This is a genomic window from Bacillus sp. RC51, from assembly GCF_044908115.1.
Classification (GTDB): domain Bacteria; phylum Bacillota; class Bacilli; order Bacillales; family Bacillaceae_G; genus Bacillus_A; species Bacillus_A mycoides.
On sequence record NZ_JBIYCW010000002.1, the window covers coordinates 173,015 to 225,903 of the forward strand.

Genomic DNA, 52,889 nt, shown 5'->3' on the forward strand with positions numbered 1-52,889 from the left:
TAAAATTGGTCGTTTGTTGTTGCTATTTATAACAGAAATTATTGACTGACATTTTTTACATATTGGAAATCGTTCATTGGCGATGAAATTAGAATATGTTTTTTCTGCTGTGTCATCACAAACAACATTACAACATTTCACTGTAATTTTGGTACTAACTCCTTTAAATTCTCCGTAGGAAACAATATTAAAACCGCAAAGCTCTGTATTATAGGAAATCATTTCGTATGTCATTGGTATTGCTTTTCTTAACAAATGATTTTCTTTAGCATATCGGACATTTGGAAAGTGAATAGTTATGGAGCTACCTTTTCTTGTAAATGTGTTCTCAATCAATGGTATTTTTTCCATGTAACTGACCTCCGTACAATTCAATTAGTATATTGCTATTATACTTTAGATTTACGGGATAAGCTCGTATCGTGGCTTGCGTTTAGAAAACAACTTAATAGGTAGCATCAAGAAAATATTAAACTCGTAAAGCTGACGTATTTATTGTTGTTAAACCGATATTTTTCATGACGATTTGAGGAGCGATTTGTCCAATTTAATAAACTCTGCTTTTAATTCCGAAACAATTAACCGTACTTTTTCAATATCGTCTAAAGTGGTTTCTGTAAATTTAATGTAGACACCTAAATGTTTTTCACAAATTTCATCAACGATATGAAATTGGTTAGTTCGAAGAAATACAGCTCCATATCCTTTTCCCAATTTAACAAGTTCAGCGTGTTCTTTTTGAAGCTCTTCGATTTGTTCTGTATCTAATTCAATTTCATTATCTACTTCAGAAATTTTTTCATTATTTTCAATTGCTGTTTCATCAGAATTTTTAACAGTTTGTTTTTTTTGAGAGGTGAAAAACACTGTCTTAAAAATTGTTATTTCATTATTAACTTCAATTTTAGAAGCATTTTCTTGTAATATAAATAAAGTGCGACCAAATCCGTTTAGCTTTGCCGTTTTGATGTTTTGTTTTTCTAAAATTTTTTTCATCTTGTACGGTGAAAGCTCAAATAAATCCCTTAAATCACCAACCTTGTAATATACTTTTCCGTTGTAAATAATTCGAGTTAACATGATAATTCCTCCGATAATTTTAATTTGATTTTTATATGGGAAGCTTCCGTACAAGTGCTTGTTTTTCTTTACACCAAGATTATATTGAGGAGTTTTCAATTGGAAAGCAGTGAATGTGACGAATTTGTGAACAAAATAAAAACCACCAGCTTTTACTGGTGGTCAATGGTTTTTGTTTTCACCACACCTTCAACGCTAACTACTTTGAAAGGTGTATCGAAAAACAGCTCATATTTTATTTGGTTTTCTTCCCAATCAACAATCATACCTTTGCATTTTTTAAGCTTTGGTTGATGTAGTTTTCTTTTTTTGCCATAATCTTCAATGCAAATGAGACCGTAAACAAATTTCATGTAATCATCAGCTTTGTCGAATAATACAGCAGCTTCCTCATGGAATGTATCAATGCGCTCGTTTTTTGCCTCTTCAACTTCAACCATGAATCGGAAGTAATCTGAAGGTTCGTTCACTTTCTTAAATAGCTTTTTATATTCGTTGTCTGCTTCACGAATGATGTTATTTGCAATAATGCGACCTTGAGACATTTCTGCTTTAGCTTTTTCAAGCGCTCGTTTGGGGGCATGAATGTTCTTTTCTTGTAGCGAATTGTATATTTCATTCATTTCATCTTTATCAAGAATAAAGTTATCTTTTTTACCTGCGCCAAAAGTTGAATCAATGTAACCTTTGAAAGTATCCTGTAAGTTCATTAAATCTTTTCCACCTTTTGATATAACACGTTTAACCGTTTCAATAACTTGAGCAGCTGTATTGTTCATTTCTGTAGTAATAATCATATTTTCCATAGCGTTTCTCATTTGTTTTGCATATTCTTTGCGTGTAATGTATGTTGTTGTCATAATAAATTTCTCTTTTTATTTATATAGTATAATTTTTAAATATTAGGAGCTCATTCAAGAGCTCATTTTGATTGTTTGATAAAGTTTAATGCGTGTGTTTCAACTTTTGACCATAATTCAGCTTGATGTGCAATTTTCTCAGCTTTTTTAACTACTTCATCTGTGTAAATGCCTTTAGAAATAAGCTTTTCCATTCGTAAATGATTCATATAAGCTACTTTCGGTAATAATGCACATCGAGTTTGTGTTACAATATATCGAGCTCCAACCGCACGTCCCATTAATTCTTGTTTAATTTCATCTTCTGGCATGAATGTATCAACCATTTCTTCGAACTTATCTACAGCAAATTCCTTTTGTGATGGCGTTAAATCAACGATAAAGTCTCGTCCTTCAAAATGATAATTGTCATCCAATAATGCATCTAACGTTGCGATTGCAGTAAAGTTTTCAATTTCGATTTCGACTTGTTTGTCAGCGTCCATCAATAACATTCCTTGTTGCATTAACATTTTTTTCATTTCCTTGATATTTTGTTGCGGTAATAAATTTTTCATAATTTCTATTCTCCTCCGATTGTTTTTGTTTGATTTGTTATTACATGACTATTATATTGATAAAAAAATTTGGGGAAGGATGGCTACATCATCTTTTTAAAAAACTTTTGTGGAGAAAAACTCTTCATTATAATGTTTTAAAATAAAAAACTGCCAAACATATATTCTAATTATCTTGATATCATGTTAATGTATTAGAGAAATGTAATGTATCGAGGAGGAAAGAGTTTGGAGTTATTGTTAGGAGAAAATATTTTCAAATGGGTACCAGTAGCAGGTACGGTTATTACTTTTTGTGCTGTAGTTGTAGCTATCTGTGCACTTAGATTTCAATACTGGCAGTTTAAAAGGAATAAGGAGCCTGTCATAAATCTTGTGAAGAAAAGAGTGATTTTTGATTTTCCTAATGTACCATTAGATGTTAAACAGCAGCAGAAGCTTAATCTAGATAGCCCTAAGGTTATTAGGGTACCAGATGAAAAAGCAATGATACCTTTATACAATCATGGCGAGACAACAGTGATTAATTTAGAATACAGCTACAAAATTAGGAATCTTCAAACGATAAAAAATATCGTAAATGCAATGCTCAAAGCTAATAATCAATACGAAGAATATAAAATTCAGGTGGGCTATTCAAAAGATGGCACAGAAATAATTAATGCAGGGTTAAAAAATCCCATGCTGCCTCGTGGGAGTGTATCATTTTATGTTGGTTATGGAAGAAAACCCGTCGAACGTCCAAAGCCAATTGAACCTGGTGAAGAAATTGATATAGAATTACCACGTTATTTTTTTCCTATCAGTAGTCATGTTGTTCGAGCGGCTGGAGCGGGGTTAATTAATGAAAGTGTTTTTCCAGAATTAGAACTCAATGTATCATATAGCGATATTAATTATCGATATTATAAAGTGAAATATATAATAAAAGTAGAGGGTTTTTTTGTAAATGAATATAATTTAAAACCTAATTGTGATGAGTTACAATTATACTTAGTTCCGGAGTTCGTAAGCAAAAGTAAAGGCAAACGCAAAAAGAAATAATTAATACAATCAATAAAAGGAAGTTCTAAACAGAACTTCCTCTCACTCCATATCCTTTATCATTTCCATGCGTTGTAGTCGTCGAGCTTCACGCTCCTGTTCTTGCCTTATCGTTTCATCGTCTTTGTGAAACAAATCGTCCCACACGGTCATAGCAAACATTAGCATCATTATTATTACCGACACGAATAACAATATCGTTTTCACACGCTCAAAATCTACTGTTTTTTTCACCATTGGTATACCTCTCATTTGGATATTCGTCTAAAGCTTGGTCCAATCTTTCATCATGCAAAAACATATAACATTGCCATTCTGGTTTGCTTCGGTTACGTGTGGAATACAGGAATTGACATTCGTTTTTCACCAAGTATTGAAACAAGCTGTATTTGTATATGACTTTTACAGGCTCCTTTTTCTTCACTTGTATCCCTCCCAAATTGGTAATTTTAATATTCATAGGGACGGTACTTCATTCTAGCTTCAATCAATTCTTCTTTTTTCTTTTCTAAGTCTTCTTGAAGAAATAGCGAGACGCACCCCAATTTCTTCAATGGTACTATCTTTCCATTCTTTATCATGTGACTCATACGAGCTCGAGATATTTCTAGGTATTCAATAGCTTCTGGAGTGGTCATGACGTTATCACGAACCCATTGGCGTTTGTCTGTTGGTTGCAATGCGTATAAATCGTTGTACAAATTGCTCATGCTGTTGCTCCTCCTTTTTGAATATCGGCTTTCCGTTCCAATTTCATTTGGTATCCATAAGGGTAGCTATACTCATCGCATAACGCATACAAAATTCTTGCAATTTTCCAATCAATATTGGAAATCAGGTCAATCAAAAAGGTGACGCCTCGTTCCATTAACACCTCAGCGGTCATTTCTAAATCGTTCACAAGGTTGAACTTTTCGTTTGGGTCAAGATACCATTTCAAATATGTGTGTACCATTGGTACATTACGATTACTGTATTCAGCCATTAACATATTTATCATCGTCATTGTTAAACGTCTATTCATATCAATAGCCCCGTAGAATGCTTTCGACATGTTCCGCAGTTGGCATGTCCAATAACTTCATTATATGAATCAAGTCGAAACATCTCTTCTCTTCGATTACTTCCGCTACCAAACTAGCATTCTTTAACAATCCAATTTCTACATAAAATTCAAATGTCATCATTCCTACGTACTGGTCTTTATGTACGTAAAATAAATTAGTTAATACATCAATTGCCGATGATACGTTTTTGTAGTTCATCATCATTACCTCCTAAATATTGTTAATTTAATTATATTAGCATTAAAAATTGCTCTCAAACATTAATAACGCTGAAGGACATACTAATAAATCAACAATACTCACAAGGGGAGCGCTCGCGACATGAAAGTAGCGAATGGAGTGGGCGACACAGCTTGTCTGTATCGTCTGGCTTTTCGTAGCCAATGTAACCATCAACTTGCTTTATGTGTTCAAAAAAATTTTTCAATACATCTTTAGTTATTGTTGCCATGTTTAATTCCTCCATCAAATTATAATTTTTCATTAGTAATTGGAGGTTTATGTAATTTGTCAAATTTTGTAACATTAATTGACGTATCTTTATATTATCAATTAAAGCGAATTATGTCTAGGTATTTTTGTGTATTTTACACCTAAACACGAATATTTAAGTGGTATTTATAATTAACGTTCGTTTTTATTCGGTAGTTAAATGTAGTTTTAGCATGTGCGGCAAATTGATTTGCCGCTATGTAAAAATGACGTTGTTATGATGATTAATGGGAGATACAGGGGAAGGGATAAAAACGATTGTAGGGGTATGCAAATGCGAATTATGAAATTTGAAAAAATTACAGTTAAAGAGGTAGTAACCGTATTGTTGCCTTTTATCACTGCTACTGATTATATATTGGTTACTATTGCTACTAAAAACCTTGGACGGAACAGGCAAGCTGTCCCGTCACCTTTCGTGCTACGCACTCAGGTTACGCTGTTTTTGCCCGTTGGGCGTTTTTGTGAAACTGGCAAATTTATATATATTTTGTTTAAAGAGATGCTCGCTCTAACGTTGGTCCTAATGGCTTTTCTCGCTACGTTCTCACACTTTTTAATGATTTTTGTTAAAACGATATTTTTTCATGTGGCTTCCTTACAAACCAACTATTCTACCTATAATAGTTGTATAGATATTTGGGAGGTAGATTTAATGCGACAAACAGAAATTTTTGGTATGACTCGTACAATCAATGTAGTAGATGCCATTTGTGGAGCTGGGAAAACATCTTGGGCGATTCAATATATAAATGAAAGCAATAAACGAATGAAGCAATTAGCTTTTGGGGAAGAACATGAAAAATTTATTTACGTGACACCATTTCTTAATGAAGTTGAACGTGTTAAAGATAACACCAATATTGGTTTTGTTGACCCTGAAGTTATCAATGGCAAAGGTTCAAAAATGAAACACTTCCGAGCTTTGATAAATGCAGGTCAATCAATCGTCACAACTCATGCGTTGTTCAAAAAAATGGATTTAGACACTTTAGAAATGATTGAAGATACTGGCTATACATTAATCATGGACGAAGTTGCAAACGTAATGGAACAGTACAACATTGACGACGATGATTTTAAAGTGCTAATACGAGATGGCATGATTAAAGTTGAAGATGATGGTACGGTTGTTTGGCTCGATGATGATTATAACGGAAGTAGATTTTACGATATTAGGATTTTAGCAGAAAGCGAGAACTTAACATACATTGACGGAATTGCTCTGTATTGGACAATGAACACAAGAGCTTTTGAAGCTTTTGAAACGGTTTTTGTTTTAACTTATATGTTTGATGGGCAACAACAATGCGGTTACTATAAAGCCAATGACATTAAATTCAAAAAGTTCAGCGTTGATAATCAAGATGGTCGTTATGAACTCGTTGATTATAATCCGAAAGTTGAACCAAGAAAAGAAATGTATGACTTGCTGAACATTTATGAAGATTACCAGAAAGAAAAATCTGTCAGCACGATGAACAGCAATTTTGATTTTCGTAAGAAATTAACATCACAACAAAAACAAGCTTTGCTTTCATCAGGTTGGTTTGATAAAGCTTCCGATGAAGAGCTAAAACAATTAAAAAACAATTTAAACAACTACTTTAGAAATCAAGTGCCAACAGATAACGGCAAATTGTATTGGACAACAAAAAAATCAACAGCTTCAACATTGAAAAATCCAAAATGCAAATTTAATAAAAAAGATGACCGCTCAAAGGATAATTATTTGCCATTCAATGCTCGGGCAACAAATGATTATGCGAATTGTACAGCTATGGCATTTGTGTACAATCGTTTCATGAATCCGATGGAAAAACGATTTTTCAAAAATTATGGCGTTGAAATTGATGAAAATGCGCTAGCTGTATCCGATTTAATTCAATTCTTATTCCGTGGGTGCATTCGCAAAGGTGAACCGATGAATTGTTACATACCATCAGAACGAATGCGAAAACTATTGAAGGATTGGGAGGATTATAAGATTTAGAAAGAGACGAGCTACATGGCTCGTCATTTTTTTCGGGGAAAATTAAAAAAGTTCCATTTTGCTCCTTACTTTTGTCTTTGGTACGTATATATATTTTGTAGACAAAAATAGACAAAAGGAGTCATTTAAATGGAGAAAAAATATGATAAAAAATCGGTATTACGTTTACCAGAAGATGCCGATAAATATTTTGAAACGGAAGCTAAACGCTTAGGAACTAAAGCAAATACATTAAAAAAAATGGTGCTAGTTCAGCAAGCTCGAAAGGACGAAAAATTGAACATTAATATTCAATAAATATAGCTGATTAGCTGTCTTACAAGCACAACTTTATCAATATAATATTGTTATATCAAACTATAACAATTAAATGGAGGAACAAATGATGACAATGATGAACCGTGTAATTTTCAAAGGAGAAACATACTACAAAGTAAATGATTTACAGGAGCTTTACAATGTATCAATGTACAAAATTAAGAAAGCAATCAAAGAACAAGGAATTGTAATAGGAACATTAAAAGGGTTTGGTCGTTCCTTATTTATCCTTGAATCTGAGCTAAACATGCTCGAAATTGATGGCGCAGTTACATATATGAAAACAGCTGTAAAAGATTACCGTGAAGAAATGACTGTTGGTAGCAGAATGTCTGTGATGGCAAATAGTATGTTCCGTATAATAAAAACCACTGAAGAAATCATTCAAGAAGCGTCTCAAAATGCTATTGATAAGCTTGATGAACACAGCTCTACAGAATTGACATTGACAACTAAAACAGATGATGAAGAAATTGAAGCTATTGAAACGTTCAATCAATTAGCTAAAGAATTTGGTTGTGCAAACCGTTTTCACCGTATCGAATTACTTATCAATGGTGAGCTAACAAATGTGGTTTTACATACAATTAATGGGACGTTATCTAGTATTGATGACTTTTCTATGATTAATTACATATCTATCGAATCCTTTAGAAGCGAATTTGAACGAGGAAGCTTTAACGATGGTTTCGACCAAGGAGAATTTGTTTTAACACCAGGTGAAAGCAATACAACAAATGAAGAAGCTTTTATTGCATTGCTTGAAAAAATGAAAAATGAAAAATGGCATATTGCTTATCCTAATGGAGAACCTGAGCTTATTGATGATGATGGAATGTATTTCATGAGACCAAAATTTTGGAAAGAAGCAGAAATATATGTCGCATTATTGAAAGCTGATTATAAATATGTTCATAGAGCTCGTCAATTTTAACGGGCTCACACATTATTAAAATAGGAGGAACTATCTATGGAAACGGAACAAAAAAGAAAACAGCACGACAGCTTCATACTCGTTTACCTGATGATGTATTTGCATTTTATGGTGAAAAAGCTGAAGGTGATGGACTTGAAGATGCTACAAAATACATTCGAGCTTTCTTAATCCGAAATGCTAGAAAACAAATGAAACAACGTAAACAAATTGAAAATTAATATTCAAAAAATATTGTTGAGTAGTTTTCTTACCAATTAAACATTATCAATTTAACATCTTAAAATTATGCTAAATAAATTAATGGAGGATTAGATTATGGGATTTAAGGCAAATAGAATATGTGGTTTTTGTGGGCAGTTAGTAAAAAGCAAAGAAAGATGTGTTTGTCAAAAGTATAGAGCTAAACCTAAAAGTGGATATCATCCAAGTACCACAAGAAAATTTCAGAAGTTACGTAAGCAGATTATATTAAGAGATGATGGTCATTGTGTACGGTGTAGAATTAAATTTGGATTATTTATCACTGATAACCTACAATGCCATCATATCCAGTCCTGGCGTGATTATCCAGAATTTGCTTACGAAGAAAGTAATTTGATTACATTGTGTAAACAATGCAATTTAGAACTGGGAAACAAAAATAAATTGGATTTTAATTATGAAATTAAAAATATAAATCCATCCATTGCTTTATAAAACAGATTAATAGCCCCCTGTCCAAAAAGAAAAAACAGTAGGAGATGAATGGACAGAGGGGTAGTCCAAAACTAAAAAAATTTTCCCCATAACTTATTTTTTTGAGTATGTTTAATTTTATCCTGTATAGAGGATTGTGAATAAATGGGGATATTTAAGAGATAAATAAGAAAGGAATATAATATTATGACTAGACCAACTAAATCTGTGAGTCAAATGACAAGGAAAATATCAAAAGCTGAAAAACAGGCACGGGAAGAAATGGAAAGAAAACTTGTAAGAAATCTACAATCAAAACCTGAAGCATGGTTGTCTATGAACAAGAAAGAGCTAGCAATTTTCAATAAGTTAGCAAAGCTAAATGAAAATTTTACTGAAGCCGATTCTATTAGTTTATCGATGTTAACAAAGAGTATGTATCGTTATCATTTATTAAATAATAAGTTGGAAGAATTAGATGAGGTACATGAATGTTCAATGGAACTTGAGAAACGCATTAAGGCTTATGAAAAATCAATTACAACACATATTACTGCGCTATGTATTCCACTTAGTCAACGTTTGCGATTAAGTAATGAAATGGCTAAATTAATGATTGAAGAAAAGAAACTAGAACAAATGAATACAAAAAATAAACAGGAAGTCAATCCATTACTGGCTCTATTGGAGGAAGATGATGATGAATAAATCTGTGCAGATTATCGCTCCAAATCAGGTTGAAAAAGCTTGCATTAATTTCTTCATGAGTTCGATGTTCTACAGTATTAAAAAGACTATGAATATATGTAGAATCACTAATAAATAAGATAAGTCCTTCTTGAGAATGAGACTTATCTTATTTATTAAGTGAATTTCTGTTTTACAAAGTTTGTTTTAATATATTAATCTCTTAAGAATATATGATTTTATACAGTTCTCGGATTTCATCTTGTGCAGCTGTGTCATATACCCCATTAATATTTGACTCATCTTGCAATCCAGAAGAATACTCAGGAGTGAAGATATTTCCAGCCAGTCTGTAATCTTGTTTGTAATATTCAATACCTGAATTTCTTCTGAATTTTCCTAAGGAGACAAAAATAACCTTTTTTACTTTTGCATGCATTAACAAATTCCTTATGGTTTCAAATGATGTGCCGTTGTTTAAATAATCGTCTAAAATACATACAGTTTTTCCTTTTAGCTTCTTTACATATTTTGGATTGATGTTCATACTAGTGAAATGTCTTTCGCAATATAATCTATCCTCATTGTTTGTAATAGAATGACTTTTTTGGATTTTGGTATGCCTAATAAAAAGAGGGTCTGTTAATTTTTTTCCCATTAATATTCGTGCTCTTTCTTTCAATGCCCAAATGTCTTCATTAATATCAGTTCCAGAAGACGGCATGAATGACCAAATGTCAACGTCCTTAAAGATTGGATTATGTATAATCGATGCTAAAAAGTGCAACTGCAATACTTTAAAATATTTTTTATCACCATGTTTTAGTAGGCTCCTAAAACCATCAACAATTTCTTTCTCTGTCCGTGTTACATTTCCTTTGGTGTTTGCACTGGTTAGTGAATACACTGTAGCATTTTCATCAATATCTAATTTGTAAAACCAAACTTTTTGGTTTTTGATAATTTGAATTACTTTATATAATGCTTTGATTGAGGGCATTTCTATACCGTATTGTACAGGTAATTTATCTTGCACATCGGACCATTTAGGAGTAAAAAGCGCGGTTTTGGTGTTAGCAGCTATACGTAAATCATCATCGTTACTCCCAACTAATATACAAGTCCCATTATTATCTTCTTTCAATAATTCTCTTACCTCTCGTCTGTAACAAAACTCTGCGAACTCAAATTCTTCTAAAAGGTCAGCTACTTTAGCACGGTCATGTGACATTATAATGATTTTATCCCCGTCATTATTTAATTGCAGTATTAGTTCCCTTATACCATCATAAACAAGATTTCCTTTATTTTTTAATGTAGATGTTGGAAAAACAATTGTTTTACTCATAGTTTCTTTCCCCCTCAATATATCTTGTAATTATTTCATTTATTAATTCATCGATTGAAAATCCTGTAATTTTGGACATGTGTTCAAGTTCTTTAAATGATGAAGTTTTTATATTAATATTTACAGGTGATGTTTGAGTTTCAAATGTATGATACATTACATCACTAGAGTTTTTTATAGGAAATGCATTCCCAGTTGTAAGCAATTTTTTTACACCAGATGAAAGTTTTTCTGGTTCTTGAATTATATTAGGACAGAATATTTTTTTGCCTTGTTTATATGCAAACCGTGACGTATGCATTGTGCCACTTTTTTCGTCTGCCTCGAATATAATTACTCCTTGTGATAAGGCAGATATAATTCGATTACGGGCTACAAAATTATGTTTTTTTATATTTGTTTCTATGGGATACTCTGATACCAATAATCCATCATTATTTAAAATTGATTCAGCTAAATCTGTATTTCCTTTAGGATAGATGGCATCTAATCCATGAGCTAGAACAGCAATAGTTTTCCCTCTATTATGTAAGCAAGCTTGATGAGATTCAGTATCAATCCCTTTAGCTAAACCACTGACTATTACTATATTTTCTTTAACAAGTCCTTGAACTATGTCATGAACGGCTTCGACAATATGTTTGCTTGGCTTTCTGGTCCCAACACACGCTATTGATTTTGGAGAATTTAGTAATTCAACATTTCCTTTCGCGTAAAGGAATAGAGGTTTTTTATCAAGAGCTTTTAAGCTTGTGGGATATTCACTATCATAATAAGATAGTATCCTTATATTTTGTTTTTTGTTGTTAGTTATAAAAATTTCTGTCGACTCTTCGACTTTCTTTATATTATCAATATTGTAAAAAATATCAAGTTCTTTGTCGCTAAAGATGTTATATTTAAATTGTAATTCGACAACATCACCTTCAAACAATAAAGAAAAATCTTTTTTTGAAAAATTCCTAGCTGCATAATCTATAAAACCACCGTTTATACCAAGCTTTTGTAACATTAATAGATTTTTAAGCATCTTCACTCCCCCATAATGTATTTCATCCTTAAGTTTTAAGCGTTTTAAAGTCAAAAGAAAGTGAAAATTTTCTTTTTTACTTTGCAATCTCATAAATTCTGTTAGAAAAAAATACTCATATAAAACAATAGTTCTCATTTTATTATAACCGTTAAATGAAAATAAATAACATATGAATGCTTGTCTTTTTACTCTGTGTTATTTAACTTTTTGAAAGTTATTTTGTGAATAAGATAAATGAAGAACGATTATCTTATTATTTTGGTGAATCTTGAGGTGCTCAAATATATTATTATATAAACCTTACATTTAAATTAAAGTGAGAAAGCCAGTAAAATGACTATTTTACTGGCTAACACTTATAATTTCAATTGATGATGGAGGGACTTTCTTTTCCTTTGATACCGCCATAAATATAAACAAATCACATCGCCACGAACCAACATAATGGAACGTGGCATTTTTGTGTGTCCTTACGTTTGTTCCTTCGCTTTTTTTACTTTGAAGCTCGTGCTTTTAGTTTAGATATATGTAAATCTATAAGGGTTTTCCAACCTTCTTTGAAGTTTGTAGGAATTTCATCTAATACCAGGGCTTTGAATGTAATATCAAATGAGTTTTGATTAACGTCATGACGGTCATAAGTTTGTTTTTGTAGCTGTTTATAAACTTTTTTATATGGTATAGGAGTACGTAGTTTCATAACATGAAAAGTATAGAGAGCAGCGTCTTTCCCATAACGTAAGGAAACCAGTTGGTGAAAACGTAATAAGTACAGCAGTTCTTCAAGTGTGTGATTTCGGAATTTTCTATTGAGTTTCACTTCTTTAGAAACTTTGATAAAATCTTCAAGAAAACTTCTGAAAAAATACATATTATTAAAATAGAAGTCTATCTGTTGGAATATACAAACCAGTTCTAATGTAGCATATTCTTCTTTCTGTATTCTGATTTTTGTTATATTTTTTTGTCTTTGTAATATATTTCGTTTAGCTTTTGATATATTTCCCTTATGCATTTCAAGTTCCGCTTCTGATAAATTTCCAAGTTCTCTTAGATAATCACAAATTGCAATACATAGAGGAGAATAAAGTTGAATAATGGCCTCATTAATAGCTTTTTTTCTTTCTCTTTTATTAGTTAGCCGATGTGATAATACTTGTGATGACATACCTGCTACAAAAGTAACAGACCCTGTAAGTGTAGCTGCAAGTAGTGCGGGATTTCCTGCGAAACTATTCCCCAAATTATTTAACCAATCAAACATTTTTTTAGCCCCTCTTCTAGATATAATATAATCATAAATTAATATATCATTTCTTATATAAATTGAATTTAGTTTTTGTATATAAATTAATATATTTGTTTGTAAATAATTTGAATTTTGGAAATTTAATCTTTTTTCCTTGCAAAATTTTTCTTCTCAATATAACAGTATTAAAAAGGTTGAGGGAGAAATCGAAATGAAAAAATTACCGACAATTAAAGTGACTGAAATAAATAAACCATCCATGGAATCACTTAAAAATTTAGCTGAATATATGGTGAAGTTAACGACTCAATGAGTCGTTTTTTTATTTGGTTAAAGTAATCCCTAAATTCGCAACAAACTGGTTCTGGAAAAACAACAACAATGTATGCGTTATTAGAAGTAGCTAGAAAATGGAAAACACGTCGCATCATTACACTGGAAGATCCAGTTGAGCAAAGAAAAGACGGTTTATTACAAATTCAAATAAATGAAAAAGCTGGTATCACATATAAAACGGGATTAAAGGCTATTTTGCGTCATGATCCAGATATTATTTTAGTTGGCGAAATTCGTGATGAAGAAACAGCAAAAGTAGCTGTAAGGGCCAGTTTGACGGGACATTTAGTAATGACAACCTTGCATACAAATGATGCGAAAGGAGCGATACTACGATTTATGGATTATGGTATTACAAGGCAAGAAATTGAACAATCATTATTAGCAGTAGCTGCTCAGCGGCTCGTCGAATTAAAATGTCCATTTTGCAGAGGGAAGTGTGCAACTTTATGTAAATCAATGAGGAAAGTGAGACAGGCAAGCATTTATGAACTGTTATATGGATATGAATTAAAACAAGCGATTAAAGAAGCTAGTGGAGAACATGTTACGTATCACTATAAAACGTTGGAATCGTCGGTTCGAAAAGGGTATGCTTTAGGCTTTTTAGAAGAAGATGTATATGTTTAAGAGAAAATGGAGTTTAAGTGATCAAGCATTATTATGTAAAAGATTAAGTGATTTATTAGAGAAAGGTTACTCACTTTTGCAGGCGTTAGAATTTTTGCAGTTGCAACTACCATTAGGGAAGAAATTACAGTTACAGCGTATGATCGAGGGATTGAAAAATGGACAAAGTTTGCACGCTTCTTTTCACCAATTAATGTTTCACTCTGAGATGTTAAGTTATTTGTTTTATGCAGAGCGACATGGTGACATTTCTTTTGCTTTGCAACAAGGGAGCGTACTTCTTTACAAGAAAGATAAATATAGGAAAGATATGATGAAAGTAATGCGATATCCTATGTTTTTATCATTTTTTTTAATGATTATGCTTTCTGTTTTTAACCTCATTTTATTGCCTCAGTTTGAAATGATGTATAGTTCTTTACGTTCTACAGCACCACCACTTACGGAGCAAATTTTAGTTGCAATTAAATTATTACCCTACTTCATTTATATGATTGTTCTTATCGTTATAACGGGATTTAGTTTATATATATTTTATTTCCGAAAACTTCCGCCTACTCAAAAGGTAAAGATTATGATCCGTATTCCCCTTATGAAAACATTTCTTATTTTAAATCATTCGCATTATTTTTCCACTCAATTAAGTGGTTTATTACACGGTGGATTGTCGGTACACGAAGCATTAACAATAATGATGAAGCAAAAGTATCATCCGTTCTTTCAGTATGAAGCAGACCGAATTGAGCGGCAATTAATTGCAGGAGAACCGTTACAATCTATTATTGATAAAAGCGGTTATTATGAGAAAGAACTTTCTTATATCATTACGCATGGACAAGCAAACGGTAATTTAGCAAATGAGCTTGGTGATTACAGTGAGCTCATTATTGAAAAGGTAGAACAAAAAATTAAACGTATGTTATTTGTGATTCAACCCATTTTATTTACATGTCTTGGGGTTATAGTCATTTTGATGTACTTAGCGATGATTATGCCGATGTTTCAAATGATGAATTCTATATAGGGGGCATTTACATGCAGAATGAGGAGGGTTTTACTCTTTTAGAAATGTTATTAGTTATGGTTGTCATAACTGTATTATTACTATTAATTATTCCAAATGTAGTTACACAGCGCTCATCCGTCCAAGGAAAAGGATGTGCAGCCTATGTGAAATCTATAGAAGCACAAATACAAGCATATCACTTGCAACATAATAAGATTCCATCAATAGAGGAACTTGAAACAGGAAAGTATATTACTTCAAAAACTTGCCCGAAAGGTGAACCAATCCATATTTCCGATGATGGTACGGTATCAGCTGGAAAATCGTGAAGCAAAAAGGTTTTACTCTTTTAGAAATGCTACTTGTCTTATTTGCTATTTCTGTACTGAGTGTTGTTACGCATTTTAACGTTACTTCATTACATGAAAAACAAAAAGTTGAGCAGTTTTTGAAACAGTTTTCAAATGATATTTTGTATATGCAGCAGTTAGCGATTAAGCGTCAAAAACATTATACGTTACGCTGGTTTAAAGAGAAACATATGTATTATATTTCGGAATCGGAGACAGCCCTTTTAATTGCTAAGGGAGAATATGATAAAGATGTCCAAATTGATCTGCATACCTTTCCAAATCCAATGACATATAATCCGAGCGGGAATATTAATAGGGGTGGTACGATTTTACTTTCCTATCGAGAGTATAAATATGAGATTGTATTTCAGCTTGGAAGAGGGAGATTTACGTATCGTGAAGTGTCAAAAAGGATCAGTAATGGTTGAAATGGTTGTAGCGTTAAGTTTAATAATGATGGCGGTATCGTTATTGCTCCCGCAAACATTATTAATTATGCAAGAAAGAAAAAATATAAAAATGAGCTATAAAGCATTAATATTATTAAAAAAAGAAGCGGCCTTATTTAAGTATGAGAATGAGGAAAAGCGAGTAAAAGAGCAAGTCATAAAAGGAATTGTATATTACACATATTGGAGAGGAGATGAAGTTTGTACGATGTGGAAAGATATGAGAGGAAAAGCGATGGAGCAATGCCTTTATGCAAAGGAAAAATAAAAAAGAAGCGGGATTTACATTAATAGAAATGATTGCATGTTTGTTGCTTTTATCAATGTTCTTTTTACTTTTACCGCGTCTTCATATTATGGGGATAGAAAATACACATTCAAAAGGATTAAATGACTGGGAGTGGGATGTGTTTTTAGGACAAATGCAATTAGAGTTTCGTGAAGTATCAAGTGGGAGGAAGATAGCACTAGAAAACGGTGGGAATATTTTACGCTTCCAACTTCGTAATGGTGATCAGGTGACGTATGAAAAGTTGAATAGTAATTTAATAAGAAAAGTAAATATGCGCGGAAGGGAATTTATATTACAAAGGATTGAAGCGATTTCGTATAAATTAACACCTCATTTGTTATATATATATGTGAAAGATATAAGTGGTGAAATATATGAAGGCGTGGCTGTGCGCTATAGTGAAATTGAGATAGAAACATGAGAAAACAAGATGGATTTGCAATGCCAGGAACAATTATTTTTCTTATTTTATTCATTTCTTTTTTGATGTACGAAACGAATATGTTACTTTCGGATAAAAAATTTTATTCTGAAATAGAACAAAGTTTTTTCATGGAGGAACTTGTTGATCGAGCTATTTCAGATATAAAAAGAGAGTTACAGCAAAAAGAAAAAGAGGATGTTTTTTTATTTCAGTATGAAAGAGGAGAAGTGAGTGGAAAGTACGTCTTTGAAAATGATGCTATTATCATTTCGTTGCAATGTGTTACAAAACAGAGAGTTTTCTATACAGTGAGCTTTCACTATAGGAAAAAGGATAATAAAATATTTGATTGGGTAGAAGGATAGTGTGTAAAATACGTGGGAGAGAACCACTAATTCCTATTGTGGAGTGAGTTAATTTCTGTGAGGGAAGGGATAAAACGATGGTCAAAAGTTTAAATTTTCTCAAAAAAGAGAAAGGTAGAAAGAATATGATATATTCATGCTATCCAATCATTTTTTTCTAGGGAGATAAGGAAATGACAAACAACAATCAAATAGGTGAAAATAAGGAACAAACTATTTTTGATCATAAAGGAAATACGATTATGACAGAGGATAGGGAAATACAAATTATTTCAAAATTCGAAGAACCTCTTATTGTCGTATTAGCAAATGTATTAAGTGATGAAGAGTGCGACAAATTAATTGAATTGTCTAAAAGTAAGATGAAACGTTCTAAAGTTGGTTCATCACGTGATGTAAATGATATTCGAACGAGTAGCGGTGCATTTTTGGAAGAGAATGAACTAACTTCGAAGATTGAAAAACGAATTTCATCTATCACGAATGTTCCTGTAGCGCATGGAGAAGGATTGCACATTTTAAATTATGAAGTAGATCAAGAATATAAAGCGCACTATGATTATTTTGCGGAACATAGTAGATCAGCTGCTAATAATCGTATAAGTACTCTTGTGATGTACTTAAATGATGTAGAAGAAGGCGGAGAAACATTCTTTCCGAAATTAAATCTTTCTGTACACCCTAGAAAGGGAATGGCAGTATACTTTGAGTACTTTTATCAAGATCAATCACTAAATGAGCTTACGTTACATGGAGGAGCACCTGTAACGAAAGGTGAGAAATGGATTGCAACGCAGTGGGTGAGAAGAGGTACTTATAAGTAAAAGCGAGTATGTTACGTTTTGTTCTTCATTTTACAAGAAGAACAAAACGTTTTTTTTATTAAATAAAGTAACATCTTTCGTTATAATAACAAATAATAACGGATGATTGAGAGGAACGAAAATGAAATCTATATACATAACCGGCTATATGGGAGCTGGGAAAACAACAATTGGAAAAGCTTTAAGTAAAGAACTCCATATGGAAGTTGTAGATACAGATCAAAAAATCGAAGAGCAGAAAGAGAAAGCGATTCGGTATATTTTTGCAGAAGAAGGCGAAATGGCTTTTCGCGAATATGAAAGTGAAATGTTACGTTCACTACCGGTTCAGAATGTAATTATTACAACTGGTGGAGGGATTATTGAACGAGCGGAAAATCGAAAGTGGATGAAGGAAAATGGAACTGTCGTGTATTTATATTGTGATCCACATGTAATTGCAGAAAGGCTTCGTGAAGATACGACACGTCCACTATTTCAGAAGAAAGATATAGATGCATTTGTGATGAAATTTGAATCGCGCCGAGCTCATTATGAAGAGGCTCATATTCATATCGATACGACGAATAAATCGGTAAAACAAATTATGAATGAATTAAAGCAAAAGATTAATGAATAAAAAAGTGGACATACTAATCAAGTAGAGGTGATGATAATATGTCTACTAATGATTATGTACGCTTTGTGACACAGCAATTTGTGTCATATATGGATGCTCCAAAAGAGGATCGAAAACAACAGAAACAACAACGTCGTGCGGAGAAAGAGCCATTCTTAAATAAATGGTTTGGTGTTATGCCACTGAGCGCTGCTTTGTTTTATCGAAATGTAAAAAATAAAAGAAAAAAATCAAGCTAACTTTTTCGTAATATGTTTAGCAAAACAAAAATCCCCTAGTATAACAAGATGCTAGGGGATTTTTGTTTATTGCACAGACTCTTTTTCCTCAGTAACCGCATGTATTTTATTGTTTACCCATACAAATCCAATTCCGATACAAATAGAAATCCCCCAGCCAACAGCGGTCATAATAGCTCTCATTTCACCATATCCATCTACACCGAAAACAGAGATGAAATAGATTTTCAAGAAGCTTTTTAATATAAATTGAAGGCCGAAAAATAGTGTTAAATATTGCAGTGCTGGATATATACGACTATCACGATAAAGCTCACGGCTTTTATCACGATCATGACCTTGCAGTGCTGCGATATCAGCTGCGAAATATAACATGAGTGGTTTTTTTATAAAGATTGTACATATAACGATGCAGCCAAGTACGATATGATAATATGCATCATTCCATAGCATTCGTTCAGCCGACCCAGATATTAAGTCTACCGCTGTATTAGAAATAAGTGTAATTAAAATAAAGAACCCTGTAACGTTAAGCTGTTTTTCTTTTTTAAAGGTATACAGTGTATAAATAATCCCCGGAACAGAGGAAATTAACATTGCGTAATAAGGATCGATATAAGGTTTTGCAAATTTCCAAATGAGGAATGGGAATACGAGATAAAAGACAAGATCTAATATAGCTTTTTTATTTTGATTCATACATGGCCTCCTTAAGTCATACATATATTTTATAATATAATTTCTGAAAATTGTATAAGGTTAATGAAAAAAAGAAAAGTAGATGATTAGTAGATTAAAAAATTGCCCCTAGCGTAGTAAGTTTTTTTAGTATATAATAAAGGAAACGCTTTCATTTTTGGTTTGTTCACAAAATGGACGGAAAATCACATATTTACTATTGATATGTTGCTTTATAATGAAACCAATTAAATATACATGCATACAATATTGTGAAATAAATAACATAAATAATCTATATAAATGTAAACGTTATCAAAGAGAGAGGTGGAGACAATGAGTAAATTTTTCTTCAATCATAATCCAGCAACATTAGAGGATGGAAGACTTGTTAAGTATGCTGAAATTATTTATGGAGAAGGTGGCCGTTCTGTATTAGAAAATTTAATGGTGAAGGCATCTATCAGATTGCGTGATCGTTATCCGAATAAATCTGACGAACAGATCTCGAACCTCGTAAATCAAGGCATCCATGATATGTTTCAAAAATACGTGAATGAGTAAGAGCAGCTACTGGCTGCTCTTATTTTTTTGTATAAGGATTGTGCCTCTAGCTGAAAATAAAGATGCATTTTGAAACATGCAAAAAGGAGGCGAAAAAGATGAGTAATGGAATTGGTCGTTCAAAAGAGAATCTGCCAACTGATGCAAACCATGTAAGTGCAAAGGATCGTGCATATCAGAAACGTATGACAGAGAAAAAACAGCAAGAGCGTAATGAAGATAGAGAATAGGCTGGGAACATATCTTAAAAGAAGCTCCTTCAATCTGAAGGAGCTTTCTTTAAGATAGAAAATGATGTGCGGTAACATAAAAGAGACCACCGTTTATAATTTGTATTGTAATGCGTGGTTCGTATTGTTCTTGTAATGCTTGCTTTTCAATTTCATAGCTTTCTGGAAGTTCATCGCTATCTTCGTAAAATCGATTTAAAAGGTCTAAATCGTGATTCCAACGCACTCTCGCTTCTTTTGCCCACGTATGGTCATCTTCTGCGATTATATTTTTTAAAGCATCCTCTATACGTTGTAAGCCACTTTGTGGCTTAATGATAGGCGAAAGAGTAAAACAAAAATCAGGTATTTTCGGTGTGAGTTTGATCTCTGCTAAAGTGTCATGAAAGTTTGCAATCATTGTCCCAGAAATAAGATGAATACCGATGGAATGAAGTATGTCTTTTTTTCGGTCGCATTGATAAGATACTTTTATATTTACACCAAGCCAAGGATGAAGGGGGGTATGAGTTGCCCCGCTATGTTTCACTTCCTCATATAAACGTATGTATGAACCTAGTTCTTTTGTTGTTTCAAATATTTGATGCAAACGTGGTGAACCGTAATGAATAAGTTCACCGTCATTTTCTTCGTTTTCCGGATTTGTAATAAGAGTAAGGCGCATCGGGTTCGGAACGCCTCCTGTTTTTTCAAGATAGTGCCAATAGAAAGGGCGGTTCATTAATAATTTATCCATTTCAATTGTTAACTGCACGTCTAATAGGTGAGGGGAACGTTCTAAAATTTCGCAGTTATTCGCCTCAAAAAAGTTATATAAGTAATTATGAATTTCATTTTGCTGCATAGTCTTGCACCTCTGCTTCATTGCGCTTCGCAAAATCGATAATAGATGTCAAATTTTCCATCTTGATTCGAATTTCACCTTCGCTTTTTGACTGAGCGAAAATTTCTTGAATATGCGCATCAATATTTTTCATGTTGATTCTCGTTAAAATTTCATCGAGTTCACCGATTACACGTTCAAATAAATTAATTTTTTCATATAGTAGTTTTAAAATGTGCTCTTCAACAGTATGCTTTGTTGCTAAGTTATAAATATGAACATCATTTTTTTGTCCAAGACGGTGAATACGTCCAATCCTTTGCTCGAGTCGCATTGGATTCCACGGTAAGTCGTAATTAATCATATGGCTACAAAATTGTAAGTTAATTCCTTCACCACCGGCTTCGGTCGCAATTAATACTTGGGCATGATTTTGGAAAAGCTCCTTCATCCAATCTTTCTTCCCGCGCTTAAATCCACCGCGAAATGGAACAGAGGAAATGCCATGTTGTTGTAAGAACCATTGTAAATACATTTGTGAAGCTCTATATTCAGTGAAGATAATGACTTTATCGTCAACTTCTTTTATAAGCTCTAGTGCTTTATTTGCTTTGGAGTTGAACGGAATATGATTAATTTTGTCCATCAGCACATCAATATGTGGGTCCTTTATGTAGTGCTCATTTTCTTTCTGTCTTTTTTCTACATGTTTTTTTAATGAATAGTAAACAGCTTCACGACTACTACATGCTTCCCGTTTTAAAGTTAAGGATGAGAAAGCAGATGTGACGGCATCTTGTCCACGCCAATTTTCAATTTCATTATACAAAGCTTGTTCTTCTTCATTGAATTCAACGAAGATTGTTCGTACATGCCTCTTCGGCCAATCAATGCCAGTGTTATTGCGTCTATTTCGAACCATTACTTTATTGATAAGAGCTTTTAAATCTTCATCGGATTCAGTGGAACGATTTTTAGAAGCGTAATATTCTTCAAAATTAGATTGATTGCCTAAATGACCTGGTTTTAATAAAGAAACGAGGTTGAAGATTTCATCGATTTTATTTTGAACAGGAGTTGCAGTTAGTAATAAACAAAACTTCTTTTTTAATCGCTGTGCAAATTCATAGTTTTTTGTTTTATTATTTTTTAGTTTATGTGCTTCATCGATAATAATAAGGTCATACTCTAGGTTTAAAACGATATCGCGATGCGGTGAACGTTTCGCAGTATCGATTGATGAAACGATGACATCAGCTTGTTCCCAAGAATAACTTTTCTTTTGAGCGACCGCAGGAATAAAAAATTTTGTGTTTAGTTCATACGCCCATTGAGATACGAGAGAAGCTGGAACGAGAATGAGTACCTTTTTTACAAGTCCTCGAACCATATATTCTTTTAAAATAAGTCCAGCTTCAATCGTTTTTCCAAGTCCGACTTCGTCTGCTAGAATCGCTTTACCATTCATTTGTTCAATGACATTTTGAGCGACCTCTAATTGATGTGGAAGCGGCGTGAAATGTGATAAATGTTTCGGTGCTTGCAATCCATCAAAAGTAGGGACGAGTAACGATTTCTCTGTTTTATAAGCTAAATGATATAAATCCCAATTTGTCCAAGGGCCATCTTCATCAATTCTTTTTAAAAAATTATTTTGCCACGTTCGATCTACGGAAATATCGACATTCATTAAGACTCTCCCACCTTTTATAAACTAAAGTGATTATTAAAAAAATCTTTATTATAAGCCTTGTAATAAGGCGCTATCACAATTACTAAAAGTTAAAGAATAGACAACGATAAAGGTCTAAATCTTAAAAGTTGTATTTAATAGGATTAAGAATAAAAAATTCTAAATTATTTTTTATGCTAGAATATTGATGAAATATAGCGAATGATGTTAGGATAATGGTGTGAAATGTGTGGAATCTTTCGTATTTTATCCAAGAAAGCACTTTTTTATTTACGCTTTCATAAAAAAATATAGTGAGATTCCGTATATCCTATCTTTTCAGAATGAAAATGTTTAGATATGGGAAGCAACTTTTATTGATTTGTCAGAGCATAAGGGGGAAAGAGCATGATTACATTACAACGTACACCGTTATTTGATGTATACGCGAAGTATGGTGGGAAAACAGTCGACTTCGGTGGTTGGGAATTACCAGTTCAATTTTCAAGCATTAAAGAGGAACATGAAGCTGTACGTACAGGAGCAGGTTTGTTCGATGTATCTCATATGGGAGAAGTAGAGGTAAAAGGTGTAGATAGTTTAGCATTTTTACAACGTGTTGTTACAAATGACGTATCTACCTTAAAGGTAGGGGGCGCACAATATACAGCTATGTGCTATGAAAATGGTGGCACAGTAGATGATTTATTAATCTACAAACGTGGTGAAGAAGACTATTTATTAGTAATCAATGCGTCAAATATCGAGAAAGATTACGAATGGTTAGCTAGCCATGTAATTGGCGATGCGAAAGTAGTCAATGTTTCTAGTGAAGTTGCGCAGCTTGCAATTCAAGGACCAAAAGCAGAAGGCATTTTACAAAAAGTTGTGTCAGAAGATTTGAAAGAAATTAAGTTCTTTAAATTTAAAAATAATATTCTTGTAGATGGAATTCCTGCACTTGTATCTCGTACAGGTTACACAGGTGAAGATGGATTCGAAATTTACTGTAAGAGTGAAGAGGCAGCAAAACTTTGGGAGAAACTTCTTGAAGTGGGAGCAGAAGAGGGCTTAAAACCATGTGGCTTAGGTGCTCGTGATACACTTCGCTTCGAAGCAACACTTCCGTTATACGGACAAGAGTTATCAAAAGATATTACACCGATTGAAGCGGGAATTGGCTTTGCGGTAAAACCAAATAAAGAAGCAGATTTCTTTGGAAAAGAAACGTTAAAAGAGCAAAAAGAAAACGGTGCATCTCGTAAATTAGTCGGCATCGAAGTAATCGAACGCGGTATTCCTCGTACGCATTACCCTGTATTTATAGGAGAAGAAAAAATCGGGGAAGTAACGAGTGGTACACAATCTCCAACGTTAAAGAAAAGCATTGGTTTAGCACTAATTGATGTAAAATACGCAGCAGTTGATACAGAAGTAGAAATTGAAATTCGTAATAAACGCGTCAAAGCAGTAGTTGTTCCAACACCATTTTATAAACGTTCAAAGTAACGGGGAGAGGGGTAGATTTCATGTTGCATCGTTATCTTCCAATGACAGAAGAAGACAAAAAAGAAATGTTACAAACGATCGGCGTTCAAACGATCGACGAATTATTCTCTGATATTCCAGAGAGTGTTCGTTTTAAAGGGGATTTAAAAATTAAAGAAGCAAAATCAGAGCCAGAGCTTTTAAAAGAGTTATCTCAAATGGCTAGTAAAAATGCTAATTTAAAAGAATATGCTTCTTTCTTAGGAGCAGGTGTATACGATCATTACGCTCCAGTAATTGTTGATCATGTTATTTCTCGTTCAGAGTTTTATACAGCTTACACACCATACCAACCAGAAATTTCACAAGGGGAATTACAAGCAATTTTTGAATTCCAAACAATGATTTGTGAATTAACAGGAATGGATGTAGCAAACTCTTCTATGTATGACGGAGGTACAGCTTTAGCTGAAGCGGCAATGCTAGCAGCTGGTCATACTCGCAAAAAGAAAATTCTTGTATCTAAGGCAGTTCATCCAGAATCAAGAGCGGTACTTGAAACATATGCAAAAGGTCAAAATCTTGAAGTTGTTGAAATTGATCATAAAAACGGTGTAACAGATTTAGAAGTATTACAAAGTGAAGTAGATGATACAGTTGCTTGTGTAATCGTTCAATATCCAAACTTCTTCGGACAAGTGGAAAAGTTAGCTGATATCGAAAAAATCGTTCATCAACAAAAATCATTATTTATCGTTTCTTCAAATCCATTATCATTAGGTGCATTAACACCGCCAGGAAAATTCGGTGCTGATGTTGTAATCGGTGATGCACAACCATTCGGTATCCCAACGCAGTTTGGTGGACCGCACTGTGGTTACTTTGCAACAACGAAAGCATTTATGCGTAAAATTCCAGGACGTCTTGTCGGACAAACTGTAGATTCAGATGGTAAACGTGGATTTGTATTAACGTTACAAGCACGTGAACAGCATATTCGCCGTGATAAAGCGACGTCTAACATTTGTTCAAACCAAGCGTTAAATGCATTAGCAGCTTCTGTTGCAATGACGGCACTTGGCAAACAAGGTGTAAAAGAAATGGCACGTCAAAACATTTCTAAAGCACAATATGCAAAACGTCAATTCGAAGCGAAAGGCTTCACTGTAACGTTCGCTGGACCATTCTTTAATGAATTTGTTGTAGATTGCAAACGTCCAGTTAAAGAAATAAATGATGTATTAATACAAAAGAATATTATCGGTGGTTACGACCTAGGCCGTGATTATAAAGAGCATGAAAATCATATGCTTGTAGCAGTAACAGAGCTTCGTACAAAAGAGGAAATTGACACACTTGTAAACGAAATGGGGGCTATCCAATGAAGAACCAAGACCAAGCACTTATTTTTGAAGTGACTAAAGAAGGACGCGTAGGATATAGCTTACCCAAATTAGATGTAGAAGAAGTAAAATTAGAAGATGTGTTTGAGAGTGATTATATTCGAGTAGAAGATGCAGAGCTTCCAGAAGTATCTGAACTTGATATTATGCGCCATTACACAGCGCTTTCAAACCGTAACCACGGTGTGGATTCAGGATTCTATCCACTTGGGTCTTGTACGATGAAGTATAATCCTAAAATTAATGAAAACGTAGCTCGTTTCGCAGGATTTGCAAATATTCATCCACTTCAAGATGAAAAGACAGTGCAAGGTGCAATGGAATTAATGTATGACTTACAAGAACATTTAATTGAAATTACAGGTATGGATACTGTTACGTTACAACCAGCAGCTGGTGCACACGGAGAATGGACAGGATTAATGTTGATTCGTGCATATCATGAAGCGAACGGTGACTTTAACCGTACGAAAGTAATTGTTCCTGACTCTGCTCACGGAACAAACCCGGCGTCTGCAACAGTAGCTGGTTTTGAAACAATTACGGTGAAATCAAATGAACATGGTCTTGTTGACTTAGATGATTTAAAACGTGTTGTAAACGAAGAAACGGCAGCACTTATGTTAACAAATCCAAATACATTAGGCCTATTCGAAGAAAATATTTTAGAAATGGCAGAAATCGTCCATAACGCAGGCGGTAAATTATACTATGATGGTGCAAACTTAAATGCGGTATTAAGCCAAGCACGCCCAGGAGATATGGGATTTGACGTTGTTCATTTAAACCTTCATAAAACATTTACAGGTCCGCATGGCGGCGGTGGTCCAGGTTCTGGTCCAGTAGGTGTGAAAGCTGATTTAATTCCGTACTTACCAAAACCGATTTTGGAGAAAACAGAAAATGGCTATCACTTTAACTATGATCGTCCAGAAGCAATTGGGCGTGTGAAACCATTCTATGGTAACTTCGGAATTAACGTTCGTGCATACACATATATTCGTTCTATGGGCCCAGATGGCTTGCGTGCAGTAACTGAGTATGCTGTATTAAATGCGAACTATATGATGAGAAGATTAGCACCATTCTATGATCTTCCGTTCGATAGACATTGCAAGCATGAATTTGTATTATCTGGTCGTCGTCAAAAGAAACTTGGTGTACGTACATTAGATATTGCAAAACGTCTGCTTGATTTCGGTTACCATCCACCAACAATTTACTTCCCATTAAATGTGGAAGAATGTATTATGATTGAGCCAACAGAAACAGAATCAAAAGAAACATTAGATGGTTTCATTGATAAGATGATTCAAATTGCTAAAGAGGTAGAAGAAAATCCAGAAGTTGTACAAGAAGCACCACATACAACAGTAATAAAACGTTTAGATGAAACATTGGCTGCTCGTAAACCAGTTTTACGTTATGAAAAGCTAGCACCTGTACAAGTGTGATTGGAAAAAAAAGAACTCGCTACATGCGGGTTCTTTTTTTTGCAAAATTGGTGTGGCTAGAATGAAAAAAATGTTAAAAATTTATATTTTTTGTTTCATATTGCTGTAAAGATACGGTTTTATAGGTGATTTTGTTGAAAAAGTCGGTTTGATAAAAGTATTTATTTTTGTTAGAATTTTATTGAAATTAAGAAGATGTGATGAGGTAGAAATTACTCATTTTTATGTATATGTGAAAAAACGAGCAAGACGGGGGTGGAAGTGTGGGATATCGATGTTATAGAATGGTATACCATTTAGAAAATGGAGAAACAATTAAAGATGTAAAAGAATTTTGTTACCGAGACCAAGGGAAAGTGTTAGAAAGAGTAGCGCACCGTGTAATGGATAATAGAGAAGTGACAGCGATTGATAAACAAGGAACAATCATTTCAATAGCGTGTGAGGACATTGTAAAGGTAGAACTTGATTACATAACAGAAAGTTAACCTTGAGTCATATCGAATTATTCGATACAATATACTGTTGAATGGTGAAGAGAGAAGAGAGGAGTTTATCATGGGTAATACACGACACTTTTATATGTTTATTTTAGCGTTTGTTCTTGTTGTGGCGTTAACGATTTATTTAATTGTTGATAGCAGCTGGTACAATACAGTTCATCCAGCATTCCTTCTTTTTATGTATGTAGGAATTGCGGTTGTTAGTTTCGGAATGAGAGACGAAATGTTAGATCGCTTTGAAAAGTGATACATATACGAAAGACCAACAGGAAAATGTTGGTCTTTTTTTCTTGCCAAAAATAGGATGTTGTGTATATACTGTGTATACAAAGTATATACAGTATATACACACACTGGAGGAAAACATGAATATTATTATTTCGAATTCTTCCCAAGACCCTATTTATGTGCAAATAAGAAAACAATTAAGCCAGCTTATTTTAAATGGTGGTTTAAAGGGTGGAGACCAATTACCGTCTATTCGTAGCTTAGCGAAGGAATTACAAATTAGTGTAATTACAACGAAGCGTGCATACGAGGAGCTTGAAAAAGAAGGATATATAGAAACTGTTGCTGGGAAGGGGACTTATGTTTCACGTAAAAATAATGAACTATTAAAAGAACAGCGGCTACGTCTATTGGAAAGTAAAGTGGAAGAGATTGTGAATGAAAGTAAAGTGTTGCAGCTTTCACTGGAAGAGTTGCAACAGATGATTGCGTGTTTATACAAGGGGGAATAAGAGATGTTAGAGCTAAAAAACGTTTGTAAAACTTATCAAGATTTCTCAGTGAAAAATGTAAGTTTTACATTGCCACGTGGATATATTATGGGATTTATCGGACCGAATGGAGCTGGAAAAAGTACGACGATCAAAATGATTATGAATTTAATCAGAAAAGAGAGCGGTGATATAAAAATTTTTGGTAAGGACAATAAGAAAGCCGAAAAGGAAATAAAACAAAATATCGGTTTTGTGTATGATGAAAATCATTATTACGAAGATTTAACGTGTGAGCAAATGAAACGGATTATTGCACCGTTATATAAAAAGTGGGACGAAAAGCAGTATCAATCGTATATGCAGAGATTACAAGTTCCAACGTATAAAAAGATTAAAGAGTTATCCAAAGGGATGAAAATGAAATTTGCGATTGCAATCGCACTTTCACACCATGCGGAATTCATTATTATGGATGAACCAACAGCAGGATTGGATCCAGTTGTTCGAAGTGAATTACTTGATATGCTGCAAGAGATTGTAATGGAGGATGAAGTATCCGTATTATTCTCAACCCACATTACAACGGATTTAGAACGTATTGCAGATTATATTACGTTTATCAACGATGGAGAAATTATATTTACTGGTGAAAAAGATGAATTAATGGCGAACTACGTAATCGTAAAGGGAAGCAATGATTTATTAGATCGAGAAGGAAAAGAACTATTTGTTGGATTACGAAAAAATAAATTTGGTTTCGAAGGTTTAGCGAAGGATAAACAAGCAATTATAGATTGGTTTGGAAATGAGGTTGTACTAGAAAAACCTACATTAGATGATATCATCGTTTACACTGCGAAAGGGAGAGGTGCCTATGCGTCAGCTCATCTATAAAGATTTATTCTTTTTTCGGGTAACTTGGTTAGTGAATCTTATTGTGCCCCTTATGTTATTTATGTTAGATCCAAGTGGTGAATTGTTAGTTCCGATGAGTTGTCTATTTATAACTCTTTCCTCCGTTATGACGTTAATATTTATGGATGAAAGGAATAAAAGTGACATTATTATAAATAGTTTACCGGTAAGTCGAAAGGATATCATTATTGCTAGATATATTTCCAGTGCAATATTCATTGTAGGTGGCATGGTTTCCACTATGCTAGTTGTTTTTCTTATAAGAGGCATTGTGGTCATTGGTGATATCGGTGCATATCATCCTAATCTATACATTGAAATTCCATGGTATGAAGTAATAAATGGAGTTGTTTACGCCGTATTTTTGGTTGTCACGTTTTTCCCTAGTTATTATGGTACAAAATCGAAGGTAGTAAGAAGTATAGTATCAGCAGCATCAATAGGAGTGGGGGGAATCTTTTGGATATTTATTAGTGATGGGCTAAATGAAACAGCACCTTCATTCATTGAGTGGATTATGAATCCAATGCATATTGGTGTATTTATACTTGGAGGAATTATATTAGCTAGTGTCTATATCATTTCTATGTTTCTTACAATTAAAATTTATGAAACGCGTGATTTATAGAGAGGGGAATTCAGATGCAACAGTTGATTTTGAAGGAGTTTTTCTTACAGAAGAAGATGTTTCCTTTCTATTTTTTAATACCTATTTTATCTGTTTTTAGAAATTCCGTAGAACCGATGGGGATTGCAATAGGATTATTTATAACATGTAGTACGATTATATATATTTCTTTTTATTATGACGAGAAAAGTAAAATAGAAAAAGTATTAGTGAGTTTGCCGATAATGAGAAAAGAGATAGTTATAGCTAAATATATTTCAAGCACATTATTTATTATAGTCGGTTTGAGCATAACTTCTATAGTCGTAATATTAGGAAATATTTTGTTGGACAGAGATATAGTTATTCCTGGATATGCAATATTTTCAGCAATAGTAGCAACTTTGATTTATTGTGTAGTAACGATACCTACTAATTACATTGGAGGATATAAAGCTATTACTGTCTTGAATGTGATTATGATTTTTCCTTTAATGGGTATGATTGGCCTTATGTGCAATATTTTTGGTGATGAAATAATTATGTTAAAAGTACTCCACTCTCAAGAGGCTACACTAGCAATGAGTGTTCTTGGTATCGGAGTGTTAGTAAGTATAGTCATATCAATGTTTCTCTCAATGAAAATGTTTCAGGAGGCAGAGTTATAGAAGGGACATTTTCATATTAGGAGGGTAAAACATGATCAAGCAATTAGTCTTAAAAGATATAGTGTTGCAAAGAAAGTTAGGGTTTGCGTATCTTATATGTTTGTTTTTCCTTGCTATTGTTGATTTTCGTAGTGATAGCTTCCTTATGACGATTAGCTTATCTATACCTTTTCTTGGCATGGTACTGTCAATGAGTTATGAGGGGAAAAATAAAAGTGAAATAATAGTAAATAGTTTACCGTTACAACGTAAAGAAATTGTCATAGCAAAATACATATTTGTAAGTATTTTAGTTGCGTTAGGGGGGATTCTCTCACTTGTGGTTGGTTTGATTCAGTTACAAAATGAACATATAACTGGATTTGTGCTGTGGGGAGCGATTCTTGGTGGAATAACAGGTGGTTTTGTTTATAGCATAATTGTACTTCCAATTGAATTTTCAGTAGGGTATAGCAGTGCAAAACAAATTGCTCCTTTTATCGGAATAGCATTTGGGTATTTAAGTGGACTGATTGTAAGTAACGTATGGTTAGATGTAGAGAATGTTTGGAGCACGAGTGCAGTCGTAAATATTTGTTTTATAGCAGGGCTGCTTCTTTTATATATCATGTCTATGTTATTCTCAATTAATTTGTATAGTGAGCGTGATTTGTAAGAGAGAGGAGAATAGTGTTGAAACAACTAATTTTAAAAGATTTCATCATCAATGGAAATTTTTAATTTGGTACATATTGTATCCTGTTTTCTTTTATATGGCTTTAACAGATACGGAAAATCTATTCATAATTATGTCAGTAATTATTACAATTGGGACAACAGTAAAAACATTTGAAGCAGATAGTAAAAATGAGAGTGAAGTTATAGTAAATAGTTTACCAATATTGAGAAAACAAATTGTATTTGCGAAATATATAGTAGCAATTATTATTCTTTTTATAAGCGTAACGGTCGGTTGTTTCACGATGGGAATGAAGAATGGGGTTAACCTATTTGAATTTATTGAAACGACAATGGTTGCTAGTATTAGCTTTATTTAAGTTTTGTTTTACCGATATCGTTTTGGCTAGGGTATAAAAAAACTATTTTTATTACGATAGTAATATTCATGGCGCCGATTGTTATTTTAGAAACTTTGTTTCAAATCAACCTGGAACAAATTCAACTATACAACAGCGTGTTATTCGTTAGTTCAATTTGCATGTTCATAGTATCTATCTTCGTTTCAGTGAAATTGTATGAGAAGAGAGAATTTTAAAAGGTGCCTTATAAAAGGCACCTTTTTCAATAACGGCAATACGAGAGCAAAAGTTTATAAACAGAAAGGCTATTAGGCACATCTTTCGGAGTATGTAATATAAAGCTGAAAACGATAACGAAAATGAGAAAGAGGAAAAATAAAAACAGGATTTGCTTATGTATAGAATTCTGCATACTATCCACTCCTTTTTTAGGTAGTATGTCCAAAAGAAAGAAGGATATGAAAAATTTTAGGAGGGAGAATGATGAACAAAAGAAAGTGGTTATATAGAATAGGAGTACTGTTATTTTCAATCGGTCTCATATTAGCAAATTTTTACTCAGATATACCACCGTCATTTCCTAATTTGCATAAAGGGATTGGTATAAGTATTGTCATAGCTGGTCTGCTTTGTCTGATCGCATCAAATTTCTATAGAAAACCTGAATGAATATAAAGTGAAACTTTAATCAGTGGGGGTTTTGTCCATCCCCACTGATTATTAGCCTTCACCAATCGGGCGTTTACGGGCAGCCCGACTCCCACCTAACTCCCTCGCATTCGCCGAATTTTGAGGTGGGGGTCTTACTGCCCGCGAATAGCGGGATAAAAAAAAGACAGTTACTTCTTTTCAGAAGAACTGTCCTTTTTAAATAACTTGTTCCATAGCTTGGCGATACTCCATATAATCACGATTGTAATGGAGGCAATAATTGACCAAGCGATAGATGCAATTTCAAGTGCCATGTTAGGAAGGAATGTAAGAATGAATAGTACTTTATGAAACAGCCATTCTATTATATGAAAACTTATTTGTAATAGAATGACGATCCCGAGTGTAATCCATGCTAACATTTGTTTTCCTTTTTCTTTCCACATGACATTCACCTCACGTTAGCCTAATAATTTTAAGCCAACAGCGCCGCATAGAATGCAGCTTAAGAAGGCAAGGCGACGCCAATCCGCTGACTCGCGGAAAATAAGAATACCGAGAAGTGCACTTCCGGCAGTTCCGATTCCAGTCCAAATTGCGTAAGCAGTTCCCATCGGTAATGTGTTCATTGCAAGAGATAAGAAGAAGAAGCTTACGCCAAAGTTAGCGATTAAAATAACTTTTGGTGCCCAGCCTTTCTTTTCAGTGGCTACTTTCATAAAGAGTACACCAACAATTTCACAAATACCAGCTAGAATTAAAAATACCCAAGCCATTTTATGCGGCCTCCTTCGCTTCTTTTTCTTCTGTTACTCGTTTTAAACCAATTACTCCGAAGAAGATTAAACCGATTAATAATACTTTTACGATAGAGAAAGGTTCTCCGAAGATGAAAATCTCTGTAAGAACGATTCCACCAGCTCCAATTCCTGTAAAGACTGCGTATACAGTGCCGACAGGTAAATCTTTATATGCTCTAAATAATAAGACGAAACTAATTGTAATTAATAGAGCAACACCAGCCCACTCAAGTGGTGCCTCCGCTTTTTTAAGTCCAATAACCCAAAAAATTTCAATAATACCAGCTATGATTACATAAATCCATGCCATATGTCATTTCTCCTTCCTACCAGTCGTTAGGTAAAGGGCTTAAAAACGACGCATTGCAAAGGAGCAATCCGTCAGTTTGAAAGGCCGCGCCAAAATACTTTCCAAGAAGCTTCTAAACGTGTCTCAAAACGATTTAAACCTGCGTATAGTAGTTCAACCATAAGGCCGTCAAGTAAGCATAAAAAAGCCTCCAAAGCGTTTTTTACTTCAATGTTATGCAGTTCATCTTGTTCGCTTGCTCTTTTAAACACAGGGAATAAAAGTTTTCCGACATTTTCAATGTGTACATTCGCTTTATCAATAATTTGTTCGCGAAATGCATCCGGCGGAAAATAAGAAGTTCGTAACCAAAACATTGATTCTTCACTTTCACCAAATCGTTTTGCATAACCTTTTAACAGATTTACTAGCAATTCTTCAGTAGACGATTTTGAAAAATTTTCGATATCGTCAGTGAAGCTTTGTAAATCTTTTTGAAGAGCGGATTCTAAGCATGTAAAATATAGCTCTTCTTTTCCTTTAAAGTGTGCGTAAATCGATGGTTTTTTAATCCCAACTTCTTGAGCAATATTTGCTAATGAAGTTCCTTCGTAGCCGTAGCGCGCGAAATGAGAAAGTGCTACAGCTTTAATGCGGTTTGCTGTCATTTTCATCCCCTACCTACCGTTCGTTAGGTTCATTATATGAGATAAAAAATATAAAGTCAATAGGTGAAGAGCTGAAAAAGAGCGCAATAGGTAACGCTCTTTTTAGACAGTATCTCGCTCAATTAAATGGAATGAAAGCTCTTTTGCGTTCCCGACAATTTGCTCGTTCTGAATCTGTTTATGGAATAAAGAAAAAGCATGTGAGCCCATTGCGAGACCAGGATGCTCAATAGTTGAAATTTCTAACGCCTTTGAAATTTCATGATTATCAAATCCAAGGATAGCAAGGTCTTCAGGAACGCGAATGCCATGTTTTCGCGCCTCTGTTAATAAACCAGCAGCTACTTGATCGTTCGCTGTGAAAATAGCGGTTGGACGATTTTTCATGTTTAAAATACGATGAAGTATTTTTGCCCCGTCCTGCATCGTATAACATTGATGAAAAATCCAATCAGGGTGTACTGTTTTTCCTTCGTGACGAAGAGTATCGGCGAAAGCTTTTTCACGCTCGATTGAATTAACACTTGTTTTTCTTGCTAAACAAATGCCGATTTTTTCATGACCTTTACTGAGTAAATAGGAAGTACCAAGGCGGAATCCTTCGTAATGATCTACATAGACAGATGAAATGAGGGGATGGTTCATTTTTTCACATGAAATAATAGGAGCAAATTTTGCGAACGGTTCAATTTGTTCCCATGAACTCGTGCGAGAGCAAATAATCATCCCGTCAAATTGTTTCATTTTCATCATTTCAAGAACGCGAATTTCTTCAATACTATCGTAATTCGTTTGGCATAAATTAATATGATATCCAGCTGCTAACGCTTCGTTTCCGATTCCTTCAATGATCGTGCTAAAGTACGGAAGATTAATAAAAGGTAGCATAACCCCGATTGTATACGTTTTTCCCTTTATTAAATGGATAGCATTTATATTTTTTGCATAGTTCAATTCTTCAACTGCATCTAGAACACGCTTACGCTTTTCTTCTTTTACGTAAGGATGATTATTAAGAACACGAGAAACAGTTGATATAGATACACCAGCAGTTTTTGCAATTTGTTTTATATTGGCCATATGTATCACCTCTTTACTTAATTATAAGGGGAAAATAATAAGAATGAAAAAAATCTTGACCTGAAAAGCTTTTCACAATCTATGTTATAAGCATGACTTCTGTTATTCGCGTAACCTTTTTATTTGGGCGTAAGAATAGCGAGGTCTTTTTTCTATGTCTGCAAAGAATTTTTGTCAAAATGTGTGAGAATAACGTGGAAAGTTTTCGGAGGAGGCGTTTGATAACGAAGCGAATAGAAGAGAGTATAAACGCTTCGCTCGTTAAGAGAGCGGTATGAAAGGGCGGAAACAAATTGAAAAAAGGAATCATTTGTTTCGTGTTTTCTAGTGTAATACTTAGCTCATGTTCATTTCAGCAAACGATGCAAGAAGAAAAAACATTTGTAGGAACAACAGGAGGGGCTAAGGACCGTGTTACTGATCCGATTCCCCTAAAGGAACTTCCAAAATATTTTCCGGCAAAGTTTAAAGTTCCAACGTTTTTACCTTATGACATTACGAGTGATGTGAAGGGAGAGGTAAGAACGATGGGAAAGAAGAATGCTGTCTTAACGATTAAATATAAGCAACAAGAGAAAGGAAGGCACGATTATATAGAATTAACAGTGGCCAACTTTTCTTACAGTTTTCCATACCTCGTAGAAGAGAATCGATTTCAAGAACAAATGAAATTGAATAATGGAGCACCTGCTTATTTTAAAAATAAGGATGATTACGAGCGAGGGGACGAATTTGCTACGCTTATATGGAAAGAGAAGGGGATTGAATATCAGCTATTATATCGTAATGTAGATGAGAAAGCTGAAGATGTGATTAAACAAAATCTGCTGTACATTGCGAACAATATGGAATGAAAAAACTAGCTGTATCGTGCAGCTAGTTTTTTGTATATTATTTCTTTTTAATTTTTCCTGACCAAGATTTAAATCCACCTTTTAATTGGTAGAAATCTGTGTAGCCTTGTTTTTTTAAGTATTGAGCTGCACGACCTGTACGGAATCCGCTTTGGCAATATAAATAAACCGGTTGATCTTGGCGGAGTTCTTTGTGGCGAAGGCGAATTTGTGATAATGGAATGTTACGCGCACCTAAAATATGTCCCGCGTTAAATTCATCCGCTTCGCGAATATCGATAAGCTGTGCTTTACGGTAGCCAGCGCGAAATTCATCTTCTGAAAGTGTTTTAATTAATTTTTTCTGATAGAAATACATCCATACAGTGTAGCCGATGAATGCTGCAATTGCGGCTAGTATAATAATCAAGTTTGTTGACACGATTCTATCGCTCCCTTTTTTCTTATCCTACTTTCAATATTATAATGCCCATATGTATTTATGCAACAGATTCATTTGTATATAAGAAGAAATTTCGTATTCTTTCACAAATTTTGTCGAATTTGGTAGACTAGAGAATGTGAAAAATAATTGGTTATATGAGGTGCAGGATGGGAAAAGAAAAATGGTGTTATATTAACTCTGGTCAATGTTCACCAGCATTTAATATGGCGTTAGATGAATGTTTATTAAATTGGCAAAGTGCAAAGAAAATGTCACCAACAATTCGTTTTTATGAATGGGAAGTACCAACATTAACAGTCGGGTATTTCCAGCGTGTTGAAAAAGATATAAATATGGATGTAGTTAACGAAAAGAAATATGGATTCGTTCGTCGTCAAACAGGCGGCAGGGGTGTACTACATGACAAAGAATTAACGTACAGTGTTATTGTGTCTGAAGATCATCCGAATATGCCAAAAACAGTTACAGAAGCATACCGAATTATTTCGCAAGGCTTATTGGACGGTTTTAAGGCATTAGGATTAGAAGCGTATTATGCAGTTCCGAAAACAGAAGCGGATCGTGAGAATTTAAAAAATCCGCGTTCAGGAGTATGTTTTGATGCACCATCTTGGTATGAAATTGTAGTTGAGGGAAGAAAAATCGCGGGTAGTGCTCAAACACGTCAAAAAGGTGTTATATTACAACACGGTTCTATTCCGTTAGAAATAGATTTAGATGAGTTATACGACCTATTTTTATTCCCAAATGAGCGAGTAAAAGAGCGTATGAAAAACATGTTTTCTTCTAAAGCGGTAGCGATTAATGAATTAACAGACCGTACATTTACGATTGAACAGTTAATTAAAGCGTTTGAAACTGGATTTGAAAAAGGTTTAGATATAGAGCTTGTGCCGTATGAACTAACAGAAGAACAGCTTCATGAAGTTCAAACTTTAGCAAAAGAGAAGTATGAAAGTAATGAATGGAATTATAAAAAATAAGGAGATGGCGACCGCCATCTCCTTATTTCTTATAGTAAATTAAGTACTTTTTCTACTTTGATTCCTTTATCTTGTAAAGAACGAAGGCGATTTACAACGTCCATAATTTCTTTGTCGAATGTAACGCTAATACCTTGGCTTTGTAGTTCTTTTTTTAATCCTTCAATAGAATCATCTATGTCGATGCCAAGCTCGTAATCTTGACAAACTTCAATTGTCTTTTTCACAAGTTTAACATAATTTTCTTGTAGTTTTGTATTTGTTTCAGTCAAAGCAGGTTGCTTCGGTTTTGTAGGAGTAACCGGTGCTGTCTCTTGCTTTGTAACTGGAGTAGGTACTGCTTTTTTCACAGGTGCTGGAGTAGATAGTTCTATAGCTGCTTCAACACTTACTGACTTCGGCGTTGGTACCGGAGTAGGTTTAGGTGCAGCAGGTGTTTCTACTCGCGTAATAGGCTTTGGAGCAGGTGTAACTGCTTTTGGAGCTTCTACAACTACTTCTTTTTTCGGAGTAGCTTCTACAACTGTTTCTTCTTGCTCAGCAGCTTCTTTATTTTCTTTGCTCCACATAACGCGTTCAACTTCTAGAGAAACATTATTTTTGTTCATCGCTGTTAATGTAACTTTACCAACCTCAGCGTTCCCAGTGAAATCAACAATTTTATAAATAACACTCTTGTTCCAATCCACGTTTCCGCTCAAAAATAATTCTTCGTTACATTTTGGCGTTAAGCCCTCGATTTTAATTTCTGCGTTTACACCGTTTTCACTATATACCATAATTAGCGAAGCATTTACATCTTCGTCTGCTAACATTAGTTCACGTACCATTTTGCCGGTGCGTACTTGCGTTTTCTTCTTAACTGACATCAAATTTCTCCTCTCAAAAATTCAATAATAATAAAAAAATCGTATAACGAAAAATAATTGCTCACGAAGATTTATGATACCGATAATAAAAGCATCACGTCAACAATTAACTTTAATTATTTTGCATTTTTCTTATTTTCTTTATGAAATTTTTCAATTTGTAAAATTAGACAGAAGAAAAACAGCCGTTTGAAAGGCTGTTAAAATTTAGATGTTTTATATAAAAATTTGTACAGAATATAAAAAGAAAGTGTAACAAGAGCACCTTGCCAAATAGACAAATTATAAAATAAGTATGGTTGTGTTTTAAAAAATACGTTTGAAAAAACTGATAAGATAAAAGGTATAAACACTGATAATAAGAGGAGTGCTTTTTGTTTCCAGGAAACCAGTATTGTAAAAGAAAAACGTCTAAATAACGAAAAAGTTATGAAAGCACCGATTGTTAAAACGATAGCAGATAATATTGTTCCAGGAATACTAAGTGGAATTTCTGAAGTGTTTGTATCTGTAAATAGTTTTTGCATAAGAGTAGTAAATGTATCGTATCCAATTTGAATAGCTAATAATAAACTAACTGCAAATCCAATAACGGTAGCTTGTTGGAAAGAATTTTGATGCTCTGAAGAGTTAATCAATTCGTCGCAGTAAGCTTTTAAATCTTCTCCGAAAATATCATGTGCATTTTTACCATCTTCTTGCGCTTCTAAAAGATGATCCAATATTTCTAAAAGCAATTCTTCCATTTGCTTTTGCGGAACGCTAGTAAAGCGTAAATAAATAAGCATATCACCATAAGCAGCTTCGTTTTCAGGTGTTAATAATTTTCTTTTTTCATTGTTTAACTTAACCATTTCTTTTTCGGTCATAACCTCGTTACTCCTTTTTAAATTCTAAGTATTCTTTTTTGAAGAAAAGTTTATATAGTGCATAGCAAGAGATGGCAAGTAAAGCGCCAATCCAAGGTGAAATTTGCAAAGTAGTATAGGGCTTTTTTATAAATAAAAAGGAAATACCAATTAATAGTATCCATAGGCTATGGCGTATTAAAAAACTGCCTATATGCCTCCAAATAGTTGTTGTGTTTTTAAATAAATCAGTGTTAATAAAATCGAAAACAAAACGTATCATAAGATGTACGGACAAGATAAATACGAGCAGATAAATGAAATCAATGTGTACAAATTTAAAACGTGCTTCATTTGAAAATAAGGGAAATACCAATGCAATTACGGAAGAAATAGCAAAGTATATTGCTAACAAGTAACTAGTTATAAATAAAGGAATCGATAATTGTTCCCATAAACTTTGCTTCGGTAGAGCAGCAATTAGCTCGTCACAGTACGCCTGTAAGTCGTCACCAAAAATATCATAAGCACTTTTTTCTTTTTGTTGAGCTTCAATAAGGTGATCAAGAATTTCAATTAGCAGTTCTTCTGCTTGGTACTCTGGCACTTTAGCTAGGCGGATGTATATTAACATGTCACTATAGGTGGTTTCATTTTCTGCATTTAATAATTTACGCTTTTGATTATTTAATTCGATTAAATCTTTCGCCTTCATCCCTATCACTCCCCTTGTAATAAGTTGTTTACCGTCGTTGAAACCATTCCCCAACTTTTTTTAAATTCTTCAAGTTGTTCTAATCCCTTATCAGTTACGTGATAATATTTTCGCTTCGGTCCAAGAGAGGAAGCCTTTAATGTACCTTCAATAAGTTTCTCTTTTTGCATGCGTAACAATAAAGGATAGATGCTTCCTTCACTTACGAATGTAAAGCCGTGTTTATTTAATTTTGTACTTAGTTCATATCCGTACACTTCTTCTTGTGAAATGATATATAGAATGCAACCTTCTAGTACACCTTTTAACATTTGGCTGTGCATGATTTCACCACCTTTTATCCAGGTAACTTGCCTTGCAAGGTAGCTGTTATCCAAATTATAACAGTCAGTAACTTGCAAAGCAAGTTACTGAAGTGGAAAACTTTAATCTGTGTTAATTTTCATGTGCTTCCCATACTAACGAGAGGAGGGAAGCACATGAAACCATTTATGCCAAAACTCGTTTACTTTGAACCGAGGGCACTCGAATATCCGCTTGGAAAAGAGCTTTATGAGAAGTTTACGAAGATGGGATTAGAAATTCGTGAAACGACATCACACAATCAAATTAGAAATTTTCCAGGGGAAAATGAATTGCAAAAGTATCGTAATGCAAAAGCAACACTTGTCGTTGGGGTGAGGAAGACGTTAAAGTTCGATACATCAAAACCTTCAGCTGAATATGCAATTCCGCTTGCAACAGGGTGTATGGGACATTGTCATTATTGTTATTTGCAAACGACACTTGGGAGTAAACCTTACGTAAGGGTGTATGTGAATTTAGATGAAATCTTTGAGAAGGCAAAGCAATATATGGATGAAAGGGCCCCTGAAATAACAAGATTTGAAGCGGCGTGTACATCAGACATCGTTGGAATTGATCATTTGACACATGCATTAAAGCGGGCGATAGAGTTTATCGGAGAAAGTGAACATGGACGTTTACGTTTCGTTACGAAATATTCGCATGTTGATCATTTATTAGATGCAAAGCATAATGGGAAAACGCGTTTTCGATTTAGTATTAATTCACGTTATGTTATTAAAAACTTTGAACCAGGGACATCGCCATTTGAAGAGCGAATTGAGGCTGCTCGTAAAGTAGCGGGGGCTAATTATCCTCTTGGCTTTATTGTTGCGCCAATTTATATGCATGAAGGGTGGGAAGAAGGGTACCGTGAATTGTTTGAACGATTGTACAATGCGTTAAAAGACATGACGATACCAAATTTAACGTTCGAATTAATTCAACATCGTTTTACGAAACCAGCCAAAAAAGTCATTCAAGAACGTTATCCGAATACGAAACTTGAAATGGATGAAGAGAAGCGGAAATATAAATGGGGACGATACGGTATTGGGAAATATGTATATCAAAAGGATGATGTGGAAGTATTAGAAGAAACAATACGAGGTTATATATATGAGTATTTTCCAGATGCAGAAATTCAATATTTTACATAAGGGGAATCTAGATTCTTTTTTTGTTTTATATATTTAGGCTCGTTTCCACCTTGTCACGTTATTCTTTCTGGTGTATCATTTTATTGATTGCTTCGTACGGAATAAGCAAAATGAAATTGGATGGAGGAAACCGATGCCTACCCCTAGTATGGAAGATTATATTGAACAAATTTATTTGTTGATTGATGAAAAGGGTTATGCCCGTGTATCTGATATTGCTGAAGCGCTTAGTGTACATCCATCCTCTGTAACAAAAATGGTACAAAAATTAGACAAAGACGAATATCTAATTTATGAAAAATATAGAGGGCTTGTATTAACATCAAAAGGTAAAAAAATCGGTGAACGTCTCGTATATCGTCATGAATTGTTAGAACAGTTTATGCGCATTATCGGTGTGGATGAAAGCAAAATTTATAATGATGTAGAAGGAATTGAACATCATTTAAGTTGGGAATCAATTGACCGTATCGGTGATTTAGTACAATACTTTGAACAAGATGAAGTTCGAGTAAAAACACTTCGTGGTGTTCAAAAAGCAAATGAAGAGAAAAGTAATTAAGGGGAACGTGTGGCGTTTCCTTTTTTATTTCAATCGAAAAGGACGGGAGAATAATGAAAGCAATTATTTTTGATTTTGATGGATTAATTGTGGACACAGAAACAATATGGTTTCACTCTTTCAGAGATGCTGTTCGTGAATACGGCGGCGAGTTACCTTTAGAGGAATTTGCAAAATGTATTGGAACGACAGATGAAGTGCTTTATGCATATTTAAAAGAGCAATTAAAAGAAAAATTTAACGAGCATGCATTAAAGGGAAAAGTAACAACTTTACATAAAGAGAAAATGAAAATACCAAAAGCGCGTGGCGGGGTAAAAGAATATTTAGAAGAAGCGAAAGAACTTGGATTGAAAATCGCATTAGCCTCTAGTTCATCTAGGGAGTGGGTCGTTCGTTTTTTAGAAGAGCTACAAATTAGAGATTATTTTGAAGTGATTAAAACGCGAGAAGATGTAGAGAAGGTAAAACCAGATCCAGCTCTTTATAAAGTTACGATAGAAGAATTAGGAATTGAACCATCAGAAGCTGTTGTGTTTGAAGATTCATTAAATGGATTGAAAGCAGCGGTGGCAGCAGGATTAAAGTGTGTCGTCGTACCTAATGATGTGACAAGAAATTTGCAATTTGAAAACCATCACCTTCGTATCGAAAGTATGGAAGAGAAAAGTTTGAAAGAAGTGCTTCAACATATAAAGTGAAACTTTAATCAGTAGGGTTTTTCACATCTTCCACTGATTATTAGCCCCGCACCAACCGGGATAAAAAAAGACCGTATTTCCTAAAAGGAAGCACGGTCTTTCTTTTTGTTTTTTTTACCTTCAATGACAGTTAAATGAGATTGTTTTCTTTTTCTTTTCAACGATGGAGAATTACCCTTTTTCCCCTTGTCATCAGAAGCATTTCGTTTCAAGAAAGAATTACTTAGGGGTGCTACATTTTGTTTCCCGTGTTTGCGGTTCGATTGTTTCGCTGCACGCTTATATGAGCTTTGCGAATTTGCAGAACCACTAGAGTTTGTAAACATTTTGTAGAGTAAGTAAAAGATACCGACGACAGCTAACATGATACCAATGTTTTTCAATACTTCCATTGGATTTGTAATAACAGATGAAACAAGGCCGAATATTGCCAATCCGATAATAAGCACAAATATAGCGAATGTAAACGAACGACCGTTCATAAGGGACACCTCCTAAAAACATATATTAAAATTAGTATATTAACGATGAGGAAAGGAGTTGAACACCATTTTTAAATAATTATTGTTTGTTTTCTAAACGTAATAATTCTTCAAACGATGCGATTGCAACTTCCGCTTGATCATCTGTTGGTTCTTTCGTTGTTAATAGTTGCAGCCATAATCCTGGATATCCAAGTACTCGTAAAACAGGGACATCTCGTAATCGATTGGTAAATTGTAATACTTCAAAAGAAATACCGAGAACAACTGGAATTAATAAAATTCGGTTTACTACCCTTGCCCAAAGCGGATCTGTAGGGACGAGGAAATAGACAAACATTCCAATAATGACTGTAAATATAATAAAGCTACTGCCACAGCGATAATGGAGGCGAGTTTGCTTTTGAACATTTTCTACAGTCAGTGGAAGATTATTCTCATAAGCATTGATTACTTTATGTTCCGCACCGTGGTACTGAAATACCCGCTTAATAAGTGGGGTTAAAGAAATGAAGTATATATAGCTCAATAATAGCATGAGCTTAATGACACTTTCGACAATGATTTGCCCTGTATGAGATGGGAAAATCGGTCTCGTTAATTCAGCTAAAAGTGCAGGAACTGCTGTGAAAATTACTTTACCGAATATGAACGATAAAACGCCAACTGCTGCAACTCCTAATACCATCGTTAATTTTGATTGTTCTTCTTTTTTATTTGCAAGTTGTTCATCTTCTTCTGGGTGGACATCAAATCGTTCTGAAGCAAAGTTTAAATGTTTCGCTCCATTCGCACTTGCATCCACAATAGCGGCAATACCTCGTAAAAATGGAATTTTCTTTAGTAGAGACAATGCTTTATTACGAACGCGTGGTAAACGATAAAATTCAATCGATTTATCTTTACGACGAACCGCTGTAACAGTATATTCTCTACCGCCAAACATAACTCCTTCTATGACTGCCTGCCCGCCATATATTTGTTTTGACTCTTCTGCCATGTTAACACCAACCTGTATTTGTTTCTCTCTTATGTAGAAAAAGAGGCAATTGTCATACTTGGTTTTGTCATCTTGAAATAAGACAATCACCGAGTTTCCTTTATTTTATCGACAAATACAGGCAGATGACAAGGGAAAATGTTACGAGAGTCGGACATTTCTTATTCTTTTTATAGACAAATTTTGCAGGATTTAAACATGCCTCAAAATAGTTTCGGGCATACTAGTGAGCGGAGGTGTCAATGTGAATCAAGAACAATCAACAATAAGAAACTTTGTACAAATTGGTTTATTTGGTGGCTTATTTTGGGGAGGTATATGGTATTTCCTTCATATATTCTCATTTACAGAAGCTGGACCTAACTATTTACTTTTACCGTTTGCATTTGGAGATTGGAAAGAAGGGGTTTGGGGAAATGTAGTAGGTATCGTTTGTATGGGACTTCTTTCAATTTTAGTGGCATTTCTCTATAAAGCCCTTTTTAAAAAGTTTGAAGGAGTATTCCCTGGCGTACTATACGGTTTGTTTTGGTGGGCATTATTATTTTTGGGGATGGGGCTAATGGCACCTGTTATTAAAAGTGCACTCCATTTACCGAAAGAAACAATTGTAACGACAGTATGTATCTTTATATTATATGGTGTTTTTATTTCGTATTCTGTAGCATTCGAATCGAATAATACAAATAGAGGAGAAGGGAGCGAGAAGACAAACTATTCAAATAAGTGATTCCTATGTTAAAATGTCGTATAGACATTCTTTAATATTAAGGAGTTTTAAGAAAATGAAAAAGTTACTCCTCGTAAACGGTCCGAACCTAAATCGCCTTGGCGTTAGGGAAGTAAATGTATACGGAAAAGGAACGTTAGCGACGCTTGAAACAGATATGAAACAAGAAGCAGAGAAAATGGGAGTGGAGTTAGAATGTTTCCAATCGAATCATGAAGGTGCTATTATCGATCGTCTTCATGAGGCTGAAGATATATATGAAGGGATCATTTTAAATCCTGGAGCATTTACGCATTATAGCTATGCGATTCGAGATGCAATTGCGAGCATTTCGATTCCTGTTATTGAAGTACATATTTCTAACATTCACCAGCGTGAATCGTTCCGTCACGAATCTGTGACGGCGGCTGTTTGTGCGGGACAAATTGTTGGATTTGGTTTTTATGGCTATAAGTTAGCGTTATTTGCATTAATGGAGAAATTGAGGGAGGCATAAAGTAATGGAAAAGATCGAGAGATTAAGAAGTGCGTTTGATGAGGCTGGTATTGACGGTATCGTATTAACGAATGAACATAGCCGTAGATATATGGCGAATTTCACGGGAACAGCTGGTGTTGTACTAATTTCAAAAGAGCGTGCTCTATTTATTACAGATTTCCGTTATGTAGAGCAAGCTAGTAAGCAAGCGGTTGGATACGAAATAGTGCAGCATCCAGGATTAATTCTTGATGAAGTTGCGAAACAAGTTAAAGAACTTGGAATTCAAAAGCTAGGCTTTGAGCAAGATACTCTTACATATAGCTCTTACGTAACGCATAATGAAGCGATCGAAGCTGAATTCATCCCAACTTCTGGGCTTGTAGAAAAGTTACGCTTGATAAAGACTGATTCAGAGATTAAGATATTAAAGGAAGCTGCACAGATTGCAGATGCTGCCTTTGAGCATATTCTATCATTCATTCGCCCGGGAGTATCTGAAATTGAAGTGTCAAATGAACTTGAATTTTTCATGAGAAAACAAGGAGCAACATCTTCTTCGTTTGATATTATCGTTGCTTCAGGTCTTCGTTCGGCATTACCGCACGGCGTGGCATCTGAAAAAGTGATAGAAAAAGGAGATTTCGTTACATTAGACTTCGGCGCTTATTACAAAGGATATTGCTCTGATATTACTCGTACGATTGCAGTCGGTGAACCATCTGATAAATTAAAAGAAATTTATAATATCGTTTTAGAAGCACAACTACGTGGTGTGAACGGTATTAAAGCTGGTTTAACGGGTCGTGAGGCTGATGCATTAACGCGTGATTACATAACGGAAAAAGGATATGGTGAATACTTCGGACACTCTACTGGTCATGGAATCGGTCTTGAAATCCATGAAGCACCAGGTTTAGCGTTCCGTTCTGATACAGTACTTGAACCAGGTATGGCTGTAACAGTAGAACCAGGTATTTATATTCCAGGTGTTGGCGGGGTACGTATTGAAGATGATATCATTGTAACAAGTGAAGGTAATGAAGTAATAACGAAATCACCAAAAGAACTTATTATTTTGTAATACACAGGAGGATTTTTTTACATGATTTCAGTAAACGATTTTCGTACAGGTTTAACAATTTCAGTGGACAATGCCCTTTGGCAAGTAATGGATTTCCAACACGTAAAGCCAGGTAAAGGTGCTGCATTCGTTCGCTCTAAACTACGTAACCTTCGCACAGGATCTGTTCAAGAGAAAACATTCCGTGCAGGTGAAAAAGTAGAAAAAGCACACATCGAAAACCGTCGTATGCAATACTTATACGCGAGCGGTGAGTCTCACGTATTTATGGATAACGAAACTTATGAGCAAATCGAACTTGGTGAAAACCAAATCGAGCGCGAATTGAAATTCTTAAAAGAAAACATGGGAGTATCTATTATGACATACCAAGATGAAGTACTTGGTGTTGAACTTCCGAACACAGTTGAATTAACAGTGTCAGAAACAGAGCCTGGTATTAAAGGTGACACAGCTTCTAACGTAACAAAACCAGCTAAATTAGAAACTGGTCTTGTTGTACAAGTACCAATCTTCATTAACGAAGGCGAAATGCTTATCATCAACACTGGTGAAGGTAAATACGTTTCTCGTGCATAGTAGAAAAGCACTCGTGATTATCACGAGTGCTTTTTTTATAGGAAGTAGGGAAGATAGTAAATTGCGGTTATAACAAAACTAACTGTGACGAGTGAAAGGGTACCCATAATATATGGAGTCAAAACAATTTGAAACGGGCGTATTTCACCAGTTTCAATACCGGTAAAAGTTTTATTCGTTGCATGATCCATATTGTTATTTCTAAAGGTACTCATAATAATTAACCAAGTAATTGCAAATATTGCTAGACTGCCAAGGAAAAAGCTCTCCAAAAATGACCAGCCGACTATTTTTGAAAAAAGATAAATAATAGCTAATTCTACTACAATTGTTAAACTAATTTTTAATGCTTTCATATTTTCCCCCCTCATTTCGTACTTCCAACCAATTTGAAAATTTTTCGCATGATACAACATGCAGTACGCAAGGTGATTTTACTTCTTTTTCTAAAGCAGCATGTACGTCTGGAAATTGTTTTTCCACATGTAATGAAATGTAAGGTAGTTTCTCTTGTGCTTTTAAAGAGCGAATGTTATTCGTTTTAGCACCGGCAAATACGTATGTAAGTTGCAAGTCTAAAAAAGCGATTTTAAAGATCTCTTTTTTAGCAGATTCGTTATATCCTCTTCCCCAATATTGATAGCCGAGCCAACTTCCAATATGTGAGTGCTTTTGTTCGTAATTAATATGTTTAAGTGTCGTGAGGCCAATTATTTCATTTTCCTCACTTACAATCACTCTTGATAAGGAGTGCTTTTTTCGTTCCTCTTCAATTGCAAAAAGAATGAATGTTTTTGTATCTTCTACTGATTCTACTTTTAGCCCTAATGCATTTTTTACATGTGGATTGCTTGATAGCTCAAAAAGCACATTTGCATATCGTAAATCGAGTGGTAATAAAGTAACTTGCTTCATCATCTATGCTCCTTTTCTATTAAATATATCATAAATTGATGAGAATATTCAGATTTTAATAAAGTCGATAGAGAAAAATTATGTTTTTACTTCTGAAATAGACAACCTCTGCATATGGTTGTACAAATATATTCTTTTTCAGAATAAGGAAGTAGTAACTGTTATGGGAGAAGGTGGGAGAATGAAACAGTGGCTAGCGGCAATGGAAACATCCGTGCTTGTTATGGGGTTACTTCGGTTGTTTTCAGGAAGCGCGGAAATATTCGCCGCTTTGCTTATGCTTTACGTGAATGATGCGAAGAAAGCATTGTTTATAAATGGTATGTTGGCGTTTGTTGGACCGACCGTATTAATTTTAACAATGACAATTGGCATAGCGAGTGTAGCAAGTGAGATTTCTTTCTTGAAATTCTTTTTTCTAGCACTTGGAATTGGCTGCATTTTTATCGCGTTGTTGAAATAGTAAGTCGAGTATAGTGGGGAGAAGCTTATGAAAGAAGTATTAGAAGTTTTACCGAAAACGATGAGACAGTTAGTTGAAGGCTGTAAACAATACGATACTCTAGAGGAAATTCGTGTTCGAATTGGAAGGCCACTAGAGTGTATCGCACATGGAGAAGTGTTTTTCTATGACTATATCGCTACAGCGGAAGATGCAATCCATTTATTGAATAAATTAAGTCAATTCTCAATTTATACGATGGAAGAGGAATTGAAACGTGGATATGTGACACTACGAGGAGGACATAGAATTGGCCTAGCTGGAAAAGTCATTACAGAAAAAAGTGCAGTGAAAATGATTCGGGATGTCTCTTCTTTTAATATTCGTATTGCCCGTCAAAAAATAGGGATTGCTGAGCCGCTTCTGCCATATCTTTATGAATCACGATGGTTAAACACGATGGTAATAGGCCCACCGCAAACGGGGAAAACAACACTTTTAAGAGATGTAGCACGCTGTATGAGTCAGGGTGTAAGTGCTTCGAAAATTCCTTCATGTAAAGTGGGAATTGTTGATGAACGATCAGAAATTGCGGGCTGTGTGAAAGGAATCCCGCAATATGACTTTGGCGTGCGAGTAGATGTATTAGACGCTTGTCCAAAAGCTGAAGGAATGATGATGATGATTCGTTCTATGAGCCCAGACATATTAATCGTAGATGAAATTGGACGTAAAGAAGATAGTGAAGCGATTATGGAGGCGGTACATGCAGGTGTTCAGCTTTTTATAAGTGCACATGGATTTTCTTATGATGATGTTGTGAAACGTCCATCGTTACAGGCGGTGCTGGAACTTGGTGTATTTGATAGGTTTGTGGAATTATCAAAAGCGAGAGGGCCAGGAACGGTTATGCAAGTGAAAGATAGAGATGGAAAACCAGTATTACCTCATAGAAAGGCTCAAGGCGTATGGTGAAAATATTTGGTGCGGTATTAATAGTTGCTGTTAGCACTTTTTTCGGATTTTCATACGCTAAAAGGTACAGTGAGAGACCGCGGCAACTTAGGTTATTGAAGGCAGCATTGCAATCATTAGAAGCTGAAATTATGTATGGACACACGCCGTTATCTGAGGCTGCAGAGCGTTTAGTCAAACAAATGCCGAAGCCGTTAAATTGGATATTTCAAAGCTTTTCGAAACGGCTAGAGGACGGGGAGCAAACAGTTAGAGAAGCTTGGATTGATAGTTTGAAGGAGAACTGGACGTTAACGGCGTTTAAACAAACCGAGTATGAAATCTTACAACAATTTGGTGAAACACTTGGACAACATGATCGTGAATCACAGCAAAAACATATTCGCTTATGTATTACACATTTGGAGAGAGAAGAAGGAGAAGCGAAAGCATTACAACTACAATATGAAAAAATGATAAAGAGTTTAGGGGTACTAGCAGGGCTACTTATCGTAATTTTACTGCTATAGGGGGGAGAAAGGCGATGTCCATTGATGTTGGATTAATATTTCAAATCGCCGGAATCGGCATTGTTTTAGCTTTCATTCATACTGTACTAAAAGAATTAAAGCGAGAGGATATTGCGAATTGGGTTATCCTTGTCGGTTTTGTCGTTATTTTGTTTCATGTTGCATTTTTAATTAATACTCTATTCGACAAGATTAAAAGTGTCTTTCTCTTCCAGTAAAGGAGGCGGTTCGAATCGAAATTATACAAATTGTCGGATTAGGCCTCGTTGCTACATTTTTAGCTGCTGTTTTAAATCAGCATAAATCTAGTATTACATCGTTATTTATTGTGTTCATTGGTAGCATGATGTTTCTTCTCTTAATCGATCAAATTCATTCTATTTTACAAATGATTGAGAGAGTGGCGAGTGAAGCGAAGGTTAGCAACGTATATGTAGAAACGTTATTGAAAATTATAGGGATTGCTTATATCGCTGAGTTTGGTGCGCAAATTACAAAGGATGCTGGTCAAGGTGCAATCGCTTCGAAAATTGAATTAGCTGGAAAAATCTTAATTCTCGTCATGGCAATTCCTATTTTGACGGTTGTAATTGAAACAATTCTCGGTTTTTTACCTACGGGATAAGGGGGAGTGAATGTTGAGGAAGTTTGGAGCTAAGCTATTATTTGCTTGCTTCCTTTTCTTTTCTTTACCGATTGTTGTACAAGCTTCTCCTATAGAAACAAACGTCGTTGATCAACAATTGGATAAGCTCGGAATTGAAGATGTGAAGCAATTTTGGGACGGGCTTGTTACAAAGTATGGAGGCTATTTACCAGAGAGTCAAAAAGGAAGCTTTATGGAGTTTGTAAAGGGAGAAAAAGAGTTCTCCATAAAAGAGTGGATGATAGGTCTACTAAAATATTTATTTCACGAGCTTGTTGCAAATGGAAAGTTACTTGGAACGCTCATTATGCTAACGATTTTCAGTGCATTGTTGCAATCGTTGCAATCTGCTTTTTCAAAGAGTAGCGTGAGTAAAATCGCTGATGCAGTCGTATACATGGTACTTATTATTTTCGCTTTAAATAGTTTTTATGTCGTCATGACATATGCAAGAGAGACGATACAAACAATGGTAGATTTTATACTAGCGTTGTTACCAATTTTACTTGCACTCGTAGCAACAGGCGGCGGTGTTGTTTCTGTATCATTTTTTCATCCAATCATCATTTTCTTAATGAATACGAGTGGGCTTCTTATGAACTATATCGTTCTACCACTTTTATTACTTGCAACTATATTAAGTATTGTAAGCACGATGAGTGATCAATATAAAGTTACGAAATTGTCCAAGCTTTTGCAAAACGTTAGTGTTGGGATTATTGGTATCTTTTTGACGGTTTTTTTAGGCGTATTATCTGTACAGGGAACAGCGTCAGCCGTTGCTGATGGTATAGCTGTGAAAACGGCTAAATTTGTAACAGGAAACTTCATTCCTGTAGTAGGAAGGATGTTTACTGAGGCGGCGGATACTGTTATTAGTGCATCTGGATTATTAAAAAACACAGTAGGAATTATCGGGCTCGTTATTTTATGCTTAATTGTCGCTTTCCCAGCGATTCAAATTTTTTGTATCGCGTTTATTTATAAATTCGCAGCAGCAGTATTGCAACCAGTAGGCGGAGGAGCAATTATTCAATGTTTAGATATCATTGGACGAAGTATCATTTACGTATTTGCTTGCTTAGCTATCGTATCATTTATGTTCTTTTTAAGTATCACAATTATTATTGCTGCCGGGAACATTACTCTCATGATGCGGTAGGAGGTGAAGAGTATGCAATTTGTTACAGAGTGGATTAGAAATATTATCGTTTTTTTACTCTTAGCGACAATGCTTCATCTTATTCTTCCAAATTCAAATTTGCAAAAGTACGTTAAATTCGTTGTAAGTCTATTGTTAGTCGTATTAATTTTAACGCCTCTATTTAAGTTGTTACAAACAGATGTAAATGAAGTTATCGCAAATTTCAATGAAGAAAAGTACGTAGCAGATGGATCTGTAAAAAATTCGATAGATTCGAAGAAAAAAGAAATACAAGCTCTAACACGTGCATATAGTTTAGAAGAGATGGCTACCAAAATGAAAAAAGACGTAGGAAAAGAGTTTGAGAAAAAGTATGGTATGACAGTCTCTGGAATACAAATAGTCGCAGTGGAGCATGCAGGAGAAGTAAAGTCAGCGAAAGATATTCAATCTGTTGTTGTGACGTTGAAAGAAAAAGAACGTAGTAATAATGATGCAATCGAAACAGTAAAGCCCATTGAAATTAATATGAAAGAACCTCCAAAAAAAATAGAAGAAACGAATGTAGAAATGAAAGATTTCTTTTCAAGCAGGTGGCAACTAGAGGATAAACAAATCCAAGTTCAGATGGAAGGGAGGACAGGTAGCGTAAATGGACAATAAAGATAAAAATTCGAGGTTCTCATTTTTTCGAAACTTATTAAATGGGGATGGAAAAGAAAGTAATGAGAAGGGGAAAAAGGTAACACCTAAGTTTTTGCTTGTCCTACTCATACTTGGGATTGCGCTTATGTTTTCTAGTAATTTCTTAGCACCTAAAAAAGAAGAAGTGCCTGTGTTTAAAGAAAAGACAAGTCAAAGCCAAGATAAAGATGTACCAACTTTCGGTCAAAAAAACAATGATAATATGTCAAATGTAGAAAAATACGAAAAAGCGTATGAACAAGAATTGAAAGCTTCTTTAGAAGAGATAGCCGGAGTAAAAGATGTAACTATTAAAGTGAACTTAGATTCATCTGAAGAAAAAATACTCGAGAAAAATACAGTAAAACGTTCACAAACGACAGGTGAAACTGATAAAGCAGGCGGGAAAAGGGAAGTAGAAGACGAGTCTCTTGATGAAAAGACAGTCATTATACGTGAAGGTGATAAAGAAACTCCAATTGTTTTGCGAACAGAGAAACCGAAAGTACGAGGTGTTCTGGTCGTAGCAAAGGGAGTGGATAATATACAAATAAAAGCAATGGTAAAAGAAGCTGTGACGCGATTATTAGATGTACCAGCTCATCGCGTTTCAGTATCACCGAAAAAT

Annotated in this window: 75 protein-coding genes and 2 pseudogenes (2 of these 77 running past the window's edge); 48 read left to right on the forward strand and 29 right to left on the reverse strand. The window is 34.5% G+C overall.

Going from position 1 to position 52,889, the window contains the following annotated elements; all coding sequences use genetic code 11:
• The 4 genes from ABH959_RS05555 to ABH959_RS05570 all read right to left on the reverse strand — a co-directional run.
• Positions 1-351, reverse strand: the 5' portion of a protein-coding gene (locus ABH959_RS05555) for a hypothetical protein (RefSeq protein WP_404492357.1). 144 nt of this gene lie to the left of the window's left edge; only the first 351 of its 495 coding nucleotides appear in the window; it begins with the start codon at positions 349-351; its stop codon lies beyond the left edge, outside the window.
• A 165-nt stretch (positions 352-516) separates the two neighbouring features.
• Positions 517-1,080: a hypothetical protein gene (locus ABH959_RS05560; protein ID WP_404492358.1), complete on the reverse strand. Its 564-nt coding sequence runs from the start codon at positions 1,078-1,080 to the stop codon at positions 517-519.
• Between the two features lie 152 nt (positions 1,081-1,232).
• Complete coding sequence (locus ABH959_RS05565; RefSeq protein ID WP_404492359.1) at positions 1,233-1,940, reverse strand: hypothetical protein; 708 nt, start codon at positions 1,938-1,940, stop codon at positions 1,233-1,235.
• Between the two features lie 62 nt (positions 1,941-2,002).
• A complete protein-coding gene (locus tag ABH959_RS05570) occupies positions 2,003-2,497 on the reverse strand; it encodes a hypothetical protein (protein WP_404492360.1) in 495 nt (164 codons plus the stop codon).
• Positions 2,498-2,725: 228 nt separating this feature from the next.
• Here ABH959_RS05570 and ABH959_RS05575 point away from each other — a divergent pair, with 228 nt between their 5' ends.
• The gene (locus tag ABH959_RS05575; RefSeq protein WP_404492361.1) at positions 2,726-3,541 is read left to right on the forward strand and encodes a hypothetical protein; all 816 of its coding nucleotides are present in this window, start codon (positions 2,726-2,728) and stop codon (positions 3,539-3,541) included.
• 42 nt (positions 3,542-3,583) lie between these two features.
• Here ABH959_RS05575 and ABH959_RS05580 read toward each other — a convergent pair whose 3' ends face one another.
• From ABH959_RS05580 to ABH959_RS05595, 4 genes are all read right to left on the reverse strand, one after another.
• Positions 3,584-3,778, reverse strand: a complete 195-nt coding sequence (locus tag ABH959_RS05580) for a hypothetical protein (protein WP_404492442.1) — start codon at positions 3,776-3,778, stop codon at positions 3,584-3,586.
• A 212-nt stretch (positions 3,779-3,990) separates the two neighbouring features.
• On the reverse strand, positions 3,991-4,251 hold the full coding sequence (locus ABH959_RS05585) for a helix-turn-helix domain-containing protein (RefSeq protein WP_404492362.1): 261 nt from the start codon (positions 4,249-4,251) through the stop codon (positions 3,991-3,993).
• The gene (locus tag ABH959_RS05590; protein ID WP_404492363.1) at positions 4,248-4,565 is read right to left on the reverse strand and encodes a hypothetical protein; all 318 of its coding nucleotides are present in this window, start codon (positions 4,563-4,565) and stop codon (positions 4,248-4,250) included. Before ABH959_RS05590 ends, ABH959_RS05585 begins: the two co-directional genes overlap by 4 nt.
• 1 nt (position 4,566) lies before the next feature.
• The gene (locus ABH959_RS05595; RefSeq protein WP_404492364.1) at positions 4,567-4,809 is read right to left on the reverse strand and encodes a hypothetical protein; all 243 of its coding nucleotides are present in this window, start codon (positions 4,807-4,809) and stop codon (positions 4,567-4,569) included.
• A 565-nt stretch (positions 4,810-5,374) separates the two neighbouring features.
• Here ABH959_RS05595 and ABH959_RS05600 point away from each other — a divergent pair.
• The 6 genes from ABH959_RS05600 to ABH959_RS05625 all read left to right on the forward strand — a co-directional run bounded on the left by ABH959_RS05600 (position 5,375) and on the right by ABH959_RS05625 (position 9,731).
• The gene (locus ABH959_RS05600; protein ID WP_404492365.1) at positions 5,375-7,093 is read left to right on the forward strand and encodes a hypothetical protein; all 1,719 of its coding nucleotides are present in this window, start codon (positions 5,375-5,377) and stop codon (positions 7,091-7,093) included.
• 129 nt (positions 7,094-7,222) lie between these two features.
• Entirely contained in the window at positions 7,223-7,390 is a 168-nt protein-coding gene (locus ABH959_RS05605; protein WP_404492366.1) for a hypothetical protein, read from the forward strand.
• 85 nt (positions 7,391-7,475) lie between these two features.
• Complete coding sequence (locus ABH959_RS05610) at positions 7,476-8,345, forward strand: hypothetical protein (protein ID WP_404492367.1); 870 nt, start codon at positions 7,476-7,478, stop codon at positions 8,343-8,345.
• A gap of 36 nt (positions 8,346-8,381) precedes the next feature.
• Positions 8,382-8,516, forward strand: coding sequence for a hypothetical protein (locus ABH959_RS05615; protein WP_404492368.1), 135 nt, complete (start codon positions 8,382-8,384; stop codon positions 8,514-8,516).
• Positions 8,517-8,663: 147 nt separating this feature from the next.
• Complete coding sequence (locus tag ABH959_RS05620; RefSeq protein WP_404492369.1) at positions 8,664-9,044, forward strand: HNH endonuclease; 381 nt, start codon at positions 8,664-8,666, stop codon at positions 9,042-9,044.
• Positions 9,045-9,230: 186 nt separating this feature from the next.
• Positions 9,231-9,731 (forward strand): hypothetical protein, encoded by a 501-nt coding sequence (locus tag ABH959_RS05625; RefSeq protein WP_404492370.1) that lies wholly within the window; start codon positions 9,231-9,233, stop codon positions 9,729-9,731.
• Positions 9,732-9,933: 202 nt separating this feature from the next.
• Here the strand turns inward: ABH959_RS05625 and ABH959_RS05630 are convergent, their stop codons facing one another.
• The 3 genes from ABH959_RS05630 to ABH959_RS05640 form a co-directional block, all read right to left on the reverse strand.
• Complete coding sequence (locus ABH959_RS05630) at positions 9,934-11,058, reverse strand: phosphoribosyltransferase (RefSeq protein ID WP_404492371.1); 1,125 nt, start codon at positions 11,056-11,058, stop codon at positions 9,934-9,936.
• The gene (gene dprA, locus ABH959_RS05635) at positions 11,051-12,088 is read right to left on the reverse strand and encodes a DNA-processing protein DprA (RefSeq protein WP_404492372.1); all 1,038 of its coding nucleotides are present in this window, start codon (positions 12,086-12,088) and stop codon (positions 11,051-11,053) included. The genes ABH959_RS05630 and dprA overlap by 8 nt, the downstream gene beginning before the upstream one ends.
• A 496-nt stretch (positions 12,089-12,584) precedes the next feature.
• Positions 12,585-13,355: a hypothetical protein gene (locus ABH959_RS05640; protein ID WP_404492373.1), complete on the reverse strand. Its 771-nt coding sequence runs from the start codon at positions 13,353-13,355 to the stop codon at positions 12,585-12,587.
• Between the two features lie 342 nt (positions 13,356-13,697).
• Between ABH959_RS05640 and ABH959_RS05645 the strand changes: the two are divergent.
• The 10 genes and pseudogenes from ABH959_RS05645 to ABH959_RS05690 form a co-directional block, all read left to right on the forward strand.
• Positions 13,698-14,306: pseudogene (locus ABH959_RS05645) on the forward strand (ATPase, T2SS/T4P/T4SS family); the annotation flags it as partial.
• Positions 14,293-15,330, forward strand: a complete 1,038-nt coding sequence (gene comGB / locus ABH959_RS05650; RefSeq protein ID WP_016096112.1) for a competence type IV pilus assembly protein ComGB — start codon at positions 14,293-14,295, stop codon at positions 15,328-15,330. The pseudogene ABH959_RS05645 and the gene comGB, both read left to right, overlap by 14 nt.
• 11 nt (positions 15,331-15,341) lie before the next feature.
• Positions 15,342-15,641 (forward strand): competence type IV pilus major pilin ComGC, encoded by a 300-nt coding sequence (comGC, locus tag ABH959_RS05655; protein WP_002088623.1) that lies wholly within the window; start codon positions 15,342-15,344, stop codon positions 15,639-15,641.
• A complete protein-coding gene (gene comGD / locus ABH959_RS05660; RefSeq protein WP_404492374.1) occupies positions 15,638-16,093 on the forward strand; it encodes a competence type IV pilus minor pilin ComGD in 456 nt (151 codons plus the stop codon). Before comGC ends, comGD begins: the two co-directional genes overlap by 4 nt.
• Positions 16,086-16,382 (forward strand): hypothetical protein, encoded by a 297-nt coding sequence (locus ABH959_RS05665; protein WP_002165075.1) that lies wholly within the window; start codon positions 16,086-16,088, stop codon positions 16,380-16,382. Before comGD ends, ABH959_RS05665 begins: the two co-directional genes overlap by 8 nt.
• The gene (gene comGF / locus ABH959_RS05670) at positions 16,366-16,827 is read left to right on the forward strand and encodes a competence type IV pilus minor pilin ComGF (protein ID WP_002190666.1); all 462 of its coding nucleotides are present in this window, start codon (positions 16,366-16,368) and stop codon (positions 16,825-16,827) included. Before ABH959_RS05665 ends, comGF begins: the two co-directional genes overlap by 17 nt.
• A complete protein-coding gene (gene comGG, locus ABH959_RS05675) occupies positions 16,824-17,195 on the forward strand; it encodes a competence type IV pilus minor pilin ComGG (protein WP_113935579.1) in 372 nt (123 codons plus the stop codon). Before comGF ends, comGG begins: the two co-directional genes overlap by 4 nt.
• A gap of 173 nt (positions 17,196-17,368) precedes the next feature.
• A complete protein-coding gene (locus tag ABH959_RS05680; protein WP_219303532.1) occupies positions 17,369-18,019 on the forward strand; it encodes a 2OG-Fe(II) oxygenase in 651 nt (216 codons plus the stop codon).
• Between the two features lie 121 nt (positions 18,020-18,140).
• On the forward strand, positions 18,141-18,638 hold the full coding sequence (locus ABH959_RS05685) for a shikimate kinase (protein WP_113935577.1): 498 nt from the start codon (positions 18,141-18,143) through the stop codon (positions 18,636-18,638).
• Positions 18,639-18,676: 38 nt separating this feature from the next.
• The gene (locus ABH959_RS05690) at positions 18,677-18,877 is read left to right on the forward strand and encodes a YqzE family protein (RefSeq protein WP_002015009.1); all 201 of its coding nucleotides are present in this window, start codon (positions 18,677-18,679) and stop codon (positions 18,875-18,877) included.
• Between the two features lie 66 nt (positions 18,878-18,943).
• Here ABH959_RS05690 and ABH959_RS05695 read toward each other — a convergent pair whose 3' ends face one another.
• Both ABH959_RS05695 and ABH959_RS05700 read right to left on the reverse strand, forming a co-directional pair.
• A complete protein-coding gene (locus ABH959_RS05695) occupies positions 18,944-19,576 on the reverse strand; it encodes a VC0807 family protein (protein WP_002145755.1) in 633 nt (210 codons plus the stop codon).
• 126 nt (positions 19,577-19,702) lie between these two features.
• A complete protein-coding gene (locus ABH959_RS05700; RefSeq protein WP_080019198.1) occupies positions 19,703-19,819 on the reverse strand; it encodes a GTP pyrophosphokinase in 117 nt (38 codons plus the stop codon).
• 72 nt (positions 19,820-19,891) lie between these two features.
• Between ABH959_RS05700 and ABH959_RS05705 the strand changes: the two genes are divergently transcribed.
• Both ABH959_RS05705 and ABH959_RS05710 read left to right on the forward strand, forming a co-directional pair.
• Entirely contained in the window at positions 19,892-20,119 is a 228-nt protein-coding gene (locus tag ABH959_RS05705; RefSeq protein WP_000032698.1) for a hypothetical protein, read from the forward strand.
• A gap of 98 nt (positions 20,120-20,217) precedes the next feature.
• Positions 20,218-20,349 carry a hypothetical protein gene (locus tag ABH959_RS05710; protein ID WP_002088613.1) on the forward strand — a complete coding sequence of 44 codons (132 nt, stop codon included), beginning with the start codon at positions 20,218-20,220 and terminating at the stop codon, positions 20,347-20,349.
• Positions 20,350-20,398: 49 nt separating this feature from the next.
• Here ABH959_RS05710 and ABH959_RS05715 read toward each other — a convergent pair whose 3' ends face one another.
• On the reverse strand, positions 20,399-21,193 hold the full coding sequence (locus ABH959_RS05715) for a YqhG family protein (protein WP_113935575.1): 795 nt from the start codon (positions 21,191-21,193) through the stop codon (positions 20,399-20,401).
• Complete coding sequence (locus ABH959_RS05720) at positions 21,180-22,862, reverse strand: DEAD/DEAH box helicase (RefSeq protein ID WP_002015016.1); 1,683 nt, start codon at positions 22,860-22,862, stop codon at positions 21,180-21,182. The genes ABH959_RS05715 and ABH959_RS05720 overlap by 14 nt, the downstream gene beginning before the upstream one ends.
• Positions 22,863-23,252: 390 nt before the next feature.
• On the opposite strand from ABH959_RS05720, the gene gcvT reads away from it, so the two are divergent.
• The 12 genes and pseudogenes from gcvT (at position 23,253) to ABH959_RS05780 (ending at position 32,292) form a co-directional block, all read left to right on the forward strand.
• Complete coding sequence (gene gcvT / locus ABH959_RS05725; RefSeq protein WP_113935574.1) at positions 23,253-24,353, forward strand: glycine cleavage system aminomethyltransferase GcvT; 1,101 nt, start codon at positions 23,253-23,255, stop codon at positions 24,351-24,353.
• A gap of 20 nt (positions 24,354-24,373) precedes the next feature.
• Positions 24,374-25,717 (forward strand): aminomethyl-transferring glycine dehydrogenase subunit 1, encoded by a 1,344-nt coding sequence (gene gcvPA, locus ABH959_RS05730; RefSeq protein ID WP_113935573.1) that lies wholly within the window; start codon positions 24,374-24,376, stop codon positions 25,715-25,717.
• Positions 25,714-27,189 (forward strand): aminomethyl-transferring glycine dehydrogenase subunit 2, encoded by a 1,476-nt coding sequence (gene gcvPB, locus ABH959_RS05735; protein ID WP_002122485.1) that lies wholly within the window; start codon positions 25,714-25,716, stop codon positions 27,187-27,189. The genes gcvPA and gcvPB overlap by 4 nt, the downstream gene beginning before the upstream one ends.
• A gap of 284 nt (positions 27,190-27,473) precedes the next feature.
• The gene (locus ABH959_RS05740) at positions 27,474-27,677 is read left to right on the forward strand and encodes a DUF3929 family protein (protein WP_000262495.1); all 204 of its coding nucleotides are present in this window, start codon (positions 27,474-27,476) and stop codon (positions 27,675-27,677) included.
• A 70-nt stretch (positions 27,678-27,747) separates the two neighbouring features.
• A complete protein-coding gene (locus ABH959_RS05745; protein WP_002088608.1) occupies positions 27,748-27,939 on the forward strand; it encodes a hypothetical protein in 192 nt (63 codons plus the stop codon).
• A 118-nt stretch (positions 27,940-28,057) separates the two neighbouring features.
• Positions 28,058-28,432, forward strand: coding sequence for a GntR family transcriptional regulator (locus ABH959_RS05750; RefSeq protein WP_002190660.1), 375 nt, complete (start codon positions 28,058-28,060; stop codon positions 28,430-28,432).
• Between the two features lie 3 nt (positions 28,433-28,435).
• Positions 28,436-29,308 carry an ABC transporter ATP-binding protein gene (locus ABH959_RS05755; protein WP_404492375.1) on the forward strand — a complete coding sequence of 291 codons (873 nt, stop codon included), beginning with the start codon at positions 28,436-28,438 and terminating at the stop codon, positions 29,306-29,308.
• Positions 29,289-29,957: an ABC-2 transporter permease gene (locus ABH959_RS05760; protein ID WP_404492376.1), complete on the forward strand. Its 669-nt coding sequence runs from the start codon at positions 29,289-29,291 to the stop codon at positions 29,955-29,957. Before ABH959_RS05755 ends, ABH959_RS05760 begins: the two co-directional genes overlap by 20 nt.
• Before the next feature lie 14 nt (positions 29,958-29,971).
• Positions 29,972-30,604 carry an ABC-2 transporter permease gene (locus ABH959_RS05765; protein WP_012261704.1) on the forward strand — a complete coding sequence of 211 codons (633 nt, stop codon included), beginning with the start codon at positions 29,972-29,974 and terminating at the stop codon, positions 30,602-30,604.
• 31 nt (positions 30,605-30,635) lie between these two features.
• The gene (locus tag ABH959_RS05770) at positions 30,636-31,259 is read left to right on the forward strand and encodes an ABC-2 transporter permease (RefSeq protein WP_404492377.1); all 624 of its coding nucleotides are present in this window, start codon (positions 30,636-30,638) and stop codon (positions 31,257-31,259) included.
• 14 nt (positions 31,260-31,273) lie between these two features.
• A pseudogene (locus ABH959_RS05775) lies at positions 31,274-31,859 on the forward strand (ABC-2 transporter permease).
• 247 nt (positions 31,860-32,106) lie between these two features.
• Positions 32,107-32,292 carry a hypothetical protein gene (locus tag ABH959_RS05780; RefSeq protein ID WP_016092304.1) on the forward strand — a complete coding sequence of 62 codons (186 nt, stop codon included), beginning with the start codon at positions 32,107-32,109 and terminating at the stop codon, positions 32,290-32,292.
• A 170-nt stretch (positions 32,293-32,462) separates the two neighbouring features.
• Here ABH959_RS05780 and ABH959_RS05785 read toward each other — a convergent pair whose 3' ends face one another.
• From ABH959_RS05785 to ABH959_RS05805, 5 genes are all read right to left on the reverse strand, one after another.
• The gene (locus ABH959_RS05785) at positions 32,463-32,720 is read right to left on the reverse strand and encodes a DUF3975 family protein (RefSeq protein ID WP_088040143.1); all 258 of its coding nucleotides are present in this window, start codon (positions 32,718-32,720) and stop codon (positions 32,463-32,465) included.
• Positions 32,721-32,735: 15 nt separating this feature from the next.
• The gene (locus ABH959_RS05790) at positions 32,736-33,050 is read right to left on the reverse strand and encodes a DMT family transporter (protein WP_002015033.1); all 315 of its coding nucleotides are present in this window, start codon (positions 33,048-33,050) and stop codon (positions 32,736-32,738) included.
• Position 33,051: 1 nt separating this feature from the next.
• Complete coding sequence (locus ABH959_RS05795) at positions 33,052-33,384, reverse strand: DMT family transporter (RefSeq protein ID WP_000312339.1); 333 nt, start codon at positions 33,382-33,384, stop codon at positions 33,052-33,054.
• Between the two features lie 71 nt (positions 33,385-33,455).
• A complete protein-coding gene (locus ABH959_RS05800; RefSeq protein ID WP_002138312.1) occupies positions 33,456-34,037 on the reverse strand; it encodes a TetR/AcrR family transcriptional regulator in 582 nt (193 codons plus the stop codon).
• A gap of 96 nt (positions 34,038-34,133) precedes the next feature.
• On the reverse strand, positions 34,134-35,111 hold the full coding sequence (locus ABH959_RS05805; protein WP_404492378.1) for a LacI family DNA-binding transcriptional regulator: 978 nt from the start codon (positions 35,109-35,111) through the stop codon (positions 34,134-34,136).
• Between the two features lie 317 nt (positions 35,112-35,428).
• On the opposite strand from ABH959_RS05805, the gene ABH959_RS05810 reads away from it, so the two are divergent.
• Positions 35,429-35,965 (forward strand): hypothetical protein, encoded by a 537-nt coding sequence (locus tag ABH959_RS05810; protein ID WP_002129065.1) that lies wholly within the window; start codon positions 35,429-35,431, stop codon positions 35,963-35,965.
• Positions 35,966-36,002: 37 nt separating this feature from the next.
• Here the strand turns inward: ABH959_RS05810 and ABH959_RS05815 are convergent, their stop codons facing one another.
• On the reverse strand, positions 36,003-36,386 hold the full coding sequence (locus ABH959_RS05815) for a rhodanese-like domain-containing protein (protein ID WP_002015038.1): 384 nt from the start codon (positions 36,384-36,386) through the stop codon (positions 36,003-36,005).
• Positions 36,387-36,556: 170 nt separating this feature from the next.
• On the opposite strand from ABH959_RS05815, the gene ABH959_RS05820 reads away from it, so the two are divergent.
• Positions 36,557-37,393, forward strand: coding sequence for a lipoate--protein ligase family protein (locus ABH959_RS05820; RefSeq protein WP_002015039.1), 837 nt, complete (start codon positions 36,557-36,559; stop codon positions 37,391-37,393).
• Between the two features lie 29 nt (positions 37,394-37,422).
• Here the strand turns inward: ABH959_RS05820 and ABH959_RS05825 are convergent, their stop codons facing one another.
• The 4 genes from ABH959_RS05825 to ABH959_RS05840 all read right to left on the reverse strand — a co-directional run bounded on the left by ABH959_RS05825 (position 37,423) and on the right by ABH959_RS05840 (position 40,148).
• Entirely contained in the window at positions 37,423-38,262 is an 840-nt protein-coding gene (locus tag ABH959_RS05825) for a hypothetical protein (RefSeq protein WP_002138306.1), read from the reverse strand.
• Between the two features lie 200 nt (positions 38,263-38,462).
• The gene (locus tag ABH959_RS05830; RefSeq protein ID WP_372488340.1) at positions 38,463-39,131 is read right to left on the reverse strand and encodes a DUF1048 domain-containing protein; all 669 of its coding nucleotides are present in this window, start codon (positions 39,129-39,131) and stop codon (positions 38,463-38,465) included.
• A gap of 7 nt (positions 39,132-39,138) precedes the next feature.
• Positions 39,139-39,825 carry a DUF1129 family protein gene (locus ABH959_RS05835; protein WP_215588492.1) on the reverse strand — a complete coding sequence of 229 codons (687 nt, stop codon included), beginning with the start codon at positions 39,823-39,825 and terminating at the stop codon, positions 39,139-39,141.
• Positions 39,826-39,830: 5 nt separating this feature from the next.
• On the reverse strand, positions 39,831-40,148 hold the full coding sequence (locus ABH959_RS05840; RefSeq protein WP_000556081.1) for a PadR family transcriptional regulator: 318 nt from the start codon (positions 40,146-40,148) through the stop codon (positions 39,831-39,833).
• 156 nt (positions 40,149-40,304) lie between these two features.
• Between ABH959_RS05840 and splB the strand changes: the two genes are divergently transcribed.
• The 3 genes from splB (at position 40,305) to ABH959_RS05855 (ending at position 42,593) form a co-directional block, all read left to right on the forward strand.
• Entirely contained in the window at positions 40,305-41,330 is a 1,026-nt protein-coding gene (splB, locus tag ABH959_RS05845; protein WP_002015042.1) for a spore photoproduct lyase, read from the forward strand.
• Between the two features lie 133 nt (positions 41,331-41,463).
• Complete coding sequence (gene mntR, locus ABH959_RS05850; RefSeq protein WP_002143106.1) at positions 41,464-41,892, forward strand: transcriptional regulator MntR; 429 nt, start codon at positions 41,464-41,466, stop codon at positions 41,890-41,892.
• Between the two features lie 53 nt (positions 41,893-41,945).
• Entirely contained in the window at positions 41,946-42,593 is a 648-nt protein-coding gene (locus ABH959_RS05855) for an HAD family hydrolase (RefSeq protein ID WP_113935561.1), read from the forward strand.
• An 80-nt stretch (positions 42,594-42,673) separates the two neighbouring features.
• Here the strand turns inward: ABH959_RS05855 and ABH959_RS05860 are convergent, their stop codons facing one another.
• Both ABH959_RS05860 and ABH959_RS05865 read right to left on the reverse strand, forming a co-directional pair.
• Positions 42,674-43,075, reverse strand: a complete 402-nt coding sequence (locus ABH959_RS05860; protein WP_002015046.1) for an SA1362 family protein — start codon at positions 43,073-43,075, stop codon at positions 42,674-42,676.
• 79 nt (positions 43,076-43,154) lie between these two features.
• A complete protein-coding gene (locus ABH959_RS05865; RefSeq protein WP_002015047.1) occupies positions 43,155-44,075 on the reverse strand; it encodes a DUF1385 domain-containing protein in 921 nt (306 codons plus the stop codon).
• 244 nt (positions 44,076-44,319) lie between these two features.
• Here ABH959_RS05865 and ABH959_RS05870 point away from each other — a divergent pair, with 244 nt between their 5' ends.
• Genes ABH959_RS05870 through efp form a run of 4 tightly spaced genes read left to right on the forward strand, consistent with a single transcriptional unit; the run spans position 44,320 to position 46,946 of the window.
• Positions 44,320-44,805 carry a YqhR family membrane protein gene (locus ABH959_RS05870; RefSeq protein WP_113935559.1) on the forward strand — a complete coding sequence of 162 codons (486 nt, stop codon included), beginning with the start codon at positions 44,320-44,322 and terminating at the stop codon, positions 44,803-44,805.
• A 55-nt stretch (positions 44,806-44,860) separates the two neighbouring features.
• On the forward strand, positions 44,861-45,301 hold the full coding sequence (gene aroQ, locus ABH959_RS05875) for a type II 3-dehydroquinate dehydratase (protein WP_070144825.1): 441 nt from the start codon (positions 44,861-44,863) through the stop codon (positions 45,299-45,301).
• 4 nt (positions 45,302-45,305) lie between these two features.
• Positions 45,306-46,367: a Xaa-Pro dipeptidase gene (pepQ, locus tag ABH959_RS05880; RefSeq protein WP_002033991.1), complete on the forward strand. Its 1,062-nt coding sequence runs from the start codon at positions 45,306-45,308 to the stop codon at positions 46,365-46,367.
• Positions 46,368-46,388: 21 nt separating this feature from the next.
• A complete protein-coding gene (efp, locus tag ABH959_RS05885; protein WP_002033989.1) occupies positions 46,389-46,946 on the forward strand; it encodes an elongation factor P in 558 nt (185 codons plus the stop codon).
• A gap of 35 nt (positions 46,947-46,981) precedes the next feature.
• Here the strand turns inward: efp and ABH959_RS05890 are convergent, their stop codons facing one another.
• Positions 46,982-47,302 (reverse strand): hypothetical protein, encoded by a 321-nt coding sequence (locus tag ABH959_RS05890; RefSeq protein WP_088292640.1) that lies wholly within the window; start codon positions 47,300-47,302, stop codon positions 46,982-46,984.
• Complete coding sequence (locus ABH959_RS05895) at positions 47,283-47,864, reverse strand: GNAT family N-acetyltransferase (protein WP_404492379.1); 582 nt, start codon at positions 47,862-47,864, stop codon at positions 47,283-47,285. Before ABH959_RS05895 ends, ABH959_RS05890 begins: the two co-directional genes overlap by 20 nt.
• 178 nt (positions 47,865-48,042) lie before the next feature.
• On the opposite strand from ABH959_RS05895, the gene ABH959_RS05900 reads away from it, so the two are divergent.
• The 8 genes in view from ABH959_RS05900 to spoIIIAG are tightly spaced (at most 27 nt apart) and all read left to right on the forward strand, a layout consistent with a single transcriptional unit that may run on beyond the window.
• Positions 48,043-48,324 carry a YqhV family protein gene (locus tag ABH959_RS05900; RefSeq protein ID WP_113935785.1) on the forward strand — a complete coding sequence of 94 codons (282 nt, stop codon included), beginning with the start codon at positions 48,043-48,045 and terminating at the stop codon, positions 48,322-48,324.
• Positions 48,325-48,351: 27 nt separating this feature from the next.
• Entirely contained in the window at positions 48,352-49,278 is a 927-nt protein-coding gene (spoIIIAA, locus tag ABH959_RS05905; protein ID WP_113935557.1) for a stage III sporulation protein AA, read from the forward strand.
• On the forward strand, positions 49,272-49,787 hold the full coding sequence (spoIIIAB, locus tag ABH959_RS05910) for a stage III sporulation protein SpoIIIAB (RefSeq protein WP_002088574.1): 516 nt from the start codon (positions 49,272-49,274) through the stop codon (positions 49,785-49,787). The genes spoIIIAA and spoIIIAB overlap by 7 nt, the downstream gene beginning before the upstream one ends.
• Positions 49,788-49,801: 14 nt before the next feature.
• Complete coding sequence (spoIIIAC, locus tag ABH959_RS05915; RefSeq protein ID WP_000020914.1) at positions 49,802-50,005, forward strand: stage III sporulation protein AC; 204 nt, start codon at positions 49,802-49,804, stop codon at positions 50,003-50,005.
• Between the two features lie 23 nt (positions 50,006-50,028).
• Complete coding sequence (gene spoIIIAD, locus ABH959_RS05920; protein WP_078172833.1) at positions 50,029-50,412, forward strand: stage III sporulation protein AD; 384 nt, start codon at positions 50,029-50,031, stop codon at positions 50,410-50,412.
• A 10-nt stretch (positions 50,413-50,422) separates the two neighbouring features.
• A complete protein-coding gene (spoIIIAE, locus tag ABH959_RS05925) occupies positions 50,423-51,595 on the forward strand; it encodes a stage III sporulation protein AE (protein WP_002067101.1) in 1,173 nt (390 codons plus the stop codon).
• A 12-nt stretch (positions 51,596-51,607) separates the two neighbouring features.
• Positions 51,608-52,240: a stage III sporulation protein AF gene (spoIIIAF, locus tag ABH959_RS05930; protein ID WP_113935555.1), complete on the forward strand. Its 633-nt coding sequence runs from the start codon at positions 51,608-51,610 to the stop codon at positions 52,238-52,240.
• Positions 52,230-52,889, forward strand: partial view of a stage III sporulation protein AG gene (gene spoIIIAG / locus ABH959_RS05935; RefSeq protein WP_113935554.1) — the 5' portion only. Its footprint extends 3 nt past the window's final position; 660 of the gene's 663 nt are visible here — the first part of the coding sequence; it begins with the start codon at positions 52,230-52,232; the stop codon falls past the right edge of the window. Before spoIIIAF ends, spoIIIAG begins: the two co-directional genes overlap by 11 nt.

Bases quoted from the DNA above. Each gene is read 5' to 3' on its own strand.
- aroQ (WP_070144825.1), top strand. From the start codon at position 44,861: ATGAAAAAGTTACTCCTCGTAAACGGTCCGAACCTAAATCGCCTTGGC.
- gcvPB (WP_002122485.1), top strand. From the start codon at position 25,714: ATGAAGAACCAAGACCAAGCACTTATTTTTGAAGTGACTAAAGAAGGA.
- ABH959_RS05860 (WP_002015046.1), bottom strand. From the start codon at position 43,075: ATGAACGGTCGTTCGTTTACATTCGCTATATTTGTGCTTATTATCGGA.
- ABH959_RS05805 (WP_404492378.1), bottom strand. From the start codon at position 35,111: ATGGCCAATATAAAACAAATTGCAAAAACTGCTGGTGTATCTATATCA.
- ABH959_RS05785 (WP_088040143.1), bottom strand. From the start codon at position 32,720: ATGTGGAAAGAAAAAGGAAAACAAATGTTAGCATGGATTACACTCGGG.
- ABH959_RS05565 (WP_404492359.1), bottom strand. From the start codon at position 1,940: ATGACAACAACATACATTACACGCAAAGAATATGCAAAACAAATGAGA.
- spoIIIAB (WP_002088574.1), top strand. From the start codon at position 49,272: ATGGTGAAAATATTTGGTGCGGTATTAATAGTTGCTGTTAGCACTTTT.
- ABH959_RS05760 (WP_404492376.1), top strand. From the start codon at position 29,289: ATGCGTCAGCTCATCTATAAAGATTTATTCTTTTTTCGGGTAACTTGG.
- ABH959_RS05615 (WP_404492368.1), top strand. From the start codon at position 8,382: ATGGAAACGGAACAAAAAAGAAAACAGCACGACAGCTTCATACTCGTT.
- ABH959_RS05685 (WP_113935577.1), top strand. From the start codon at position 18,141: ATGAAATCTATATACATAACCGGCTATATGGGAGCTGGGAAAACAACA.
- ABH959_RS05720 (WP_002015016.1), bottom strand. From the start codon at position 22,862: ATGAATGTCGATATTTCCGTAGATCGAACGTGGCAAAATAATTTTTTA.
- mntR (WP_002143106.1), top strand. From the start codon at position 41,464: ATGCCTACCCCTAGTATGGAAGATTATATTGAACAAATTTATTTGTTG.
- ABH959_RS05835 (WP_215588492.1), bottom strand. From the start codon at position 39,825: ATGAAGGCGAAAGATTTAATCGAATTAAATAATCAAAAGCGTAAATTA.
- comGG (WP_113935579.1), top strand. From the start codon at position 16,824: ATGAGAAAACAAGATGGATTTGCAATGCCAGGAACAATTATTTTTCTT.
- ABH959_RS05750 (WP_002190660.1), top strand. From the start codon at position 28,058: ATGAATATTATTATTTCGAATTCTTCCCAAGACCCTATTTATGTGCAA.
- ABH959_RS05665 (WP_002165075.1), top strand. From the start codon at position 16,086: ATGGTTGAAATGGTTGTAGCGTTAAGTTTAATAATGATGGCGGTATCG.
- ABH959_RS05755 (WP_404492375.1), top strand. From the start codon at position 28,436: ATGTTAGAGCTAAAAAACGTTTGTAAAACTTATCAAGATTTCTCAGTG.
- ABH959_RS05825 (WP_002138306.1), bottom strand. From the start codon at position 38,262: ATGTCAGTTAAGAAGAAAACGCAAGTACGCACCGGCAAAATGGTACGT.
- ABH959_RS05610 (WP_404492367.1), top strand. From the start codon at position 7,476: ATGATGACAATGATGAACCGTGTAATTTTCAAAGGAGAAACATACTAC.
- ABH959_RS05590 (WP_404492363.1), bottom strand. From the start codon at position 4,565: ATGAATAGACGTTTAACAATGACGATGATAAATATGTTAATGGCTGAA.
- ABH959_RS05560 (WP_404492358.1), bottom strand. From the start codon at position 1,080: ATGTTAACTCGAATTATTTACAACGGAAAAGTATATTACAAGGTTGGT.
- ABH959_RS05600 (WP_404492365.1), top strand. From the start codon at position 5,375: ATGCGAATTATGAAATTTGAAAAAATTACAGTTAAAGAGGTAGTAACC.
- ABH959_RS05820 (WP_002015039.1), top strand. From the start codon at position 36,557: ATGGGAAAAGAAAAATGGTGTTATATTAACTCTGGTCAATGTTCACCA.
- ABH959_RS05715 (WP_113935575.1), bottom strand. From the start codon at position 21,193: ATGCAGCAAAATGAAATTCATAATTACTTATATAACTTTTTTGAGGCG.
- ABH959_RS05865 (WP_002015047.1), bottom strand. From the start codon at position 44,075: ATGGCAGAAGAGTCAAAACAAATATATGGCGGGCAGGCAGTCATAGAA.
- spoIIIAE (WP_002067101.1), top strand. From the start codon at position 50,423: ATGTTGAGGAAGTTTGGAGCTAAGCTATTATTTGCTTGCTTCCTTTTC.
- ABH959_RS05795 (WP_000312339.1), bottom strand. From the start codon at position 33,384: ATGGCATGGATTTATGTAATCATAGCTGGTATTATTGAAATTTTTTGG.
- pepQ (WP_002033991.1), top strand. From the start codon at position 45,306: ATGGAAAAGATCGAGAGATTAAGAAGTGCGTTTGATGAGGCTGGTATT.
- spoIIIAF (WP_113935555.1), top strand. From the start codon at position 51,608: ATGCAATTTGTTACAGAGTGGATTAGAAATATTATCGTTTTTTTACTC.
- ABH959_RS05855 (WP_113935561.1), top strand. From the start codon at position 41,946: ATGAAAGCAATTATTTTTGATTTTGATGGATTAATTGTGGACACAGAA.
- ABH959_RS05890 (WP_088292640.1), bottom strand. From the start codon at position 47,302: ATGAAAGCATTAAAAATTAGTTTAACAATTGTAGTAGAATTAGCTATT.
- ABH959_RS05585 (WP_404492362.1), bottom strand. From the start codon at position 4,251: ATGAGCAATTTGTACAACGATTTATACGCATTGCAACCAACAGACAAA.
- ABH959_RS05630 (WP_404492371.1), bottom strand. From the start codon at position 11,058: ATGAGTAAAACAATTGTTTTTCCAACATCTACATTAAAAAATAAAGGA.
- comGF (WP_002190666.1), top strand. From the start codon at position 16,366: ATGCAAAGGAAAAATAAAAAAGAAGCGGGATTTACATTAATAGAAATG.
- ABH959_RS05790 (WP_002015033.1), bottom strand. From the start codon at position 33,050: ATGGCTTGGGTATTTTTAATTCTAGCTGGTATTTGTGAAATTGTTGGT.
- efp (WP_002033989.1), top strand. From the start codon at position 46,389: ATGATTTCAGTAAACGATTTTCGTACAGGTTTAACAATTTCAGTGGAC.
- spoIIIAC (WP_000020914.1), top strand. From the start codon at position 49,802: ATGTCCATTGATGTTGGATTAATATTTCAAATCGCCGGAATCGGCATT.
- comGB (WP_016096112.1), top strand. From the start codon at position 14,293: ATGTATATGTTTAAGAGAAAATGGAGTTTAAGTGATCAAGCATTATTA.
- ABH959_RS05770 (WP_404492377.1), top strand. From the start codon at position 30,636: ATGATCAAGCAATTAGTCTTAAAAGATATAGTGTTGCAAAGAAAGTTA.
- ABH959_RS05710 (WP_002088613.1), top strand. From the start codon at position 20,218: ATGAGTAATGGAATTGGTCGTTCAAAAGAGAATCTGCCAACTGATGCA.
- ABH959_RS05830 (WP_372488340.1), bottom strand. From the start codon at position 39,131: ATGACCGAAAAAGAAATGGTTAAGTTAAACAATGAAAAAAGAAAATTA.
- splB (WP_002015042.1), top strand. From the start codon at position 40,305: ATGAAACCATTTATGCCAAAACTCGTTTACTTTGAACCGAGGGCACTC.
- ABH959_RS05690 (WP_002015009.1), top strand. From the start codon at position 18,677: ATGTCTACTAATGATTATGTACGCTTTGTGACACAGCAATTTGTGTCA.
- comGC (WP_002088623.1), top strand. From the start codon at position 15,342: ATGCAGAATGAGGAGGGTTTTACTCTTTTAGAAATGTTATTAGTTATG.
- dprA (WP_404492372.1), bottom strand. From the start codon at position 12,088: ATGCTTAAAAATCTATTAATGTTACAAAAGCTTGGTATAAACGGTGGT.
- ABH959_RS05625 (WP_404492370.1), top strand. From the start codon at position 9,231: ATGACTAGACCAACTAAATCTGTGAGTCAAATGACAAGGAAAATATCA.
- ABH959_RS05640 (WP_404492373.1), bottom strand. From the start codon at position 13,355: ATGTTTGATTGGTTAAATAATTTGGGGAATAGTTTCGCAGGAAATCCC.
- ABH959_RS05765 (WP_012261704.1), top strand. From the start codon at position 29,972: ATGCAACAGTTGATTTTGAAGGAGTTTTTCTTACAGAAGAAGATGTTT.
- ABH959_RS05900 (WP_113935785.1), top strand. From the start codon at position 48,043: ATGAAACAGTGGCTAGCGGCAATGGAAACATCCGTGCTTGTTATGGGG.
- ABH959_RS05695 (WP_002145755.1), bottom strand. From the start codon at position 19,576: ATGAATCAAAATAAAAAAGCTATATTAGATCTTGTCTTTTATCTCGTA.
- ABH959_RS05800 (WP_002138312.1), bottom strand. From the start codon at position 34,037: ATGAAAATGACAGCAAACCGCATTAAAGCTGTAGCACTTTCTCATTTC.
- ABH959_RS05680 (WP_219303532.1), top strand. From the start codon at position 17,369: ATGACAAACAACAATCAAATAGGTGAAAATAAGGAACAAACTATTTTT.
- ABH959_RS05840 (WP_000556081.1), bottom strand. From the start codon at position 40,148: ATGCACAGCCAAATGTTAAAAGGTGTACTAGAAGGTTGCATTCTATAT.
- gcvPA (WP_113935573.1), top strand. From the start codon at position 24,374: ATGTTGCATCGTTATCTTCCAATGACAGAAGAAGACAAAAAAGAAATG.
- ABH959_RS05605 (WP_404492366.1), top strand. From the start codon at position 7,223: ATGGAGAAAAAATATGATAAAAAATCGGTATTACGTTTACCAGAAGAT.
- ABH959_RS05580 (WP_404492442.1), bottom strand. From the start codon at position 3,778: ATGGTGAAAAAAACAGTAGATTTTGAGCGTGTGAAAACGATATTGTTA.
- ABH959_RS05780 (WP_016092304.1), top strand. From the start codon at position 32,107: ATGAACAAAAGAAAGTGGTTATATAGAATAGGAGTACTGTTATTTTCA.
- ABH959_RS05700 (WP_080019198.1), bottom strand. From the start codon at position 19,819: ATGCATGTATATTTAATTGGTTTCATTATAAAGCAACATATCAATAGT.
- ABH959_RS05740 (WP_000262495.1), top strand. From the start codon at position 27,474: ATGGTATACCATTTAGAAAATGGAGAAACAATTAAAGATGTAAAAGAA.
- ABH959_RS05745 (WP_002088608.1), top strand. From the start codon at position 27,748: ATGGGTAATACACGACACTTTTATATGTTTATTTTAGCGTTTGTTCTT.
- ABH959_RS05895 (WP_404492379.1), bottom strand. From the start codon at position 47,864: ATGATGAAGCAAGTTACTTTATTACCACTCGATTTACGATATGCAAAT.
- ABH959_RS05570 (WP_404492360.1), bottom strand. From the start codon at position 2,497: ATGAAAAATTTATTACCGCAACAAAATATCAAGGAAATGAAAAAAATG.
- spoIIIAA (WP_113935557.1), top strand. From the start codon at position 48,352: ATGAAAGAAGTATTAGAAGTTTTACCGAAAACGATGAGACAGTTAGTT.
- ABH959_RS05620 (WP_404492369.1), top strand. From the start codon at position 8,664: ATGGGATTTAAGGCAAATAGAATATGTGGTTTTTGTGGGCAGTTAGTA.
- ABH959_RS05595 (WP_404492364.1), bottom strand. From the start codon at position 4,809: ATGATGAACTACAAAAACGTATCATCGGCAATTGATGTATTAACTAAT.
- ABH959_RS05705 (WP_000032698.1), top strand. From the start codon at position 19,892: ATGAGTAAATTTTTCTTCAATCATAATCCAGCAACATTAGAGGATGGA.
- gcvT (WP_113935574.1), top strand. From the start codon at position 23,253: ATGATTACATTACAACGTACACCGTTATTTGATGTATACGCGAAGTAT.